The following is a 57,671-nucleotide window of genomic DNA, read 5'->3' as shown; positions in this document are numbered from 1 at the left end:
GAGAAAATTATCGCACTGGTAGAAGCGAAAGCACAGGAGAAGTAAGCATGAAAACGATAAAAGCATTTGCAGTTTCGCTGCTGTTATGCGCACTTACGATAGTGGGACTGCATTTATACAGCGGCAGAGGTTTTTCGGCAGAGGGAAAAGCAGGCACCTGGGTCAGTGATGCAAAATCCCAAAGCGGCAGTACATTAAAGAAGATGGCAGCCGATGAAAATGCAGTGCTGATATTCGGCTCTTCGGAGCTGCGGCATGGACAAGGCAGTGGATTCCATGGAGATACGATTTTTGATGGCGCGGATATGGATCCCATTTATGTAGGAAAAGCAGGGTATCAGAGCCTGACCCATGCCATTACACTGGGTGCGGTGGGCAGTCAGGCAGCCAATAAGAAGGCAGTATTAATCGTTTCGCCCCAGTGGTTTAAAGAAAATGGAGTAAAATCCACGGCGTTTGAAGCTGCTTTTTCAGAAGAAGAATATATTGCATTGCTGGAAAATCCGGATATCAGTCAGGAAACCAAGGATTATATCAATGGCAGACTGCAAAATATCATGGCAGATAATGAAACCATGTCAGAAAGAGTAAAAAAGGACCGGGAATGGTATCAGCCGAAGGATGATAATACAGCAGAACAACCAGGCTGGCTGGAGCAGAAAAAAGCAGATTTTCATAAGATACTGTTGGAAGAAAAGAATAATTATAAAGTGATGGCAGAGGCACTGATGGATGGAATCAGCAATCATAGGAGCAAGGAAAGTGGTGCAAAGCTGTCACAGGCTACCTGGGAGCAGCTTCGAAAGGAAGCTGAAACAGAAGGACATAAGCTTTCGGATGGCAACGACTATGGCATGTTTGACAGCGTATATAAAGGAACGTACCAGACGCTGATTGCCAATGGAAAACATAAGAATCCGAAGTACACCTTAGATTCCATGGAATTTTCGGATTTGGAATGTTTTCTGTCAATTTGCAGGGAGGAGGGAATCGAGCCTTTGGTAGTAATCCTTCCCTTTAACGGATACTGGTATGATTATACGGAGCTGACGGCAGAAGAGCGGAGTGTATTTTATGAAAAGATAAGATGCATAGCAGAAGATTATGGTGTGCAGTGTGCCGATTTGAGTGGAAATGAATATACGGAGTATTACTTTGAGGATAATTCCCATCCAGCATTGAAAGGACTGGTAGATTTAAATGAAGCGATTTATGAATTTTATCGGAAAGATAAGACAGAATGAGAAGGCAGTATTTCTTGGTAAAGTGATTTTCTTTTACCTGCTGCTGATGATTCTATGGATGCATTTTATGCTGGCAAAGGATTCTGCAGCACCGGCGTTTATTTATGAGCAGTTTTAAACTATACCGGTTTGGAATGCGATATATAACCTATGGTTATATATTAAAATAAATCAACCTAGTAAAATCAATGCACCTTTAACACTTTAACGCGGCAAAGCATATGAAAAACCTAGAAAAATCAAGGAGTAGCAGGGAAAATGAGTATTGCTTTTCAAATTTTCATGTAGTAAGATAAGGCACATGAAACCTAGGAGTTAAAGGAGGAACTATTATGAAGAAAAAAATAGTCAGTGTAATACTGGTCGCAGCGATGGCAGTTGGATGCCTTGCAGGTTGTGGCTCAAAAGAAGCAAAAAATGAAGATGCATTCTATATCGGAGGAATTGGACCGGTTACCGGTGATGCAGCAATTTACGGAACAGCCGTTCAGAACGGTGCACAGATTGCTGTCGATGAGATTAATGAAGCCGGTGGAATTAACGGTCATCAGATTGAATATAATTTCCAGGATGATCAGGGAGACCCTGAAAAAGCAGCAAACGCATACAACACCTTAAAAGACTGGGGTATGCAGGTATTAATGGGAACTGTTACAACAGGTCCTTGTGTATCTGTGGCAGATTTAACTGCAGCAGATAATATGTTCCAGATTACACCATCTGCATCATCTACAGATGTAATCAAGAACGACAATGTATTCCAGGTATGCTTTACAGACCCTGCACAGGGAACAAAATCCGCACAGTATATTGGTGAGAATAACCTTGCCAAGAAAGTGGCAATTATTTACAATAGTTCAGATATCTATTCATCAGGTATCGAAGCAAAATTCGTAGAAGAAGCAGCAAACCAGAACTTTGAGGTAGTTGCAGAAGAAGCATTTACTGCAGATTCCAAGACAGATTTTTCTACACAGTTACAGAAAGCAAAAGATGCAGAAGCAGATTTGGTATTCCTTCCAATCTACTATACAGAAGCATCTATTATCTTAACCCAGGCAGATTCTATGGGATATGCACCGACATTCTTCGGATGCGACGGTATGGACGGAATCTTAGGTGTTAAGAACTTTGATACTTCTTTAGCAGAAGGACTTATGTTATTAACACCGTTTGCAGCAGATTCGAAAGATGAAAAAACTGCAAACTTCGTTTCTAAATATGAAGAGAAATATAAAGATACACCAAACCAGTTTGCAGCGGATGCTTATGATGCAATTTATGCAATCAAAGCAGCATTGGAAGAAGCAAATGCAACACCGGATATGAGTGCTTCTGATATTTGTGATTTATTAAAAGATGCAATTACAAAAGTCAACATTGATGGTGCAACAGGTAGCGGAATGACATGGTCAGCAACTGGTGAAGTAAACAAAGATCCTAAAGCGGTTGTAATTCAGAATGGTGAATACGTAGGAATGTAATGTATTTTATCAGATAAGCCAAAGAGGGGTTGCCAATGGCAGCCCCTTTTATGTATTATAGAGGTATATATTCTAAGAGAAAGCAAGAGGTGTTGTTATGAGATTCATAACGTATTTAATCAACGGTATCAGCCTTGGCAGCATCTATGCAATCATTGCACTGGGTTACACCATGGTGTATGGAATTGCTAAGATGCTGAATTTTGCCCATGGTGATGTTATCATGATTGGCTGCTATGTCGTATTTATGACAATGAGCGGCATGAACATGAACCCGCTTTTGAGCGTAATCCTTGCAGTTGTAGTCTGCACTGTGCTTGGCGTGATAATTGAAAAAGTGGCATATAAGCCTTTGCGTAAGGCATCTCCACTGGCAGTATTGATTACCGCAATTGGTGTCAGCTATTTGCTGCAGAATATTGCATTACTGATATTTGGCGCAGATACCAAATCCTTTAGTTCTGTGGTTCCATTGCAGAATATCAAGATTGGCGGAATTACCATAACCGGTGTTACGGTAGTGGCAGTCCTGGCATGTATTGTTATCATGATTGGCCTGATGATTTTTATTAAAAAGACAAAAGCAGGACAGGCAATGCTGGCAGTATCCGAGGATAAGGATGCAGCACAGCTTATGGGGGTAAATGTAAACGGGACAATTTCACTTACTTTCGCAATTGGTTCCGGACTTGCAGCAATTGCAGGTGTGTTATTGTGTTCAGCATATCCGACACTGACTCCATATACCGGATCTATGCCTGGTATTAAAGCATTTACTGCAGCTGTATTTGGTGGAATCGGTTCCATTCCGGGAGCATTTATCGGAGGAATTCTTCTTGGTATTATCGAAATCTTAGGAAAAGCTTATATTTCTTCACAGCTTTCCGATGCTATCGTTTTTGCCGTATTGATTATCGTGTTATTGGTTAAGCCTACCGGTATTCTTGGTAAGCCAATCCATGAGAAAGTGTAGGTGGCAGAAATGAGTAAAATGAATTTAAAAACAATGAAGAAGACAACAAAGAGTAATTTGATTACATATGCTATGGTAATCGTCATTTTTGCCGTAGTACAGATTCTGGTAGCAACTGGAAGCATGTCCAGTCTGATGCAGGGACTTTTGGTACCACTTTGTACTTATTCTATCGTTGCAATCGGATTGAACCTCTGTGTAGGCTATCTGGGTGAATTAAGTCTTGGTCATGCAGGCTTTATGTGTGTCGGCGCATTTTCCAGTGCTTTCTTTACCCGATGCATGGAAAATTCACCGATGAATCCAACCCTGCGTTTTATCATCGCTTTATTAATCGGAACTGCTGTTGCAGCATTCTTTGGATTCTTAATCGGAATTCCGGTACTTCGTTTAAGAGGCGATTACCTTGCAATCGTAACCCTGGCATTTGGAGAGATTATCAAGAATGTCATCAATGTTCTTTATGTAGGCAAAGATGAAAACGGTCTGCATTTTGCAATCAATGACAGCAAGTCTCTTAATATGTCGGGAACCGGAGAAATGATTATCGATGGTGCAAAGGGAATCACCGGAACACCAAGACAGTCTACTTTCTTAATCGGTGTTATTTTGATTCTGGTTGCATTGTTTGTAGTATTTAATCTGGTTAATTCCAGAAGCGGCCGTGCCATCATGGCAATCCGTGATAACCGTATTGCAGCAGAATCCGTTGGCATTAATATTACAAAGTTTAAACTGATGGCATTTACCATTTCTGCAGCAATTGCAGGAGCAGGCGGAGTGCTTTATGCACATAACCTTTCCAGTCTGATTGCCCAGCCGGCAAACTTCGGATACAATATGTCCATCATGATTCTGGTATTTGTCGTACTCGGTGGAATGGGAAGCTTCCGTGGTTCCATTATTGCAGCCGTAGTACTGACCATGCTTCCGGAAGTATTGCGTGGACTGCGTGATTATCGTATGCTGATTTATGCGATAGTTCTGATTGCAATGATGCTCTTTAACTGGGCACCGGCAGCAATTACCTGGAGACAGACACATTCTTTGAAGAATTTATTTGCAAAGAAAACGAAGGAGGTACAATAAGATGGCAATGTTAGAAGTAAAGAATCTTGGAATTTCCTTCGGTGGACTCCGGGCGGTAGATGGATTTGAAATGCAGATTGAAAAAGGTCAGTTATACGGATTGATTGGACCGAACGGTGCAGGTAAAACAACCGTATTTAATATGCTTACCGGTGTATACAAACCGGATGATGGAAGCATTGTACTGGATGGAAAAGATATTACCGGAAAGAAAACCATAGATATTAATAAAGCCGGAATTGCAAGAACCTTCCAGAATATCCGCCTTTTTAAAGACCAGTCCGTGCTGGATAATGTAAAAGTCGGACTGCATAATCATCATACTTATTCTACTTTAACCGGAATCCTAAGACTTCCGAAGTATTTTAAAGTAGAAGCAGAGATGAATGAAAAGGCAATGGAGCTGTTAAAGGTATTTGGTCTTGAGGATGAAGCAGATTATCTGGCATCCAATCTTCCGTATGGTAAACAGCGTAAACTGGAGATTGCAAGAGCACTGGCAACTGAACCAAAGCTTCTGCTTTTAGATGAGCCGGCAGCCGGCATGAACCCAAATGAAACCAAAGAATTAATGGATACCATCCGCTTTGTAAGGGATGAATTTGATATGACCATTCTTCTGATTGAACATGATATGAAACTGGTATCCGGTATCTGTGAGAAACTGACTGTATTGAACTTCGGCCAGGTACTGGCAAGCGGAAATACCAGTGACGTATTGAATAATCCACAGGTTATCAAGGCATATCTGGGCGAATAGGAGGGATGATAAAATGGCAATGCTTGAAATAAAAGATTTGGAAGTATATTACGGCGTGATTCAGGCAATTAAAGGGATTTCCTTTGATGTCAATGAAGGAGAAGTCATTGCATTAATCGGAGCCAATGGTGCAGGTAAGACAACTACACTGCAGACAATCACCGGAATGCTCAGTGCCAAAAAGGGAAGCATTCTTTTTGAAGGAACAGATATCACCAAGGTTCCGGGACACAAGATTGTATCCATGGGAATGGCACATGTTCCGGAAGGAAGACGTGTATTTGCAGAGCTTTCTGTATATGAGAACTTAAAGCTGGGTGCATATACCAGAAAAGATAAGCAGGAAATTGCAGAGTCTTTAGAGCGTGTATACAAGAGTTTTCCAAGATTAAAGGAACGTAAGAATCAGCTGGCTGGAACCTTAAGTGGTGGCGAACAGCAGATGCTTGCCATGGGCCGGGCGTTGATGAGTAAGCCGAGGATCATCCTTATGGATGAGCCGTCCATGGGATTGTCTCCAATCTTTGTAGAAGAGATTTTTAACATTATCAAAGAAATATCTGTATCCGGTACAACGGTTCTTCTGGTAGAACAGAATGCAAAGAAAGCATTATCGATTGCAGACCGTGCATATGTACTGGAAACAGGTAAAATTGTATTGAGCGGTGATGCCAAAGAGCTTATGAATAATGAGTCTATTAAAAAGGCATATTTAGGAGAGTAGGTGTTAAATATGAAACATACGGTAATAACCATTGCAAGAAGTTATGGAAGCGGCGGAAGAACGCTGGGTAAGAAGCTGGCAGAAGAACTTGGAATTCATTGCTATGACCGTGAGTTAATAAGAATGGCTTCCGATGAAAGCGGAATCAATGAGGCATTGTTTGGAGAGGCAGATGAGAAACTGCGTAAGATGCCACTCTTTCGTATTGCGAAGAAAGCATATCATGGGGAAGTGCTTCCACCGGATAGTGATGAGTTTGTATCCAACGACAATCTCTTTAACTATCAGGCGAAAATTATCCGTGAGGTAGCCAAAGAAGAGTCCTGCATTATTATCGGACGTTGTGCGGATTATGTTTTAAAAGATTGTGATTATGTAAAGAGTCTGTTTTTCTACGCACCGCGTAAGGACTGCATTGAACGTGTCATGCAGCAGAATGGCGGGACTAAGAAGGATATTGAAAAGAAGATAGACACCATTGATAAATATCGTGCAGACTATTACAAATACTATACCGGCAGGGAGTGGAATGATGCCAGAAATTACGATTTCTGTCTGGACACTACATCCTTAAGCTATGAGAAGCTGGTACAGGTTGTAAAAGCATATTTAGAAATCAGTGAGGCAGAGCAGCCTTAGGAACAATATTGCAGCAGAATATGAGAAAGAAGAGGTATCTGATGATTCGGGCATCGGATACCTCTTCTTTCGATGCTTATGCGGGCAGCGGGAAAACGCTGGACTTACAAAGCATGTTTTCTGTAGTTTTACAGTTTCTTTAAAATTTTATCGATGTCATTTCTGTGGCCTAATACCATCAGATGGTCCGTGTCTTTAAAAATATAATTGGCATCCGGCAGCAGGCTCATGACACCATCTGTTTTAATACCGATGATATTGGCATGATAGCAGGCACGGAAATTTAGATCCTTAATACTCTTTCCAATCCATTCCGGTAATGGCGGAATCTCATAAATGGAGAAGCCACCGCCTAATTCAAAGTAGTCAAAGACCTGGTCGGCAGAGAAACGGACTGCAATTTTTTCTGCGATATCCCGGTCAGGGTAGATAACTTCGTCAGCACCGTTCCGCAGCAGAAATTTGGCATGAATATCACGGTTTGCTTTGCTGACGACATATCTGGCACCCATTTCCTTAAGCAGGCTTGTAATCTCTAAGCTGCTCTGGAAATTACTTCCGATACAGACAAAGCAGACGTCAAAATTGCCAACACCTAAAGTGGCAAGTACTTTTTCATTGGTGCAGTCGCCAATTTTTGCACTGGTGACAAAAGAGAGAACATCTTCCATTACAGCTTCATTCTCGTCCACAACCATAATCTCATTATCCAGTTTTGATAAGTCTTTGCAAAGGTGAGTGCCAAATCGGCCCAGTCCAATAATTAAAAATGATTTCATAGAATCCTCCTAGTATAATCAAGATATTTGATATTAACCGACATTGATTTTTTCTACCGGCTGCATCACATGCGCAATCCTTTTCTTATCCGTAAATGATAAGGCAAAGGAAAGGCTTCCCAGTCGTCCTAAATACATTAACAGAATTAGAATGATATGACAGCTGGTACTAAGGCTGCTTGTAATACCGGTTGACATTCCGACAGTGTCAAGAGCTGAAAATGCTTCAAAAGCCACATCAATGACTGGATAACCGGAAATAGCAGTAATTGCCAGTGTGGCGCTGAGTGCCAGCGTCAACTGGAACATAAGGACGACGACTGATTTGGTGATAACAGATTCTTCCAGTCTGCGTCCGAAAATATTTGTTCCGGTAGTACGGGTTAAGGTGGAACGTACGGATAACAATAGAACAAATATGGTTGTAACCTTTACACCGCCGGCGGTAGAACCCGGGGCACCACCGATAAACATAAATACAATAGAAAGAAATTTGCTGCTTTCGCTTAATGCACCATTATCAACAGCGTTAAAACCGGCAGTTCGTGGGGTAACAGTACAGAAGAAAGAATTCAAAAGCTGTTCTCCGAAACTCATACCGGCAAATAAGCGGTTATGCTCAAAAAGATAAAAGAGCAGCGTGCCGCCAAAGAGGCAGACTGCAGTAGCACTTAAAACCATTTTGGTCTGCAGGGCATAGTGGCGGCAATGCAGCCCGTGTTCCCTAAGGTCATTCCATACAAAGAAACCGATACCACCAATCAGGATCAGGGCACTGATGGTAAGAATTACTACAGGATCATTGTAGAATCTGGTAATGGATGAAAATGGACTGTAACGCCCCATTAAATCGAATCCTGCATTACAAAAAGCTGAAATAGAATGGAAGATACCATAATAGATGGCATGTAAAACATCCATGTCTTTCAGAAAACGCAGTGTCAGAATGAATGCACCCGACATTTCAAAAAGAAACGTGCCTCCGATGACACGGCGGACAAGCCGCACGACACCGCCGATTTCAAGGGTGTTTAAACTTTCTTTAATAAGACCACGCTGTTTCAGCCCGATTTTCTTGCGTAATATCAAAGAAACAGTAATACCAATGGTGATAAAACCAAGACCACCAATCTGAATCAGAACTAATAAAACAAGCTGTCCGAAAATGCTCCAGTGGGTAAAGGTGTCAACCAGAACCAGACCGGTTACACAGGTAGCACTGGTTGAGGTGAAAAGGGCAGTTATAAATGGAGTCCATTCACCATTCCGGCTGGAAACCGGAAGCATCAGAAGTATGGTTCCGATAAAGATGAGCAATAGAAAACCAAGCGCTATCATCTGTGTACCGGACATACGTTTTTCAAATTTCCCAAACATAATAAAATTCCTATTCCTGATTTAAATAATTTTCGATAAATCTTATTTATCTATTATAGTAATTCTACTCTGCTTTGTCCAGAAAAGACAGTCTGACAGCAAGAAAAAATTATAGAATCAGTTGTTGTCTTAGCTGGTTTGTTTGAGTATAATAAAAAAATAGGGTAAACTTGAAAAGAAAAAACTTGAAAAGGATAGAAAAAGGAAGGTTTTTATATGGGACTTTTTATTGTATTTATCATTATTATCATATATGTTGCTTTGTCCCAGAGTGTAAAGCAAAGCAATAATCAAAACAGGCGTGGAAATAATCCGGCTATGGGGCGGCCGCCACAGCAGATATATCGTCCACAGATGAACCAGCCGCAGCGTACATATCAGCAGGTGCCAAACCAGCAGCATACATATCAGCAGACCATGAACCAGCCACAACGGGCATATCAGCAGGCACCAGTCCAGCCGCATCCCATGTATCAGCAGGCACCTGATCCGCAGATGAACAGACAGCAGGCACAGCAGCAGTTAAAGAACCGGCTGGCGGGAAAATATCAGTCTGCAGCGGCAGAGGAAATGTCTGCCATGGAAGTAATAGAACCGATGGAATTTACGTATGATATTCCACAAAGTGATAATATGAAGAAAGTGCAGGAGCTGATGGTAACTGGCTTCAGCGGCAATCTGAATTTTGAAAGAGATTTTGTGGCAGAAGGAATTGAAATGTTAAACCGTTTTGAATTACAGTAAAGAGCATAGATAAGTGGAGGATGACAGCAATGGAAGGCAGAAGACCGGCAACCGGGGAGATTTACAGACATTTTAAAGGAAAATTATATCAGATTGTAGCCATAGCAACACACAGCGAAACAAGAGAAGAACTGGTGATTTATCAGGCACTTTACGGAGCTTATAAAGTATATGCAAGACCGCTTGCCATGTTTGTAAGCGAAGTTGATTATGAGAAATATCCGGCAGCAGAGCAGAAATACAGATTTGAAAAAGTAAAACTGCAGGAAGAAGCAACTCCACAGGAAGCAGTAAAGGTTAGTCAGGAGACAACACAGCCGCAGGCAACAGCCCAGCCGCAGGAAACTTCAGAATCCGAAGAGCAGGCGAATCCGTTCCTGCTGCGTTTCTTAGATGCAGATACCTATGAGGAGAAATATAAGATTTTAAATGAGATGGAAAATGATATTACAGACCGTCTGATTAATGATTTTTCCGTAGTATTGGATGTGGTGATTCCGGAAGGAGATTTAACCGACCGTTATATACAGTTAAAGCAGTGCGTGGCAACCATGTGCCGTTATGAGACTACCCGCCTTAGGTAGGCAATCCCACACGACTCAAAGTGCTGTTGTGATAATCAGCGGAGAAGGTGACATCTTTCCCAAACCACTTCGGTGGAAGGAAGGATTCAGCTTCTTCTTTTGTTTCAAATTCCACTTCGGCTAATTTCAACGGAGCAAGGTCTCCTTCGAAAATATCAAGCTCAATGGTCAGCCTGCCAGTCAATGGAATCAGATAGCGCTTCTTGGAAATGATAATACCATCTGCTTTTTGAATCAGATGCCGGTAAGCCTCTTCATTCAGAGGAAGATTATATTCTTCCCGCACCATAAGACCGGAGCCTTTGTAAGTAAGAATATATTTGTCATTGGAGCGGCGCACCCGCACTACAGGATCCGTATTGAGATACCCCTGCTCAATGACTTTGCAGGGATAGTCTTTTAAATCAAAAGGAATCTCATCAATTAAATATTTGCGTTCAATTTCCATGATAACCTCCATATAGTCAGAACAATAATGATACATTTATTGTAAAATATTTTAAAATCCACTGCAACCATGGAATTGAAAAAGCAGCATAACAATGCTAACATAAAAGACAGCATAGAAAAATTTTGTGTTAGAAAATTTAATATTAGAAAAATGTAATATCAGAAGAAAAAAGCAGGAGGAAGATAATATGAAGAAAATTGGAATTTTTATGGCAGATGGCTGTGAAGAAATTGAAGGACTTACCGTAGTGGATGTGGTACGCAGAGCAGGAATTGCGATTGATATGATTTCCATTACCGGAAAGAAAGAAGTGGCAGGAGCCCACGGAATTACGTTTGCAGCAGATGTGCTGGCAGAGGAAGCTGATTTTGACAGCTATGATGGAATTGTACTGCCGGGTGGAATGCCTGGAACCTTAAATCTCGGAAAGCATGAAATTGTAAAGAAAGTGATTACATCTTATGCAGCAGGCGGCAAACTTACTGCAGCAATCTGTGCTGCACCAAGCGTATTGGGTGAGAATGGAATATTAGAGGGTAAACATGCAGTCAGCTATCCGGGGTTTGAAGAAAAGCTTCTTGGAGCCAGGGTCGGAGCAGAAAAAGTTGCAGTAGATGGCAACATCGTTACCAGCCGGGGCATGGGAACAGCCATTGAATTTGCCATGGCTATTGTAAAGTGGCTGGATCCACAGGCAGATATTGATGCGATGGAAGCAAATATCATGTATTTTAAATAAAAATAACCAGAACTTACCAACATAATTTATTCTCTGGAAGCCATACTAAAAACAGGATAAGCAACCAACAAAAGCTTATCTGAAAATAGATAACAAAGAGAAGAAACTATGGAGGTAGAAACAAATGAGTGGAACAAACAGTTCTAATTCAAGTAACCAGATGGCAGTGCCACAGGCAAAAGAGGCAATGCACCGTTTTAAACAGGAGGTTGCATCTGAAATCGGAGTACCTTTAAAAGAGGGCTACAACGGTGACCTGACATCCAGACAGGCTGGCTCTATCGGTGGAGAAATGGTTAAGAAAATGATCATGAGACAGGAAGAGCAGATGTCTAAATAAGAAGAAAGACAAAAAGCCTTCGGGAAAAGCGCGAAAGTGCATTTCCCGGGGGCTTTTTACATGACTGTCACCAATTGAAATCGGGTTAAAATCTTGTACAGAAAAAAAAGCTAGTAATTTTACAAACGGTGTGTTATAATCTCTAAATGACTGTTAGTAGCTCTAAGTATGCCTATTTTTAGGGAGCAGTCGTAAGATAAGAAAATATTTGTACATGTATATTTTATATATAGTTATAAGGAGGAAGAAACAAGAATGAGTGTACAGGTTGAAAATTTAGAGAAAAATATGGTAAAGCTTACAATTGAAGTGGCAGAAGATAAAGTGGCAGAGGCTTTGAAAGCTGCATACAATAAGCAGAAAAACAAAATCAGCATCCCTGGATTCCGTAAAGGAAAAGTTCCAATGGCTATGGTAGAGAAAATGTATGGTCCGGAAATCTTCTATGAAGATGCTGCAAATATCATGATGCAGGAAGCTTATCCGGCAGCTATCGATGAGAGCGGTGTAGATATCGTTTCCCAGCCAACGGTTGATGTGGTTCAGTTAGAAAAAGGAAAACCATTCATCTTCACAGCAGAAGTTGCAAAGAGACCAGAAGTTAAACTTGGCAAATATAATGGTGTAACTGTAACAAAGATCGATACATCCGTATCTGATGAAGAAGTTGCAGAAGCATTAGAGAGAGAAAGAAATAACAATGCAAGAACTGTAACTGTAACAGACAGACCTGTTGCAGAAGGTGATACAGCAGTTATCGACTACGAAGGATTCGTAGACGGTGTCGCATTTGAAGGTGGAAAAGGAGAGAATCATCCATTAGAGATCGGTTCCCATTCCTTCATCGATACATTCGAAGATCAGTTAGTAGGAAAGAACACTGGCGATGAGGTAGAAGTAAACGTTACATTCCCGAAGGAATATCATGCAGAAGATTTAGCTGGAAAACCAGCAGTATTCAAAGTTAAGATTAACGAGATTAAGACAAAAGAACTTCCAGAGTTAAACGATGAGTTCGCATCTGATGTTTCTGAGTTCGAAACCTTAGAAGAGTACAAAGAGAGCGTGAAGAAGAACTTAGAAGAGACCAAAGAGAACAATGCAAAACGTACCAAAGAGGACGAAGCAATCAAGAAGATTATCGAGAAATCTGAGATGGAAATTCCAGATGCAATGATTGAATCACAGGTACAGAATATGATTCAGGAATTTGCCCAGAGACTTGCACAGCAGGGATTAAGCTTTGACCAGTATATGCAGTTCTCCGGAATGACTATGGACAAGATGAAAGAACAGGTTCGTCCGGAAGCATTAACAAGAATCCAGAGCAGCTTAGTATTAGAGCAGATTGCAAAAGAAGAAAACTTCGAGATTACAGAAGATGATGTAAATGCTGAAATTGAGAAGATGGCAAAAGCATACGGAATGGAAGCGGATAAGCTCAAAGAGTATGTTGGCGATAACGAGAAAGAATCCATGAAACGTGATATTGCGATTGAAAAAGCAGTTCAGTTCATTATGGACAATGTAAAAGAAAGAGCAAAAGCTAAGACTAAGAAAGAAAAAGAAGCAGAAGCAGCTAATGCAGAAGCATAAGAGAAGCACGTAAAGAGACAGACTGACTTGGAATCAGGTCGGTCTGTTTTACGCAAATCACTTGAAACAGAGATAAAGTTGCAGCAGAATGTATGGTAGAAATGGAGGTTATCATATGAGTTTAGTACCTTATGTCATTGAACAGACCAGCAGAGGAGAGCGTAGTTACGACATATACTCCAGATTATTAAAGGATAGAATTATTTTCCTTGGTGAAGAGGTAAATGAGACCACAGCCAGTCTGGTAGTGGCACAGCTTTTATTCTTAGAGTCCGAAGATCCGGGAAAAGACATTCAGTTATACATCAATTCTCCGGGTGGAATTGTAACAGGCGGATTGGCAATTTATGATACCATGCAGTATATCAAATGTGATGTATCTACAATTTGTATCGGACTTGCAGCCAGCATGGGTGCATTCCTGTTGTCCGGTGGAACAAAAGGAAAGAGATTTGCATTACCAAATGCAGAGATTATGATACATCAGCCTTCCGGTGGAGCAAAAGGACAGGCAACTGAGATTCAGATTGCAGCAGAGAATATCTTAAAGACCAAGAAACGTTTGAACGAGATTTTAGCTGCAAATACCGGAAAGCCATATGATGTAATTGCCGCAGATACAGAGCGTGACTATTATATGTCCGCAGAAGAGGCAAAGGAGTATGGCCTGATTGACGGTGTAATTACAGCAAGATAAGAGAAATAAGAAAGAGGCTGTCTCTGGGCGGATTATCCGAAGCACATATGCGGAATTCGACTACGGGCAGCCTTTACCTTTTTTACGAAGGATTTAGAAAAGATAGATGGAAATAATCGAGGTGGAAAGATGGCAGGAAGAAATAGCGAGGACAAAATCAGATGTTCCTTTTGCGGAAAATCACAGGATCAGGTACGCAAGCTGATTGCAGGACCAAACGGTGCATATATCTGTGATGAATGCGTGGACATCTGTGCAGAAATCATAGAGGAGGAATTCGAAGATGAGGAGATTTCCGGAAAAGGAAAGGAAGATTTAGAAGAAATCAACCTGATTAAACCGGAAGAGATGAAGAAATTTTTAGATGAATATGTAATCGGTCAGGACGAAGCCAAAAAAGTCCTCTCTGTAGCCGTATATAATCACTATAAAAGAATTACTTCTGATGTAGATATGAATGATGTGGAATTGCAGAAGAGTAACATTCTGATGTTAGGACCGACCGGTTCTGGTAAGACCCTTCTGGCACAGACACTGGCAAGAGTCTTAAATGTACCGTTTGCCATTGCAGATGCCACCACATTAACAGAAGCAGGCTATGTCGGTGAAGACGTAGAGAATATCCTTCTGAAACTGATTCAGGCAGCAGATTACAATATCGAGCGCGCCCAGTGCGGTATTATTTACATCGATGAGATTGATAAGATTACAAAGAAATCTGAAAATGTATCCATTACCAGAGATGTGTCCGGTGAAGGTGTACAGCAGGCATTATTAAAAATCTTAGAGGGAACTGTGGCTTCCGTTCCACCACAGGGTGGAAGAAAGCATCCACAGCAGGAATTAATCCAGATTGATACTACGAATATTTTATTTATCTGTGGTGGAGCATTTGATGGATTAGAGAAGATTATCGAGCAGCGTATGGATCAGAAATCCATCGGCTTTAACGCAGATATTGCAGACCGTACCGAGCGTAATCTGAGCGAAGTCTTAAAGCAGGTACTGCCGGGAGATTTTATTAAATTCGGTCTGATTCCGGAGTTTATCGGACGTGTTCCGGTAAATGTATCCTTAGAGCAGCTGGATAAGGAAGCGTTAATCCGTATCTTAAAGGAGCCGAAGAATTCACTGATTAAGCAGTATAAGAAGCTGTTTGAAATTGACGGCGTAGAGCTGGAATTTGAAGATGATGCAGTAGAAGCAATTGCAGAGAAATCCTTAGCCCGTAAGACCGGTGCCCGTGGACTTCGTGCAATTATGGAAGATACCATGATGGATTTAATGTATCAGATTCCTTCTGATGAGAGCATTGTAAAATGCACCATTACAAAAGAAACGGTAGAAGACAAGAAAGCGGAGATAGAATATCGTAACGCATAAAAAAGAGGAGAAAAAGATGAGCAGGACAGTAATTCATTTACCGGCAGTTGCACTTCGTGGAATGACCATTCTGCCGGGAATGGTGGCTCATTTTGATATTAGCAGGGACCGTTCCATTCATGCCATAGAAGAGGCGATGGTTGGAGACCAGAAAATATTCCTGATTACACAGCAGGATGCTTCCGTAGAGGAGCCGGCCAGGGATGATTTATATCAGATTGGTGTTATTGCTGAAGTAAAGCAGGTAATAAAGATGCCAAATGAAATCGTGCGTGTTTTGGTAGAAGGATTGGAAAGAGGCGAGTTAGCCTCTTTTCTGTCACAGGAGAAGTATCTGATGGCAGAGGTCATCCTTTTTGATGAAAAAACGGCAGAAGAGGAAGAACTGATGCCGGAAGCGAAGGAAGCAATGCTTCGCTGTATCAGGGAAACCGTACTGAAATATCAAAAAGCCAATGGACATATGAGCAAAGAATTCTTACGTCAGGTAGAAGAACAGCAGGACGTTGGAACTTTGATGCAGCAGGTTGCATACAATCTGCCGCTTTATTATACCCAGAAACAGAAAATCTTAGAGGCAGTAGATCTCACTTCCCAGTATGAGACTTTAATGGCAATTCTGCTGAATGAAGTAGAAGTTATTTCCCTGAAAAATGAATTTCAGGCGAAGGTGAAAGAACGCGTGGATAAGAATCAGAAGGAATATCTTTTGCGGGAACAGATGAAACTGATTCGGGAAGAACTAGGTGAGGATAATACACAGTCAGATGCGGAACACTTTTTAGAGGAAGTAAAGAAACTGAAGGCAGATAAGACGGTTAAAGAGAGAATTAAAAAAGAGATTGAGCGTTTTAAGAATATTGCATCCAGTTCTTCGGAAAGTGCAGTCAGCAGAGGCTATATTGAGACATTGCTGGAACTGCCATGGAATAAGGCTTCTAAGGATAATAAAGATTTAGCTAATGCAGAGAAAATTTTAGACGAAGACCACTACGGACTGGAAAAAGTAAAAGAGCGTATGCTGGAATTCTTAGCAGTCCGGAATCTGACTAATAAAGGAGAAAGTCCAATTATCTGTCTGGTGGGACCTCCTGGAACCGGCAAGACAAGCATTGCCCGTTCTGTGGCAAAAGCATTGAATAAAAAGTATGTCAGAATCTGTCTCGGCGGTGTCCGTGATGAGGCAGAGATTCGTGGACACAGAAAGACCTATGTGGGGGCAATGCCGGGCAGAATTATCAATGGTTTAAAGAGTGCCGGAGTAAAGAACCCGCTGATGCTTTTAGATGAGATTGATAAAGTTAGCAGTGATTATAAGGGAGATACATCTTCTGCACTGCTGGAAGTATTGGATAATGAGCAGAACAGCCATTTCAGGGACCACTATGTGGAGCTTCCGGTAGATTTGTCTGAGGTATTGTTTATTGCGACAGCCAATTCCGTACAGACAATACCAAGACCTCTGTTAGACCGTATGGAGCTGATTGAGGTAAGCAGTTATACGGAAAATGAAAAGGCTCACATTGCAAAAGAGCATCTTATAGCAAAGCAGATTGAGAAAAATGGCTTAAAGGAATCAGAGCTTACATTCCAGAATGGTGCAATTGAGCAGCTGATTCGCAGCTATACAAGAGAAGCCGGTGTGCGTAACTTAGAACGCAAAATCGGTGAAATCTGCAGAAAAGCAGCAAGAGAGATTTACGAGGGCAAGAAAAAGAAAGTTACTATAAGCACAAAGAACTTAGAACATTATCTTGGCAAAGAGAAATATACCTTTGATAAGAAGAATGAGAAGGACGAGGTTGGTATTGTCCGGGGACTGGCATGGACCAGTGTCGGTGGTGATACATTAGAAATCGAAGTAAATGTAATGCCGGGAAAGGGTGAATTTAAACTGACAGGACAGCTTGGCGATGTCATGAAAGAGTCTGCACAGGCTGGAATCAGTTATATCCGTTCTGTCAGTGAGCAGTATCAGATACCGGACGATTTCTTTACCAGACATGATATACATATCCACATTCCGGAAGGAGCCGTACCAAAGGATGGACCGTCCGCCGGTGTTACCATGGCAACCGCAATGCTTTCTGCCATTACCGGGAAAAAGGTGCGTGCTGATGTTGCCATGACAGGAGAGATTACCCTCCGCGGCAGAGTGCTTCCGATTGGTGGATTAAAAGAGAAAACATTAGCAGCGAAAAATGCCGGTATCCGGACAGTCTGTGTGCCGGGAAAAAATGAAAAAGATATCGAGGAACTCTCAGCAGAGATTAAAAAGGATTTAGAAATTGTCTATGCAGATACCATCGAAGATATCTTAAAGGTTGCTTTTGTAAAAGAGTAGTAAAGGAGCAGAAAATGGTTATAAAAGAAGTAAACTTGGAAACGGTGTGTGGTGTTACCAGTAAGCTTCCGGAGAATACATTGCCGGAGGTGGCATTTGCAGGAAAATCCAATGTTGGAAAGTCATCATTAATTAATGCATTGATGAACCGGAAATCCCTTGCAAGAACCTCTGCACAGCCGGGAAAGACACAGACCATTAATTTCTATAATATCAATGATGCCATGTATCTGGTGGATTTGCCGGGATATGGTTATGCGAAAGTAGCAGAGAGTGAGAAAGCAAAATGGGGTAAAATGATTGAAAATTATCTGCATACCTCAAAGCAGCTGCGCCGGGTATTCTTATTAATTGATATCAGGCATGACCCGTCTGCCAATGATAAACTGATGTATGACTGGATTATTCATCAGGGCTTTGATCCGGTTATTGTGGCAACCAAGCTGGACAAGCTGAAGAGAAGCCAGGTGCCAAAATGTATCAAGGCAGTAAAAGAAGGTCTGAAAGTAAAACCGGGAACGGTAATTGTTCCGTTTTCTGCAGTAACCAAGCAGGGCAGGGAAGAAATCTGGCAGATTATGGATGAGGCTGTTGGCTATGAAGAATAAATATGTATTTGTAATGGTTCTTCTGCTGGTACTTTTATTGACTGGTGCAGGACTGACACAATTATATGTAAAAGAAGAGACAAAACAGCAGGATAGTGAACTTACGGTAGTAACATCCTTTTATCCGATGTATATTGCAGCAATGAATGTCATCGGAGACACTCCGGGTGTGGATTTGCAGAATCTCAGTGAGCCGCAGACCGGCTGCCTTCACGATTACCAGCTGACTCCGGCAGACATGAAGCTCCTTTCCGGTGCAGATGTGTTTATTGTAAATGGCGGCGGAATCGAATCTTTTTTATCGGATGTGGCAGCAGATTATAAGAATCTTTCCATTGTAAATGCCTGCGAGGGACTTAATCTTTTGTCCGAAGAGGATGAAGGAGAGGAACATGCTCACGGAGATGCCCATGAAGATGCAGCAGAGGAGCATATCCACGGAGATACCGAGGATACTCATGAAGATGGACATAATCACGGAGATATGAATGCCCATGCATGGATGAGCATTGCGTTATATAAACAGCAGGTGGAAAATATTTTAGAAGGTCTTTGCAGGATAGATCCGAAGCATCAGGATGCCTATGAAAGCAATGCAAAGGAGTACCTGGCAAAGCTTGAGGATTTAGAGAGAGAGCAGCAGTCCTTAAAGGAAGAATTATCAGGAAAGCATATTGTTATTTTCCATGAAGCCTATGCCTATGTGGCAGAGGACTACGATATGGAGATTTCCTATACCATGGATTTGGATGAGGAGCGTCAGGTCAGTGCCGGTGAAGTGGCAGATGTGATGGGAGCCATTGAAAAGAATGATATATCAGTGGTGCTGGCAGAAGAACTCTATGGCAAAGATATGGGAGATACGGTAGAACGGGAGACCGATGCGAAAGTATGTTATCTTGATACCTTAACCCGCGGGGAGTATGAAAAGGACAGCTATCTTGATGCAATGAGACATAATATGGAACTGCTGAAGGAGGCTTTTGCAGAATGAGAAAAATAGTAAAACCATGTGGACTGCATTGTATCCGGATTAACCATCTGGGTGTTACTATTGGAGAACAGCAGATATTGTCAGATGTGAATCTGCATATTCATTGTGGAACACTGACGGTACTGATTGGTCGGAACGGAGCAGGAAAATCAACTCTGATCCGGGCTATTTTAAATGACATTCCACACACGGGAAGCATTGAATTTAAGGACCGGGAAAATGGTCATATCCAGAAGCTTAAGATTGGTTATGTACCACAGAATCTAAATATCGAGAAATCCACTCCGGTCAGTGTCTATGATATGATTGCAAGCTATCAGTCCAACCGGCCGGTATTTTTATATAAGAGCAAAAAGCTATATCAGGAAATCAAAGAAAGCTTAAAAATGTTTGAAGCCGAGCATTTGATTGACAAGCAGGTATGTAATCTTTCCGGTGGGGAATTACAGCGTGTACTTCTTTCCATGGCAGTGATGGATGAACCGAATCTGCTGCTTTTGGATGAGCCGGTGTCTGGTATTGACCAGAATGGTATGGAGTTATTTTACCGGAATATCGAATATCTGAAGGAAAATTTTGACCTGGCAGTTTTACTGATTTCCCATGACCTTGATTATGTAAGAAAATATGCAGACCATGTGGTTCTCATAGATGGCAAAGTGCTGACCCAGGGAACACCGAAGGAAGTCTATGACAGTGATGCTTTTAAACAGGTATTTACAGATATGGAGGTGCGGGGATGATAGAATTTTTTACCGCGTGGTGGTCTTATGGATTTATGCGGAATGCATTTATCGCAATCCTGATTATCACACCATTGTTTGGAATCCTTGGAACCATGATTGTAAATAACAAAATGGCATTTTTCTCAGATGCATTAGGTCATTCTGCATTGACGGGAATTGCTCTTGGCGTTGTGATGGGAGTTGCAGATACGACCTTATCCATGATTATTTTTGCAGTAATTTTTGCATTATTACTAAACTATATCAGCAGTAAAGCATCGGCATCCAGAGATACGATTATCTCCGTTTTTTCTTCAGCGTGTATTGCTGTGGGACTGGCCATCTTATCGAAAGGTGGCAATTTCAGCAAATATTCCAGCCTTTTGGTAGGTGATGTTTTAAGCATCTCTAAAAAGGAAATTATTTATCTGATTCTGATTTTTGCGGCAACACTGATTTTCTGGGGCTTGGCATTTAATAAGTTAAATGCGGTAAGCCTGCACCGGGCGCTGGCAAAGAGCCGGGGAATCCGGGTGAAGCTGATAGAAAATATTTTTGCAATTTTTATTGCATTAATTGTAATGCTTTCCATTAAATGGATTGGAATTTTGATCATCAATGCACTGCTGATTCTTCCGGCAGCAGCAAGCCGGAATATTTCGGTCAACATGCGAGAATATCATTTATTTTCCGTTATCTTTTCCCTGTTTTCGGGATTGCTCGGCTTGCTGATTTCCTATTTTACCAATGTTGCAACAGGTCCGATGATTGTGATTGTAGCAGCCATCATTTATTTTGCAACTTATGTATACGGAAGGAGAAATGCATGATGAGAACCACGAAAAAAGGAAGAAAAGGCGCACTTTTACTTACCTTTCTTCTGGCAGGAAGTTTACTGCAATCCGCTATGAGAATGAAAGTAAGAGTTACATTATAGATAAAGGGGCATTTCAGCTGCCTTATGGTGAGGATACGACGGTGCAGGCACAGCTTGACGACTGGATTGCACAAGAGGACGGAAGTTATCTTGTAACGGCCTCCCTCTTAACCTATAGTGATGCAGAGGGAAGCAGTAACAGAACCTTCCAGTTTATATTAAACGATAATGGATATAAGGATGAACTTCCAGATCCATTATTCTACTATACCATCTCAAACATCAGTCCGATGGATGATTCTTTTTCGGATCTGACTCAGGAGACGGAAGAAAACTCCCCCGGACAAGAGCCTTCGACCCAAAACGTTTCCGAATAGAATCAATGGCTGCATCCAGTTGCTTTTGCTTATTGGCAGAAGGCATCTGGGTGCGGTTTTTTTTGTTGCCATCTGGGAGTGGACTGCCGGAAGCTGTACTTTCTGTGGAAATCATGGCAGATGCCGATGAATCGGCTGTATAATCAAAAATAGAAAGCTGCACCGGTGCATCTTCAGGAAGCAGACGGCTGGTACGGATGCCAAGGAGCCGGACAGGTTCCTTATTCCAGAGTTGCTGGAAAAGGGAAACGGCAGTTTTATAAAGGGCATCTGTAGTATTTGTGGCTGAGAGGAGACTGCACTGGTGGGAAGTATTGGTAAAATCATGGTAGCGGATTTCTACCGTGATACTCTGGGCTAACATTTTTTCTTTCCGAAGGCGCATGGATACAGATTCGGAAAGAGAGAGCAGAACCTTTTTTGCATCTGCTAAGGTGCGGGCGTCCTCCTTTAAAGTGGTGGAATTGCCAATCCCCTTGGCTTCCCGCTTGGTAGAATGCACATGGTCATCTCCGATTCCATTGGCATATTCCCACATCAGTGTGCCGTGGCTTTTGAATTCCTGCCGGAGGTAATCCGGGTCAGTGGCTGCAAGTTCTCCGATGGTACGGATGCCAAGTGCTTTCAACCGGGCAGCACTGGAATGCCCTACCATGTAGAGATCATCCACCGGAAGTGGCCACATTTTTTTCGCAATTTCATCCGGAAAAAGAGTGTGAATCCGATCCGGCTTGGTAAAATCGCTTGCCATCTTCGCCAGAAGCTTATTTGGAGCAATTCCAATATTAACGGTAAAACCAAATCGTGATTTAATATTTGCAGAAATGATTTTGGCTGCTGCAAGAGGAGATTCATACTGGTGGGCAATGGGCGTAAAGTCAAGAAAACATTCATCTATGGAAAGCTGCTCGATATCATCGGTGTAGGTATGTAGCAGTTCCATAAGTGCATGGCTTTTTCTCTGGTACATGGCATGATCCGGCGGAACCAGCATAAGGGTAGGACATTTGCGTAAAGCATTGGCAACCGGTTCGCCGGTGACAATCTTATAGGCTTTGGCAGGCACAGACTTGGCAAGAACCACACCGTGTCTTGTAGCAGAGTCACCGCCAATAATTGCCGGTATAGTGCGGATATCTAAAGTTTCACCATGCTCTAGGCGGTCGACAGCACTCCAGCTTAAAAAAGCAGAATTGACATCAATATGAAAGATAATCCGGTGCATAATGCTCCTCCTTTACCGTATTATGGAATTGCCAGTTGCTTATGGGCTTAATACCTTGGATACCTATATTATAAAAGCTTTCCGGTTGAAAAGAAAGGGCTTTTAGTGTATAGTAAGGTTACAAATAAGGGAAAACGCAGCGAGAATAATGGCAGGTGATTGTTTATGAGATTTAAAAGAATCGATGTGGATACGGTGCGCTGTATTATTTCAGAAGAAGAATTAATGGAAAATGGGCTGGAAGTAGATGATTTTCTGCAGAATGACGGAAGAACAGAATCGTTTCTGCGTAAGATTATTTCCATGGCGGAAGAAGAGGTCGGATATAAAGTACAGGGTGGAAATATTACCATTCAGGTTGCAGTACTGCCGGAGCATACGCTGGCACTTACTTTTTCGGAGAAGCCGGAGCTTGGCATCAGCAATATGTTGGAAAATCTGAAGTCTGCAGTAGAAAGTCTGGTTAAGAATGCTCCTGATATTGAAAAGCTGAAACAGACGTCGAAAGAGCTGGCAAATCAGAATCATACGGATGAAGGCATTGCAGAAATACAGCCGGAGCAGTCAGATTCCAAGGCAGAAGAAAGCACAGATAAGAAACAGTCTACCGGTGGCTTTACACTAAAAGACCGGAATTTTTATCAGCTTTGCTTTGCAAGCATGGAACGTGCAATTTTTTATGCCAAGGGCGTCCGTCTGGAACTGCCGATGAAGAGCAGTCTTTATTATCTGACCAGGGAGGATGCTTATTATCTTTTGCTTGAGAAGGGAGAACTTAGTGATAAACAGCTTTGTCGTCTTTTAAGTGCTTCTTTGGAATTTGCAGATGATATTTATGCGCATGGACCGACCCGGGCATATATTATGGAGCATGGAAAATGCATTTTGCCGGAGCAGGCGTTAGAACATTTACAGGAAATTTAGACAGACAGAGGAATTGGAATGGAAGAATATAAAGATAAAGCATCTTTTGAAGAATTTTTTAAGCAGAACTATGTCCCACTGGATTATAAATCCATTCGGAATGAGATGCGGGAGGCAGCCGGAGATGGATGGAGCCTTTTTACCGATGAATACAAATTCCGTGGAAAGCTAGATAAGAAAGATTTTATTGTGCATATGACAGGCGATGCCTACTGCACTTTTGAAGAGATTGTGGAAAATGCAATTGATGAGTTGAACAGCGGAATCCTTGACATTGTGATGGAAATCGGCAATGAGATGGAATTTGACAACGATACAGCAGAAATTTATTTTGATACCATTGAAAAGCAGTTGAAGGAAATGTTAGATGCCCTTTATGATGATGTGCTTAAAGATTTATAAAAGCAGGTAAAATAAACAGTAAAGATAGAAAAGACCCCGGAAGAACGATTGTATGAAAATTAGTTCTTCCGGGGTTTCTTATATGTCTTTAATATCAATCGGAGAGTTTGCTCATGGCACGGGATTTTTCAGAGCAGGCATTCTGGGCAGCAATTACGGTGCTGCGGAAGGAGCCTTCCTCTAATTTAGCCACAGCAGCAATGGTAGTTCCGGCCGGGGAGCAGACTGCATCCTTTAATTCACCCGGATGTTTACCGGTCTCTAATACCATTTTAGCTGCACCAAGAACGGACTGGGCAGCAAATTTATAAGCCTGGGCACGCGGCATTCCGTCATTAACGGCTGCGTCAGCCATTGCTTCAATAAACATATAGACGTAAGCCGGTGAGGAACCGCTGACTCCGACTACGGCATCCATAAGACTTTCCGGTACAATTTCTGCTTTACCAAAGCTTTCAAAGAGAGAGACAACCATTTTGGATTCTTCTTCTGTGATATGCTCATTTGGGGTAATGGCAGACATGGCTTCCTGAACCATAGCCGGTGTATTTGGCATGGTACGAACCAGTTTAATATCTTTGCTGAATAAAGATTCAATCCGTGAAATGGTCTGTCCGGCAGCAATGGCAACTATGATTTTGTCATCGGTAACACTGTCTTTGATTTCTTTGATGACTGTTTCATAAAGATATGGTTTTACAGCAAGAAAAATGATATCGGATTCTACAGCAACAGTCTCATTGTCTAAGGTGGTGCGGATACCATACTGCTCAGAAAGTGTATCCAGTGTGACCTGGGTTTTCGCACTGGCAATCAGGTGGCTGGCAGGAACCAGACCGGAAGAGATAATTCCGCCAATCATGGCACGACCCATATTACCGCTTCCGATAAAACCAATTTTTTTATCTAACATGATGCATTCTCCTTTTATGAAAGGGGATATCCCAGATGCTACTGGAATATCCCCTTTGATATTGTCTAAGTATAAGTTCAATTAGAAATCTGTTAAGTCAGCGGCTCTTCTCTCTAAGAAAGCACTCATGCCTTCTTTTTTATCATGGGTAGAGCAGGTTACGCCAAACAGGTTAGCTTCCATTTCAACAGCATTCTTGATATCCATATCATATCCGTTGTTGATAGCAGCTTTTGCGATAGATACTGCATAGCTTCCTTTAGAGATAATTTTCTCTGCCATAGCTTTTGCGGTTGGCATTAATTCTTCTTTTGCAACAACTTTGTTTACAAGTCCGATGCGGTATGCTTCGTTTGCATCGATGTTATCGCAGGTGAAGATCATTTCTTTTGCACGTCCCATGCCAACAAGACGGGCAAGTCTCTGTGTACCACCGAATCCTGGGATGATTCCAAGACCACACTCAGGCTGTCCGAATACTGCGTTGTCAGAAGCAATACGGATATCACATGCCATAGAAATTTCGCATCCGCCACCTAAAGCGAATCCATTAACAGCAGCAATAGTTACCTGTCTCATATTCATTAATTTAAAGAATGGAACAGAAGCTTTCATACCGAATGCTCTTGCTTCAGCAGCAGAGAAGTTAACCATCTCAGCGATGTCAGCACCAGCAACGAAAGATTTGAATTCGTTACCTTTCTTATCAGCACCACCGGTTAAGATAACGACTTTGATATCGTCTCTTCCCTCGATTTCGGTAAGAACAGTGTTCAGTTCATCCAATGTTTCGGAATTCAATGCGTTTAATGCTGCAGGTCTAGTAATAGTAAGAACTGCAATTTCGTTTTCAACTGTTAAAGTTAAGTTGTTCATGAAATAGGACCCTCCTGATTGATAAATTATTAACAATGTTTCAATACTTATAATGGTATAACTTTTGGAGGGATTTGTCAATAAAAACTGGTATTTTACAGGGATTGTGCTACAATAGGAAAAGACTTGTCATGTGATTACGCAATGGTTTTTGTGAGGAAGCGGATTTTTGGAATTTTAAGCAGCTTTTCTATAAGATTTTTTGTTGAAAGCAGAATGTATACAATTCTTAAAAGTGCTTTTTTCTTATTGTTGTCTGTTTTGCCGCCTGCTTTGACCGGATGCCTTTTGTGGTCCGTCTGTTACGGATATCTAAGGCACCTTTAAGCAGCTCTAGGCATTTCTGCTTATAAAGCTGTTTTTCCGGCAACCGGCGCATAGTCACATCCGTGCTCCAATGCGCCTTCCTGGCACATCCATGTGCCAGGATTGCCAGTTAACAAAAGAAATGCCAAGAGCTGCTAGCAAGGCACCTAAATGATATCCGTAATCAGGCGAACCGCAGAAGGCATACTGTCAAACATTGGAAAAACAGGCACTATCCCAAGAGAAAAAAGCACTTTTTTAGAATTGTAGCATTCTGATTTCTAAAAAGACTATAGAAAAGCTGCTTAAAATTCGAAAACCACTGCTTCTAAAAAATAATTGCGTAATTACATGACAGGACTTGTACAAAGAGAGGTCAATGAAAATGAAAGATACAAAATCATACTTATCAAAAATCGTACAGGATATGCCGGATTCCGGAATCAAGGATTTCTTTGATGTGGCAAATACCATGGAAGGTGCACTTTCACTGGGTGTAGGCGAACCGGATTTCCCGACACCGGAGCATGTAAGAGAGGCAGCAATTGCTTCTATAAAAAAGGGGGATACCAAATACACCGATAACCGCGGAACCGTAGAGCTGCGTGCAGCGGCAGCGGATTACCTGACAAAATTTGATTTGCATTATGATAAACAGGACGAAATACTGATTACCATGGGAGCCAGCGAAGGAATTGATTTAGCTCTTCGGACACTGGTGAATCCGGGGGAGGAAGTCTTAGTGGCAGAACCTTCCTACGTTTCCTATATTCCATGTATTGAATTATGTGGCGGTGTTCCGGTATCATTAAAATTAAGAGCGGAGAATAAATTCCGTCTGACCAGAGAACAGTTAGAGGAAAAGATAACGGAGAAATCCAAAGTCTTACTGATTTCCTATCCGAACAATCCGACCGGAGCCATTATGGAAAAGGAAGATTTAGAGGCAATCGCAGAAGTGGTAAAGGAACATGATTTGTTCGTGATTACCGATGAAATCTATGCAGAATTAACCTATGGAAAGAAACATGTTTCCATCGCATCCCTTCCGGGTATGTATGAGCGCTGCGTTGTATTAAACGGATTTTCCAAAGCATTTGCCATGACCGGATGGCGTATGGGAATTGCAGCAGGACCAAAGGATGTTATTTTCCATATGAATAAAATACATCAGTTTACAACTATGTCAGCAGGAACCACCAGCCAGTATGCGGCATTGGAAGCATTGACCAGTCCGGTGAGAGATGAAGAGATTGCAGTCATGCGGGAAGAGTATGATGCCAGAAGAACACTGATGGTAGAGGGATTCCGTAAGATGGGATTAGCCGTAGCAGAACCGGAAGGCGCATTCTATGTATTTCCGGACATTCGAAAAACAGGATTTACCAGTGAAGAATTCTGTAACCGCCTGTTGCAGGAACAGAAGGTAGCCGTTATCCCGGGAAATGCCTTCGGTACATGCGGAGAAGGCTTTGTACGATGCTCCTATGCATATTCGCAGGATGTCATTCGTGCCTGTCTGGAGAAAATTGCTGAATTCGTAGCACAGTTCTAATAATTGGAAAATTATTATGTGATGCATTTGATTTACGTGAGTAGATGGTATTGTTGATAAGATACCCGGACAGTCCGTTAAATAAGGATGCCTGATAAAGGCGGTTAGTGGCAATTGGAATTTCGTCCGGCATCCGGCAACGCTGGCACAGGGATGTGCCAGCGAGGTGCATGTGAACATGGATGTGAATTTGCACCGGTTGCCAGCGAAGGCTGTATCCCTTCGAAATTCTTAGTGCCACTTATCGGCTTTATGTGGCATCAGAACTTAACGGACTGCCGGGATATGCTCGGTTCAAACTATCGATAGCAACGTACAACCCTGCACCCACGAAACAGAAATAGAATTAGAAAGAGGAACCATGAGAGAACCATTTGACCTGACAACCCTGATAGAACCATTATTAAATTGGTTTAAAGACCATGCCAGAGTGTTGCCCTGGCGCAATGAGCCGACCCCATACCGGGTGTGGGTGTCTGAAATTATGCTGCAGCAGACCAGAGTGGAAGCGGTAAAACCATATTTTGACCGGTTTTTAAAGGAGCTGCCGGATGTGGCAGCACTTTCAGACTGCCCGGAGGAGAAGCTTTTGAAACTCTGGGAAGGACTTGGATACTACAACCGGGTGAGAAATATGCAGATTGCAGCACAGACGGTCATGGAGAATTATCATGGAGAGCTTCCGGCAGATTATGAGGCACTGACAAAGTTGAAAGGAATTGGTCATTATACGGCAGGAGCCATCGCATCTATCGCATTTGGCATTCCGGTACCGGCGGTGGATGGAAATGTGCTCCGTGTCATATCCCGGGTAACAGAGGATGATGCGGATATCATGAAAGCATCTGTGCGGACGGCAATGGAGAAGGATTTATTGGAAATTATGCCGGAAAACAGGGCGGGAGCTTTTAACCAGGCACTGATGGAGCTTGGTGCAACGGTATGTCTGCCGAATGGTGCACCTTTATGTGAAGCATGTCCTTGGAAAGAAGTCTGCCGGGCACAAAAGAGCGGACGCTGGAGAGAACTTCCGGTAAAGAGCAAGGCGAAGGCAAGAAGGATAGAGGACAGAACAGTTCTTGTTATAAAGGCAGAGGATAAGGTTCTTTTGCATAAACGGGCCAACAAGGGACTTTTAGCTGGACTCTATGAATTTCCAAATGTGGAAGGGCATCTTAAGGAAGAGGAAGTTATTACCTATCTTAAGAAAATGGGGTTGTCACCGATTCGTTTGAAAAAATTAGAAGACAGCAGGCATATTTTTTCCCATATTGAATGGCATATGACAGGATATGCAGTGCAGATTGATGAGACGGAGCAGGAGTATCAGAATATGCTCTTTGTGGATGTGAAAGAAACGGAAGAACAGTATCCGATTCCGGCAGCATTTTCCAGATACACGGGATATATGAACATTCGTCTTGGAAATGACAGATATAAGGAAGAATAGCAGAAAAGCCATAGAAAAAAGAGGGAGCCGGTGATTATCACCGGCCTTTCATATGAAAAAGATTTTTTATGGTAAGTGTTAAAAACACTATTTTTTGGGAGGAACCTTGCATCAGCTGCAAGGTCTATGAAAAAATAAAATTATCGCTTTTTTCTTTCTCAGCTTAGTTATAGTATAAAAGCAGAATGTGAAAACAATATGCCCGGATTGTTAGAAGGCTGTAAATAAAATATGAATAAATTGTAAACGAAGTGCCTTAAAGAAATCCTAAGAAAAAATGAATTGGAAAACAAATGACAAATGTGTATAATTGAATGAGGATTACCAAGGGGGAAGGAGAACAGAAATGTACGACAGCATTGTAATCGGAGCCGGAATCGCCGGCAGTGTGGCAGCAAGAAAGCTGGCAGAAGAAGGAAAGCAGAAGGTTCTTTTATTGGAACGGAGAAATCATATTGCAGGAAACTGTTATGACAGACCGGATGACCATGGAATTGTAATACATGAATATGGTCCACATATTTTTCATACAAATAAGGAAGAAGTATATCAGTATCTGTCAAGATTTACAGACTGGTATTTCTTTGGTCATGAGGTAGTAGCAAATGTGCATGGGACACTGATTCCGGTACCATTTAACCTGAATACTTTACATATGGTTTATGGGAAAGAGCAGGCAGACCGGTTAGAGCAGAAGCTGATTGCCGCATACGGAGAGGGAAGCCGGGTTCCAATTATGAAATTACGGGAAAATGAAGATGCAGATATCCGGAAGATTGCGGATTATGTATACGAAAATGTTTTCCTTTATTATACGATGAAGCAGTGGGGACAGAAACCAGAGGAGATAAGCCCGGAAGTAACAGGACGTGTGCCGGTGCTGATTTCTTATGATAACAGATATTTCCAGGATAAATATCAGGGTATGCCAAAGGAAGGTTATACCGCAATGTTCGAAAAGATGTTAGACCATCCGGATATTGAGGTGAGGACTGGTGTAGATGCCGGAGAGGTACTGAAATTTACAGAGGACGGCATTTATTTTGATGGAAAGAAATTCGAAGGAAATGTCATTTATACCGGAGCACTGGATGAGTTGTTTGCATGCTGTTATGGAAGGCTGCCATATCGTTCCCTCCGCTTTGATTTTGAATATTATGACAAACCGGATTATCAGGGACACAGTGTTGTAAATTATACGGTAAGCGAGGATTATACCAGAATTACGGAGTTTAAGTATCTGACCGGGCAGCAGGCAGATGGAACCACGATTGTAAAGGAATATCCATTTGCATACAGTGGAGCAGAAGGAGAGATTCCTTATTATGCCATTTTAAATGAAGAAAATCAGTCATTATATGAAAAATATAAAGCACTGACCGGAAAATATCCGAACATGCATCTTTTGGGAAGACTGGCAGAATACAAATATTATAATATTGATGCCATGACAGAGAAAGCATTAGAACTTACCAAAGAACTTTTAAAATAAAATGTTTCGAAAAACGATTGGAGAAAAAGAATGAAATTATTATCAGTAACCATTCCATGTTACAATTCACAGGATTATATGGAACATTGTATTGAAACACTGCTAACAGGTGGAGATGATGTGGAGATTTTAATCGTAGATGACGGCTCAAAGGATGCAACAGCAGAGATTGCTGACCGTTATCAGAAGAAATATCCTACTATTATTAAGGCAATCCATCAGGAAAATGGTGGACACGGTGCAGCTGTAAATACCGGTATTGCCAATGCAACCGGACTGTATTTTAAAGTAGTAGACAGTGATGACTGGGTAGATGAAGAGAGCTATCACAAGATTCTTGCTAAATTACGGGAACTTGTGGGCGGAAGTACTACTCTTGATATGTTTATCAGCAATTTCGTATATGAGAAGCAGGGCGCAGACCATAAAAAAGTAATGAAATATACCAGAATGTTCCCGGAAAATGAAGTCTTTACATGGTCTGATGTAAGGCATATCAGCAAGGGGCATTATATTCTGATGCATTCTGTTATTTACCGTACCCAGTTATTAAAGGATTGCGGACTTGAGCTGCCAAGACACACCTTCTATGTGGATAATCTTTTTGTATACAATCCGTTGCCATATGTAAAGACCATGTATTATATGAATGTGGATTTCTATCGTTATTTTATCGGAAGGGAAGACCAGTCTGTTAATGAAAAGGTTATGATTGGAAGAATTGATCAGCAGATTAAGGTAAATAAACTGATGATAGAAGAAGTGAATTTGTGGAAAATTGCAAACCCTAAATTAAGAAAATATATGTTTAATTACCTTGAAATTATTACTGTAGTATCGACAGTACTTTGCCTGCGTTCCGAGACAGAAGAAAATCTCATGAAGAAACGGGAACTTTGGTCTTATATCAAAGGTTATGACCTTCGTCTTTTCCATCATTTAAGAAGGGGAATTTTAGGACAGTCCATGAATCTCCCGGGTAAGAGTGGAAGAAAGATTTCTGTTGCAGCTTATAAGCTGACCCAGAAGATTGTGGGATTCAACTAAGCTGAAAAAAATGTGAATAAACGAGTGTATGCTGTAGAAAAGAAAAACAACAGAGGGCGTTATTACTTATATAAAGAAACCACCTTATGCCGGGAAAACGGTAAAGGAGGTTTCTTTTTTTACGCGAGTAGCGAGAAAAATCGCATGCTTGCATGCAGATTTGACGAGCACCGCGATAACTCGAGAAACTCGCAAAGCGTGTTTCTCGTAGTTGCGAGTTACATATGTTCTTTATTTAAGAGAGCAGTTTTCATTTCATATAATTTGTCGGATAAATCAACGTAGATTTCCTGTGGATTTACGAAACGTTTTGTCTCATCCCAGATGGTATCTTTTTCTCTGGTGCAGTAACGCTGAATATCCATAACACTTGGAGATTCGTAAACACATTCGCCCTTCTGGAAAACCGGAACAAGAAGTTCACGCAGTGTATAGCTTCCACCAGGAAGAGTTGTTTTCTTCCATGGGGCGTTCGGGTCAAAGAGCTTCATGTCCTTGGATTCATCAAAGACTTCGCCCACCAGACAGATAAGGTCAGCCTTAATCTTACCGGTTTCTTTATCATAAATACGATAAACATTTTTATTGCCAGGATTTGTAACTTTTTCCACATTTTCGGAAAGCTTAATCTTTGGAATGAATTCACCGGCTTCATTCTGGATAGCAGCCAGCTTGTATACACCACCGAAAGCAGGATTGTCTTTGGAAGTAATTAAGTTGGTTCCAACACCCCAGGAAGTAATGGTAGCCCCCTGAATCTTTAAGCTTTCAATCAGATACTCATCCAGATCATTGGAAGCGGAGATAACTGCGTCCGGGAATCCGGCATCATCTAACATTTTGCGGACTTTCTTGGAAAGATAAGCAAGGTCGCCACTGTCCATACGGATTCCGTAGTAGGTAAGCGGAATGCCGGCATCTCTCATTTCTTTAAATACCTTGATGGCATTTGGCATACCGGATTTTAAAGTATCATAGGTATCGACAAGAAGGATGCAGGCAGATGGATAAAGCTTTGCATATTTCTTAAAGGCGGTATATTCATCCGGAAAACTCATAATCCAGCTATGGGCGTGGGTTCCAAGCACCGGGACGTCAAACATCTGACCGGCAAGGACGTTGGAAGTACCTTTACAGCCGCCGATAACAGCAGCTCTGGCGCCGTAGGTTCCGGAATCAGGACCCTGGGCGCGTCTTAACCCAAATTCCATGACGCCATCACCCTGGGCAGCGTAGCATACGCGGGCAGCCTTGGTGGCAATCAGGCTCTGGTGGTTGATGATATTTAAGACTGCAGTTTCGATTAACTGGGCTTCCATAATCGGAGCAACCACTTTTACAAGAGGCTCTCTTGGAAAAATCAGAGTTCCTTCCGGAATTGCATAGATATCACCGGAGAATTTAAAGTTACTTAAATAAGTTAAAAAGTCTTCATCAAAGATGGATAAACTTCTTAAATAGGAAATATCCTCTTCGTCAAAATGAAGATTCTTGATATAGTCAATCATCTGGTCTAATCCCGCGCAGACTGCATAACCGCCATCACATGGATTGGTGCGGTAAAAAGCGTCAAAAACAGCCACATCACGGTTGCCGGTTTTAAAGTATCCCTGCATCATTGTCATCTCATAAAGATCAGTCAACAATGTCAAATTTAATGTACTCATATGTGATATTCCTTTCTTTTACATCTGTAAATACAGGTGTCTTGTCAGATGAATTATAGACTTTTACTTACAAAAAAGCAAGTAATGAGTATAAATATGCTTCATTATAACCATTTTTTCCGGATTTGCAAAGTTTATGATAAAATATATGAGAAAAAGTTTATAAAAATTTTATGATTTCACTTATTTTTCTTGTAATGGAGGTAGGCATTTGCTACAATAAATGGGAGAAAATATTTTATACTAATGGAGGATGTATTATAATGAGTGAAGAAAATTTCAACACTGAAAATGGAACGAATGAGCAGACATATAGCCAGCCACAGCAGGCGTATAGCCAGCCGCAGCAGACATATAGCCAGCCACAGCAGACATATAGCCAGCCACAGCAGGCATATGAACAGCCACAGCAGAATTATGACCAGCAGGCTTATAACCAGAATCAGCAGTATGCACAGCAGAACTATGGTTATGACCAGTCCCAGCAGGGATATGGAACTTATCAGCAGCCACAGCAGCAGGCATATGGAAGCTTCGACCAGACACAGTATGGTTACAACCAGCCGGCTTCATCCGGAAAAGGAATGGCAATTGCATCCATGGTACTGGGAATTATATCCATCCCGGCAATCTGTTTCTGGATTGTAGGACTTCCTTGTGCAATTGTAGGATTAATCCTTGGTATTCTTTATAATAAGAAAAACGAGCATTCACCAATGGCAACAGCAGGTATTGTCTGCAGTATTATTACCATTGCACTTCTGGTGCTGGTACTTATCCTGTGCATCGTTGGTGCAGTATCATTAAGTTCTTTGGAATATAGCTACTATTATTAAAAAGGAATTGGTGAAGCAGAATGTATCCAGATAACAGGAATCCATATTCGTTGAATCAAAATCAGAATCCGCAGTATGGGAATCCATACCCGTTGAATCAAAATCAGAATCCGCAGTATGGGAATCCATACCCGCCGAATCAGAACCAGAATCCGCAGTATGGGAATCCGTACCCGCCGAATTACAATCAGCGTCCGGCAGATAACCGGAAAGAGGAGCCGGGAAAAGGTTTCGCAGTTGCATCCATGGTGTTGGGGCTGATTTCACTGGTATTATTTTGCACCGGAATCAATATTATAACTGCAATTCTGGCAATTGTTTTTGGAATTATACATCTGGTGAAACAAAAACAGAACCCTGGAATGGCAGTTGCAGGTATTGTAACAGCTGTAGTTGGTATACTTGCATTTGTAACGTACTGGCTTTTGATTATTCATGCAGCAGGCAGAACCAGTGGGCCGGATGAATTCCTAAGACGTTATGAATATCAGTTTGATGGTGAAATGAAAGCACCGGATGACTATCAGGATTTAGAGGATTATCTGCAGCATAATTTTGAAAATTTTTAAGAAGAACATAAGAAGCATTGAATGGAGAATCAAATCTGTTCAGTGCTTTTTGCTTCATTTACCTGGAAATACCGGAAAGTAAAAGGAAAGCACTAACCGTTGAAAAAAATAGTGCTTGACGCACAGATACACAAGTGTAATAATACAATAGTACAATCAAGACAATAACTGAAAGGAGAAGTTATGGAGGAGATTATGAAGGTAAAGGGTCTCAATAAGACCTTTACATTATCCCAGAAACAACAAAAGATTGAGAAAACCAATGAGAAGAAGCGAATTGCAGTGCATGATTTATCATTTACTTCTTATCGGGGAGAGGTGTTTGGACTGCTTGGACCAAACGGAGCCGGAAAGACAACCACACTTCGTATGCTGGCAACACTGATTAAACCGGATTCCGGAGATGCTGTTTTAGATGGCAGCAGTATTGTTAATGCACCGGAAGAAGTACGTGGCAAGATTGGCTTTCTGACCAGTGAACTGAAATTAGAGGGCTTTTTTACACCAAATTATTTATATAATTTCTTTTCGGATTTATACGGAGTAGAGCCGGCTGTCCGGGATGAAAGAAAGAAGAGACTTTTTGACCGCTTCGGCATCACACAGTTTGCAGAAGTGAAAGTAAAGGATATGTCTACCGGTATGAAACAGAAGGTTTCTTTGGTTATTTCCTTAGTCCATGACCCGGAAATCATTATCTTTGATGAACCGACCAACGGACTTGATGTTCTGACAGCCAAAGTAGTAACGGATTTCCTGTTAGAGCTTAAGAAAGAAGGAAAGAGCATCATCGTTTCTACCCACATTTTCAGCCTGATTGAGAAAATCTGTGACAGAGTCGGAATTATCATCAAGGGAGAAATGATTATCTGCGATACATTAGAGGCAGTGAAAAATGGCAAATCATTAGAAGACAGATTCTTTGAAATCTATGAAGAAACGGTAGGTGAAGCAGAATGAGAAACAATCTTATAACAATTATAAAGAAAGAACTTGCCCGCTTCTTCGGGGATAAGAGAATGGTATTTACTACGATTTTGATGCCGGGCTTAATGATTTATATCATGTACAGCTTCATGGGCAGCGGACTGACCTCCAGATTTGAAGCAGATGAGGATTATACCTATCGTATTTATGCAGAAAATATGCCATCCACGGTTGCAGCCATGATAAAAGGCAGTGACATCAATGTGGAATATTTAGACCGGGATGGTGTCAGCGAAGAGGATATGAAACAGGCGGTAACCGATAAAGATGCGGAAATGCTGATGGTATTTCCGGAAAATTTTGAATCAGATGTACTGGCATATGACAGCATGACTGCTACCACACCGGCTCCGCAGGTAGCCTTATATTATAATTCCGCAGATACCGAATCCACGGCATGTTATCAGATTATGGCTTCTGTATTAGATGGATATGAAGCTTCTATGGCAAATAAGTTCGATGTCAACAGCGGTGACGAAGAATATGACCTTGCCAGCAAGGAAGACAGCACCGGACAGATTTTCTCCATGATGCTTCCAATGCTGCTTATGATATTCCTTTTCTCAGGATGTATGGCAATTGCACCGGAATCCATAGCAGGGGAAAAGGAGAGAGGAACCATTGCTACTTTATTGGTAACACCGATGAAACGTGGGCAGCTTGCCATGGGAAAAATCATCAGCCTTGGTATTATCGGACTTTTAAGTGGAATTTCCAGTTTTGTGGGTACCATGTTATCCCTTCCAAAATTAATGGGAACAGAATCCAATGCAATGGATGCCAGCGTATACAGCGTCACCGATTATATCCTTTTATTGCTGGTGATTCTTACCACAGTATTGGTACTGGTTGGAGCATTAGCTGTAATTTCAGCATTTGCAAAGACGGTAAAGGAAGCCGGTTCTATGATTATGCCGCTGATGGTTGTGGTAATGGTAATTTCCGTTACATCCATGCTTGGAAGCGGAGCACCGAAGGAATTTTACTGGTATCTGATTCCTTTCTATAACAGTGTGCAGGGCATGACCGGAATTTTTGATTTCTCCTACAGCGGAATCAATATTGTGGCATGTCTTGTCAGCAACCTTATTTATACCGGTATTTTATCAGTGGTACTGGCGAAAATGTTTGGCAGTGAGAAAATTATGTATTCCTAGAAAAAAATACTAGACAAATAGCTTTTATAGGACTAAAATAATGAAAAAACATAGAACAATAGAAAGCTATAACACCAGGTTATAACATCTATTTGCGACAAATGAATGGAGGATGTTATTATGGAAAAGAAGGACTTAGACTGGTCTAATCTTGGATTCGGTTATGTAAAGACCGATAAGAGATATGTATCAAATTTCAAAAACGGAGCATGGGATGAGGGAGCTTTAACCGATGATGCAGATATTGTATTGAATGAATGCGCGGGTGTATTCCAGTATGCACAGACCGTATTTGAAGGATTGAAAGCATATACAACAGAGGATGGACATATCGTTACTTTCCGACCTGACTTAAATGCAAGCCGTCTTGCAGATTCAGCACGCAGACTGGAAATGCCGGTATTCCCGGAAGAGCGTTTTGTAGATGCAGTACAGAAGGTAGTAGAAGCAAATGCAGCATATGTTCCACCATATGGTTCCGGTGCAACACTTTACATCAGACCATACATGATGGGAACAAATCCTGTAATCGGTGTAAAACCAGCGGATGAATATCAGTTCCGTATGTTCTGTACACCGGTAGGACCATATTTCAAGGGTGGCGCAAAGCCAATTACCATCCGTGTCAGTGACTATGACCGTGCAGCACCTTGCGGAACCGGTAATATCAAAGCTGGTCTGAATTACGCAATGAGTCTTCATGCAATCGTAACTGCACATGCAGACGGATTTGATGAGAATATGTACTTAGACCCTAAGACAAGAACTAAGGTAGAAGAGACAGGTGGAGCAAACTTCATCTTCGTTACCAAGGATAATAAACTGGTTACACCGAAGTCAGATTCTATTCTGCCATCCATTACACGTCGTTCACTGGTATATGTTGCAGAACATTATCTTGGAATGAAAGTAGAACACAGAGAAGTATACTTCGATGAAGTAAAAGACTTCGCAGAGGCAGGACTTTGCGGAACAGCAGCAGTTATTTCTCCAATCGGAAAGATTGTTGACCACGGCAAAGAAATCTTAATTCCAAGTGGAATGGAAGAAATGGGACCTGTAACAAAGAAACTTTATGATACTCTGACCGGAATCCAGATGGGACGTATTGAAGCTCCGGAAGGATGGATTAAGAGAATCCTGTAAGAGACATATTGTAAATGAAATATAAGAAACACTCATTGCGGGTTTCCTACATAAACGAGAGGCGGTATCCGGAAGGATGCCGCCTCGTTTTGTGTTGTTCAGTATTTGTAAGAAGCTGCCAGAAATCTGTAAGAAGCTCTCGGTAGTAGCATCTTTAGATATAGAAAATTTGAAAATAGGAATTGACATTTAAAAATACAGGTTCTATACTTATTAAGAATATAAAAAGACGATGACGAAGAGAGTAGTTTTCCATGGAAAGTCAAAGAGAGCCGGGGCAGGTGGAAACCGGCATGAGTAAATGGAAAATGAAAATCACTTCCAAGTTGCAGTTCGAACAGGCAAAGTTGCGTTAGTAGAAACTGACGGATTTCCCCCGTTATGGGAACGTATATGCGAAGCAGAAAGCTTCAAGTATGTTGTAACAAGGTGGTTAGAAACGACAGGCGCGCGTCCTTATTACAGGACGGCGCCTTTTTTACTTTACAGGAAATTGCTTTCCAGTAAAGTAAAAAACGCTCCGCGAGGATGCACACTGCGGTGTATAAGGTAGATGTCGCAAGCGATCGCCGCAGGCGCGAGAATGTGCCAAGGCACATTCTTTTTTACGCGGCTAGCGAGAAACTGAAAATTTTAAAGGAGGACTAACATGTACGAAAAAGTTTCCCCAAATCTGAATTTTGTGGACAGAGAAAAACAGACCGTAAAATTCTGGAAAGAAAATGACATTTTTAAGAAAAGTATGGAGAACCGGAAAGAAGGCGAGACCTATACTTTCTATGATGGACCGCCAACTGCAAATGGTAAGCCACATATCGGTCATGTATTAACCCGTGTTATCAAGGATATGATTCCAAGATACCAGACCATGAAGGGCAAATATGTCCCACGTAAAGCCGGATGGGATACCCATGGACTTCCGGTAGAGCTGGAAGTAGAAAAGCTTTTAGGATTAAACGGAAAAGAGCAGATTGAAGAATATGGTATGGAGCCATTCATCAAGAAATGTAAAGAATCCGTATGGAAATACAAAGGAATGTGGGAAGATTTTTCAGGAACCGTTGGATTCTGGGCTGATATGGATAACCCATATGTAACCTATGATGATAATTTCATTGAATCTGAGTGGTGGGCTCTTAAGAAAATCTGGGATAAGAAGCTGTTATACAAAGGTTTCAAGATTGTTCCTTACTGCCCGAGATGTGGAACTCCGCTTTCTTCCCAGGAAGTAGCACAGGGATATAAGACGGTAAAAGAACGTTCCGCAATCGTAAGATTCAAAGTAATCGGAGAAGATGCATATTTCCTGGCATGGACCACAACTCCATGGACACTTCCATCTAACGTTGCACTTTGTGTAAACCCGGACGAGACTTACTGTAAAGTAAAAGCTGCTGACGGATATACTTATTATATGGCAGAAGCACTGTTAGATAAGGTACTTGGCAAATTTGCGGATGAAGAAAATGGCGTAAAAGCATATGAAGTATTGGATACTTTCCCAGGAAAGTCATTAGAGTACAAGGAATATGAGCCATTATTTGACTGCGCAAAGGAAATCTGTGAGAAACAGCATAAGAAAGGCTACTATGTAACCTGTGATACTTATGTAACCATGACAGATGGTACCGGTATCGTTCACATCGCACCTGCATTTGGTGAAGACGATGCCCAGGTTGGCCGTAGATATGACCTTCCATTTGTCCAGTTAGTAGACGGAAAAGGAGAACTTACCAAAGAAACTCCATATGCCGGTGTATTTGTAAAGAAAGCAGACCCAATGGTATTAAAAGACCTGGAAGAAAAAGGACTGCTCTTTGATGCACCAAAATTTGAACATGAATATCCACACTGCTGGCGTTGTGATACTCCGCTGATTTACTATGCAAGAGAATCCTGGTTCATTAAGATGACCGCTGTAAAAGAGGATTTGATCCGCAATAACAATACCGTAAACTGGATTCCGGAATCTATCGGAAAAGGACGTTTCGGTGACTGGCTTGAAAATATTCAGGACTGGGGTATTTCCCGTAACCGTTACTGGGGAACTCCGCTTCCTGTATGGGAGTGTTCCTGTGGACATCAGGAGTGTATCGGAAGCCGTGCAGAATTAGCAGAGCGCAGTGGTAACCCGGATGATGCCAAAGTAGAATTACATCGTCCATACATTGATGCAGTAACCTTCAAGTGCCCGGATTGTGGCGGCGAAATGCATCGTGTACCGGAAGTAATTGACTGCTGGTTTGACTCAGGAGCAATGCCATTTGCACAGCATCATTATCCATTTGAAAATGAAGACCTCTTTAAACAGCAGTTCCCTGCACAGTTTATTTCCGAGGCAGTAGACCAGACCCGTGGATGGTTCTATTCCCTGATGGCAGAGTCTACCTTATTATTTAATAAAGCACCATATGAAAATGTTATCGTATTGGGACATGTACAGGATGAAAATGGACAGAAGATGAGTAAGTCCAAAGGAAATGCCGTTGACCCGTTTGATGCATTAGAGACTTACGGAGCAGATGCAATCCGCTGGTATTTCTACATCAATTCTGCACCATGGCTGCCAAACCGTTTCCATGGAAAGGCAGTACAGGAAGGACAGCGTAAATTCCTTGGAACACTTTGGAATACTTATGCATTCTTCGTGTTGTATGCAAATATTGATGAATTTGATGCAACCAAATATACACTGGATTATGAGAAACTTTCCGTTATGGATAAATGGCTTCTCTCCAAACTCAATACACTGATTAAGACTGTAGATAATAATCTGGGTAATTATCGTATTCCGGAAGCTGCAAGAGCACTGGATGAATTTGTAGATGAGATGAGTAACTGGTATGTAAGACGTTGTCGTGAGCGTTTCTGGGCAAAGGGCATGGAGCAGGATAAAATCAATGCATATATGACTCTTTATACTGCACTGGTAACTGTATGCAAGGTAGCAGCGCCGATGATTCCTTTCATGACAGAAGAAATTTACCAGAACCTGGTATGCAGCATCGACAAGAGTGCGCCGGAAAGCATCCATCTTTGCGACTATCCGGTGGCAAACGAGAGCTGGATAGACAGTGAATTAGAGAAAAATATGGACGAAGTATTGAAAATCGTTGTTATGGGCCGTGCCTGCAGAAATACTGCAAATATCAAGAACCGTCAGCCGATTGGAAATATGTTTGTAAAAGCACCATTTGAATTATCCGAATACTTTACAGAGATTATCGAAGATGAGCTGAATGTAAAGAAAGTGACATTTACAGAGGATGTCAGTGCATATACTAGCTATACCTTCAAACCACAGCTTCGTACCGTTGGACCGAAATTCGGTAAATATTTAGGTCAGATTCAGAAAGCACTTGCAGAATTAGACGGCAACAAGGCAATGGCTGAGCTTAAGAGCACAGGTGCACTGAAACTTGACAGTATAAGCGACGAAGTTGTATTATATGAAGAGGATTTACTTATCACCATGACACAGCAGGAAGGTTACATGACAGAAGGTGATAATGAAGTGACCGTAGTTCTTGATACGAACCTTACTCCGGAACTTTTAGAGGAAGGAATGGTAAGAGAATTAATCAGCAAAATCCAGACAATGCGTAAGGAAGCAGGATTTGAAGTAATGGATAAAATTACTGTTTCTTATAAGGCAGATCAGAAAGTAAAAGACATCTTCGCAAAATATGGAGATGAAATTGCAAAAGAAGTTCTGGCTGAGAGTGTTGTGGCTGATACGGTGAGCGGATATCAGAAAGAATGGAACATTAATGGTGAAACGGTTGTGCTTGGCGTGGAAAAGAAATAAGCAGAATAAAGATAAGGGAGCGGAGCCGACAGTGGCTTGCTCCCTTTTTGCACAAAAAACACCGGAATCGAAACAAAAGGAGAACATTATGAAAAGCAAAATGTTTGAAAAGGAAACCTTCAAAAAAGAGGTAGTTGAGAACGTAAAATACCTCTATCGTAAGACAATGGATGAAGCAAGCGAGCAGGAAATTTTCCAGGCAGTATCCTACGTTGTAAAAGATGTAATCATTGACCAGTGGCTTGCAACCCAGCAGGAATTTGATAAAGCAGATCCAAAGATTGTATACTATATGTCCATGGAGTTCTTAATGGGCCGTGCATTAGGCAATAACCTGATTAACTTAACGGTATACAATGAAGTGAAAGAAGCTTTAGAGGAAATGGGAATCAACTTAAATGCCATAGAGGATCAGGAGCCAGACCCGGCGCTTGGAAATGGTGGACTGGGAAGACTTGCTGCCTGCTTTATGGAATCTTTGGCAACTCTGGGATATCCGGCATATGGTTGTGGAATCCGTTACCATTATGGAATGTTCCGTCAGAAAATAGAAAATGGTTATCAGGTAGAAGAACCGGATAACTGGTTACAGAATGGATATCCATTTGAATTAAAACGTCCGGAATACAATTTCGAAGTAAAATTTGGCGGATATGTACGTGCAGAGGCACAGCCAGATGGAAGAACCAGATTCGTACAGGAAGGCTATCAGTCCGTAAAAGCAATTCCTTATGATATGCCAATCGTAGGTTATAACAATAATGTAGTAAATACATTGATGATCTGGGATGCAGAGCCAATGGAATGCTTCGAACTGGATTCCTTTGATAAAGGTGATTATCATCGTGCAATCGAACAGCAGAACCTTGCAAAGAACTTAGTAGAAGTTCTCTATCCGAATGATAACCATATCGCAGGAAAAGAGCTTCGTTTAAAACAGCAGTACTTCTTTGTATCTGCCAGCTTACAGCGTGCTATTGCAAGATTTAAGAAGAATCATCCAGATATCCATATGCTTCCTGAAAAAGCAGTATTCCAGATGAATGATACCCATCCAACCGTAGCAGTTGCAGAGTTAATGCGTATCTTACTGGATGAAGAAGGTTTAGAGTGGGATGATGCATGGAATATTACAACAAAATGTTGTGCATATACCAACCATACCATCATGGCAGAAGCATTAGAGAAATGGCCAATCGAGATTTTCTCAAGACTGCTTCCTAGAATTTACCAGATTGTAGAAGAAATCAACCGTCGTTTTGTACTGGAAATCCAGCAGAAATATCCTGGAGACAACCACAAGGTTGAGAAGATGGCAATTGTATATGATGGTCAGGTAAAAATGGCTCATCTGGCAATCTGTGCAGGATATTCTGTAAATGGTGTAGCAGCACTTCATACAGAAATCCTTAAGAAACAGGAATTAAAAGATTTCTACGAGATGTTCCCGGAGAAATTTAATAATAAGACCAATGGTATTACACAGCGTCGTTTCTTAATGCATGGTGATCCATTACTTGCAGACTGGGTAACCAAATATGTTGGAAAAGACTGGATTACAGACCTTTCCCGCATCAAGAGATTAGAGTTCTATGCAGATGATGAAAAGGTTCAGCAGGAATTCTTAAATATCAAATACCAGAATAAGCTGCGTCTTGCATCTTATATCGAAGAACACAACGGAATTGAAGTAAATCCTCGTTCTATCTTTGATGTACAGGTAAAACGTCTGCATGAGTACAAACGCCAGCTCTTAAATATTCTTCATGTAATGTATCTTTACAATGAATTAAAAGAGCATCCGGATATGGAATTCATTCCAAGAACTTTCATTTTCGGAGCAAAAGCAGCAGCAGGCTACCGCAATGCAAAACTTACCATCAAATTAATCAACTCTGTTGCAGATGTCATCAACAATGATAAGTCTATCAACGGAAAGATTAAGGTTGTATTTATCGAAGACTACAAGGTATCCAATGCAGAGATTATTTTTGCAGCAGCAGATGTCAGCGAGCAGATTTCTACTGCAAGTAAGGAAGCTTCCGGAACCGGTAATATGAAGTTCATGCTGAATGGAGCGCTTACTATCGGAACCATGGATGGTGCAAATGTTGAGATGGCAGAAGAAGTCGGCAAAGAAAACATGTTTATCTTCGGTATGAGCTCTGACGAAGTGATTGCTCATGAGCAGAAACGCGATTATGACCCAATGCAGATTTTCAACAATGATCAGGATGTCCGTAAAGTTCTGATGCAGTTAATCAACGGATTTTATTCACCAAATGATCCGGAATTGTTCCGTGACCTTTACAACTCACTGCTGAATACACAGTGCACACAGTACGCAGATACTTACTTTATTCTGGCAGACTTCCGTTCTTATGTGGAAGCACAGAAGAAGATTAATGCTGCATATGCAGATGAAAAAGAATGGGCTAGAAAAGCAATCTTAAATATTGCAGCTTCCGGCAAATTCTCATCTGACCGTACGATTCAGGAATATGTGGATGATATCTGGCACCTGAACAAAATCACTGTTACAGTAGATGAAAAAGCAGAATAAAATTAAGAAATAAGAGCATAAGCATAAAAACAGAAAGAGGCAGCAGCCCGGCAGGGCGGCTGTCTTTTTCTGTTCAAGCAAATCAATTCTGCTCTTCCACAAGACTGCTGTAGATTATGTTTTCGGGTTATGTCTGCCGGAAAAAATTTACTTGTATTCAAAGAACTTATTTGTTACAATCAACACAAAGCATATATTCTGATTTTCGAATGGTGAAAGCCAGTCTAAATTTCTAGTATCAATTCAATGAATTCTATGCTTTTAAATTCTAATAACAATTAATAAACGCATAGTGCATTGAAGAGGCGGAAGTTTAGGAAAATATGAGATATATGCAATCCTGCTTTTCACTGCATTATGGGAAAAGGAGGAAAAATGAGAACTTTAGAAGAACTGAATCTGGTGGATGACTTTTTAGTAAACAGCTTAACCAGTCACAAAATTTATGGGGAACAGTCAGCGAGGTATATTTTGGAATGCATTCTGCATCGACAGATAGGAAAGCTTACGGTAGTGCCGCAGCGTTTCTTTTGCGGAGAGAATACAGAAACCCACGGAATCCGGCTGGATGTATATCTGGATGAAGAGAATGGTGAAATCTTTGATATAGAACCGGACCAGAATGATGGGAAGAACGAGATGGCAGCATTACCAAGAAGAGTCCGGTTTTATCATGCAAAAATTGATGCCGGAAATTTACCATCGGGCGAAACCTATGGAAGTCTTCGGAATGTTGTTGTTATTTTCATTACAACCTATGATCCCTTTGGACTGAATCGTATGGTGTATACAATCAAGAATTGTTGCATCGAGGTGCCGGAGTTAAAGTATGAAGATGGGGCGCAGACCATATTTTTGTATACAAGAGGAAGTGAAGGAAATCCACCGGATGAATTAAAACAGCTACTGCATTACATGGAGCATTCATCCGTAGAGAATGCTTCCACCGAGAAACTGAAAAAGTTACACCGGATGGTAACTGCAGTCAAGCGGGATGGAGAGGTAGGTCTTGCATATATGAAGAGCTTTGAGAGAGAAGAAAGAATTCGGAAACAGGGCGAAGAGGAAGGCAGAAAAGAAGGAAAAAAAGAAGGTCTGGAAGAGGGCGAAATAGTAGGAAAAACGAAGGAAGTTATAAAACTTGGACGCAGATTCGGAAAGTCAGAGAAGGAAATTATTTTATTGCTGCAAGAGGAACTGCATATAGATAAAGATAAGGCAACGTATTTCCTGAAAAAGTATGATAAGTAAGACGATTAGAAAGAATGTGAGAATTACAGCATGAGCAACAAATTGGCGAAGCATCAGAAACAAAAAGAACGATTAACCGGAAAGCAGAAGAAAGTTCTGTTCTGGAGTTGTTTTGCTGCTTTAAGCATAGCTTTTCTGGCGGTCTGGTTAAACGTATTTTTGACGTCGAAGGCACTTCACAGACAAATGGAAGAGATGGTATTAGGAGAAGATTATGATAGAGAAGATGTTGTGATAACGGATAAAAAGAGTGAAGATGCTACGGCGGATAATGCCATATCTCAAAATTATTTCTTCTATTATCATGGTGGCAAAACGAATGAATATAATAAGCGGATGCAGGTGCCGGAAAGTGTATATGCAGAATATAAAGTGGGAGATACCATAACTGCATATACCACAGATCATATAAAATATTCATATAATAAAGCGGGCATTCTTCCGGATAAAAAATTTAGGAACAATGAATTAATGAAAGTAGCCGGAGTGGTGCTTGGGGCTGCAATAGGTTTCCTGAGTTTGTGGGGCTTATTAAACAGAAAGATAAGTTAAAAACTATGATTTTAGGAGAAATTCAAAATGTTATATATTATGCGGCATGGAAAAACGGAATGGAATGCATTACATAAAATACAGGGAAGAACGGATATCCCATTAAATGAAGAAGGACGCCTGATGGCGGAAAAAGCATGCGAAGAGTATAAGGATTTGCACATAGATGTGTGTTATTGTTCTCCGTTGATAAGGGCTGTTGAGACAGCACAAATTGTGTTAAAAAACCGGAAAATTCCAATAATAAAAGACGAACGGCTGATGGAAATGAGTTTTGGCGATTATGAGGGAATCGAAAACAGCTTTGCTATTCCGGATTGCCCGATTAATATTTTGTTTCAAAAGCCGGGAGAATATCACGAATCGATAGGTGGAGCAGAAACCTGGGAGGAACTCTTTGCAAGAACCGGAGCATTTTTGAAGGAAGTGATAGACCCGCAGCTACAGGAAGGTAAGGATATCCTGATTGTGGGACATGGTGCGATGAATGCAAGCATTATCTGTCAGGTGAAAGGTATGCCGATTGAGGAGTTTTGGAGTGCGGGACTTGAACAGTGTAAAATTTTGGAAGTGTAAATTGGATAGATGTTGAAATATGATAAGTGAATGGAATGGAAAAACGGAATGACATGAGTAAATTGGAGTGGACAATAAAATTAATTATTATAGTGGCTGGTTCAGTCGTTGCGGCATATGGCATTACGCTGGCGCTGTATGCGGGATTTGGTGGTGCCACCCTTGCGGTATTATGGCAGGGAATTTCAAAAACATTTCATGTAAGCATCGGTATGGCATCCATGATAGTAGCCATAGTTATGATTGTATTTGCGTTTTTCTATGACAGGTCACAGATACATATCGGCACGATACTTTATCAGATTGTATATAGCCTTTGTGTAGATTTGTTTGCAAATGCACATGTGTACAGTACGCATATATGGGTAAATGCACTTATCATGTTATTAGGAATTGTGATTTTTGCCATAGGAACCGGATTTTATGCGGCAGCCTCCCTGGGGCGGGGTTCTTATGAGGCACTGACTTTTTCTCTTGCAGAGAAGAACAACTGGCAGGTAAAAATTGTACGAATGGTACTGGATGTCGTGATGGTTGTGACAGGTGTTATGCTGGGCGGAAAATTTGGCATATGCACCATAGTAACAATCCTCATTTCCGGACCGGTCATCCAGTTTACTGCGGCAAAAACGAAAAAGTTAATTTGTGTTGCTTGTGGCAACGACCGTTCTGATATCTAATAGAGGTATCAAAACAAAGGAGGCACATAGGACTGTCCCACTGTGCATCTTATAATTCAAGAATAACTCCTTTACCGGCATATGGAGAATGCGAAGAATAAGAAACAGACAGAGTCGGAGAGGGCAGAAGCAGAGAGAGTGGAAGCAGAGGCTGAATTGGAGGAATAGACATGGCTGCTACAATTATTTATTTGGTAATTTCATTATTGATTTCACTTATTTTTATCATACTTGGAATTATGCAGTATAGGTCTGAAAAACCAGTATCAATAAATACAGGAGAGAAACCACTTCGTAAAGATGAACTGACAAATGTTACGGAATGGAACCATAGACATGGCAGAAATTTTATTATTTTGGGTTGTGTGCTATTTATTACACAAGCTGTTTTTGGATATTTTATTAAAAAGCTGGATGGCGTTGTGGTTCAGGTGGTTATTTATATGATAGTTCTATTTTCTGAAATCGCATGGGTTGAGTTTGAACATAATATGATGAAAAAGAAAATGATAAAAAAGCATTGAAATAACAACTTATAATTGACCGAGCTCTTTGAGCGAGGGATACTTCTTGTCCGAAGGGCAAGAAGGTGGAACTGAGAAGAATTAAAACAATCGGAAGTTATAAAGGAGAAACACTATGGGATTATTTGGTAAAAGCAAAAAAGAGCGAGAAAAAGAGTATATGAACAGATTAGATGTTCCATTATGTTTAAAAGAAGACTTTGAATTGATTATTGATGATGTATTTACAATTATGGGGGTTGGAACAGTTGCCACAGGAAACATATCAACAGGAATGTGTAGAGAAGGAGAAAATGCGTGTGTTTATAAAACAAATGGAGGTGTATTAGAGACTATAATTACTACCATCGATATACATACAAAAGAACGAAAATCAAATGGTTGTGGATATAAAACAGAGCATGTTGGACTTGGGTTAAGAGGAGTTTCTAAGGAACAATTAGAAAAAGGAGATAGAGTGATTGTAAAGAATGCCAATATGTATGGAATGTAATTACAAATTCCAGTTTGATGGAGAAAAAATCATTCATGCCCTATGTTATATAGTTTTTGTATGTTTTCAGGAAGACTCCTTTATATAGTTCGTTTTGCCTTCCTGATAATGTTCTTACACATAGGCGTGTAAGGAATGTTATTCCTTGATTTTTTTCATACGCCAAATCCATGAAGTCGATGAAGATAATCTTGATGTCAGGAGTGCCATTCAGTTCAATGATTCTATCAATATATTTTGCTCTCGTGATTGTTTTTATATAGGCACCCACTTTCAAAAACACAAATTTTTTTATTTTTTGAAAGTGGAAACTATGTAAAGGCAACCCGAAGGCTGCCCGGACATCAAAGCCTATAGAAACGCTCAGAGGCTGTTTTACAGTGGGGAAAAAGAAAAAATATCAAAAAATTGATGATTAATGGTGAGCTTGTGATAGAATGAAAAAAGAGAAAAGCAGAAAGGATGTAGTTGTGGAGAATATTTGTTATGATTAGAAAGTTGCTGAACGGAGATATCGGTAGAGTTGCTGACATATGGTTAAAGACAAATCTGAAAACGCATTATTTTATTTCCAATCAATACTGGAAAAGTAATTATGAATTAGTGAAAGAAATGATGTCACAATCCGAAGTCTATGTGTTTGAAATGGATAAGATGATACAAGGATTTGTAGGACTAAATAATGAATATATTGAAGGTATTTTTGTTTCTGAAGAAATGCAGTCATGTGGCATAGGTAAGCTTTTATTGAATTATATTAAGGATAAAAAAGATAGATTACAATTAAATGTATACCGGAAGAATGCCAGAGCAATTTCTTTTTACCAAAGAGAAGGGTTCATTATTCAATGTAAAGGTTTGGATGAAGCTACTGGTGAAAAAGAATACACCATGCTATGGAAACAAAAATAGAAATCAGAATTTGACGGAGTGACAATATATGAAGTATTTATATTTGCATGGACTAGGGCAAAAACCAGACAGTTGGAATAGAGTAATAAAAGAAACGAAAGTATCGAAAAGCAGTTGCAGTTTGAGTTTATCAGAGCTGTTAGAAAGGAAATCTGCTACATATAAGGAATTATATTCAGCATTCTCATCAGAATGCGACAAGGAGAAAGAAGAAATTGTCTTATGTGGGCTTTCTCTAGGAGCTGTTCTGGCACTTAATTATGCGATAGACCACCCAGATAAAGTAAAGGCACTCGTATTAATTGCAGCACAATATAAAATGCCCCGAAAATTATTGAAAGTTCAGAATATATTGTTTCATCTTATGCCGAATTCGGCATTCAATAAAATGGGCTTCAAAAAAGCAGATGTTATTAAACTATGTGGTACGATGGCTGAATTAGATTTCAGTGACTCACTGCATAAGGTGTCTTGTCCGGTATTAATCGTTTGTGGAGAGAAGGACAATGCAAACAAAAAAACGTCAAAAGAACTTTGCCATTATCTGAACAATTCCTACTTCCATGAACTTATGAAAACAGGTCATGAAGCAAACATAGAAGTCCCGGAAGAGTTGGCGATTGTGTTGCAAAGATTTTATGATAGTATCAGTTAACTTCCTGCTTGTGAGGATTGCACCATTTGCATTATATGTAAATAATCTGGAAGAAGCAAGAAATTTTTTTGTGAAATATTTTGATGCAAAATCAAACGATGGATATCATAATTTTCAGACGGATTTCCGCTCTTATTTTCTTTCATTTGATGATGATACATGCATAGAGATTATGAATAAACCAGAAATGTCGGATTGTCCCAAAGAGCTTACTCGTACCGGATATGCGCACATTGCTTTTAGCGTAGGCAGCAAAGAAAAGGTTGATGCTTTGACTGCAGAGTTAAGGGCGGATGGTTATAAAGTTGTCAGCGGTCCAAGAAAGACTGGAGATGGTTATTATGAAAGTTGTATTGTTGCATTCGAAGATAACCAAATTGAAATTACAGTCTGAAAAATAGGAGGCACAAATCGGAAATGGACGAGGTTTGGAGAGATAATCAAAAAGCAGGCAATGCAGGAAGAGAGGAAAAACCTTGATTCCTGCATTTTTTATACGCACTAAACCAGGAGTAGAGTGCAAAAATATCGAAATTCATATAGAATAAAGGTATCAAAATATCAGGGAGGAGAAGAAGTCCGGCAAACGGACGAGGAGGGGTATGGATAAAGAAAAAACAGGCGAATATATCAGAAACCTTCGGAAAAAGAAAGGCTGGACACAAATGCAGCTTGCAGAACAGCTTCATATTTCAGACAAAGCAGTTTCGAAATGGGAGCGCGGAATCTCATTTCCGGATATTGAATTAATGGAGGAGCTGGCACAGGTATTTCAGGTGGATGTTGCTGATATTATCCGGGGAGAAGAGGCTGGCAGGGCAGAGCATACGGTAAATGAGCTGGTAAAAGATACTATAGATATTGCAAAGAGGGAGAAAAAAAGACAGATACGAAAGTACCGGTGGGTGTTGTGTATTCTGTTTGTGCTATTTGGAGTTTTAATCGGATACAGTGTAGAGAACATTCAGAAAAATTATATTTTAGAATATCATTTATGTATGAATGCAGTGGTTGAATCGAAGGGAGAAGTGATTTATGTAAGAGAGACAGATGCAAATGGAAAAAATCCCGGAAAGGTATATCGTCTGGCACAGGATGATGCAATCCCGGTAACATTACCGGATGGAAGTGCCGGAAGTTTTAAAGATATTAAAGAAGGACAACATATTCAAATCTGGTATTTGGGACACCGGGTATTATGGAGAAATGCATGGATACCGGGCGTAGAGGAAGTAGAGATTACAAAGGAGGTTAAAAAAGATGTATAGAATAAAAAAGTAATTTGTTGTGTGATAGTATTGGCAATATTGGGGAGTATGCCAGTAAATGCAAAAGAAGTATTACAGAATGAAAATGAGGCATGGGATATAGAAAAAGGAAACGCAAGAACTATATTAATAATTACAAAAGATGTTTGGAGTCCTTCTGATAGAGTGTGTGTACGGGCAACATTACAGATTCAAGATTCATATGGCTAGATAGTGGGAATATCAAATGTAGAAATATGCGGCTCGTTAGCAACAGGAGTATCAAATATGAAAGCAAATACCTTCAAATGAGGTTGTTATACTACCATCATTACTTAATTACGGTTGCAAAAAAATAAGCTAAAAAGAAATATCCACTTGTAAGGACAATCTTATAAGTGGATATATTTTTACTGATATTTTTCAAAGTAAAGGTAACGATTTGTTACTTTAGATATGAAAAATTACCGTAGAAAATAATTTAATGCTTTTTTGATAGATTTTTCCAATAAAGTATGCTATTTTAGTTCTATATATGGATAAACAAATGTGATAAAAGATCCATAATTTACAAAGGAAGGGAAAACTATCATGGAAAAGATCAAAAAGCGTATAGCTAACTTAAAGGTTGCAGGAAAATTAAAAGTATATCGAATGACAGTGCTTGTTATGACATTATTTTTAGTGTTGGTGGCACTGTTCTCGACATTAGTGATCCGTTCAAATATAGAGAAGATTACGGAGGTCTGGTCTCCGTCATTGGAATATCTGCAGGATTTAGAGACAATGACTGCGAAATACAGAATCAAACAGTATCAGCATCTGGTAGAATCAGATGATGCAGTCATGAACTCCTGCGAAGAAGAAATCCAGAAGCTGGAGAGTCAGATCCAGGATACCAGTGTGAATCTGGATGCAATCATGTCCGCAGACAGTGATGCTCAAAAAGGACAGGATGATTACAAAGCAGCAAGCGCTGCATGGGAAACATACAGAGATGCTTCAGATGAAATCCTGAAGTTGAGCCGTGAGGGTAAACAGCAGGAAGCATCGAAACTGATGACCGGAGAGGTGTATGAAGACTATAAGTCATTTGCTGAGAAATTAACTAAATTAAGTGATGCGTTCCAGGCAGAATTAGACCGGGCAAAGACCATGGCCAATGTATGCACCATCATCATATTTGTCGTGATCGTGGCAGCAGGTCTTGCGATTGCTGTAGTGACGACACTGATCGGAAAGATCATTACCAATTCCATTACCGAGCCGGTAGAACAGATAGAGGCAGCAGTTGCCAGCCTGCGTAAGGGCGAACTGTCTAATGTAGAAATGCTTACCTATGAGTCTGAGGATGAGCTTGGCGATACCATCAGAAATCTGAAAGAAGCCATGGGTATTCTGGCAGATTATGTCAGCGAGATCTCTGTGGAGGTAAAGGCAATAGCGCAGGGTGACCTGACCAGAAATGGTGATGATATTACAGATTTCCTAGGAGATTTCTCGGAATTGAAGGCATCACTGCTGTATATTCTGAAACGGTTTAACAGTACCCTGACTGAGATCAGCAATCTGGCAGAACAGGTATCATCGAATTCATCCGAGGTGGAAAATGCATCAAAATCCCTGGCGGACGGTGCAACAGAGCAGGCAGGAGTCATCGAGGAATTGAATGCCACCATTGATACGGTCGTGGATCTGGCGGCAAATACGGCGAAGGAAACACAGAGTGCATCTGCACGTGTAAAAGCCTCTGCAAATAAAGCGAATGAAGAAAAAGAAAAAATGAACGATCTGCTGAAGGAAATGGAGCACATTACAGAAATCTCCAAGGAGATCGGTAATATTATCACAGATATCGAGGATATTGCATCCCAGACCAATCTGTTATCCCTGAATGCTTCCATTGAAGCTGCCAGAGCAGGAGAAGCAGGAAGAGGATTTGCAGTAGTGGCAGATCAGATCGGCAAGCTGGCAGCAGACAGTGCAAAATCTGCTGTAAATACAAGAGATCTGATCGATAAGACCTTAGTGGAAATCGAAAAGGGCAATATGATTACAAGAACAACAGCAGAATCATTCAATCAAATCATTGCAGATATGGAGTCCTTTGCAGAGCTTGCAGAGAACACCATGGAGAAAGCCAACTCCCAGGCAGAGTCCTTGGAGCAGATTGGCCAGGGAATTGAACAGCTGTCCGGCGTAGTACAGGGCAATGCTGCATCCTCCGAAGAGAATACTGCGATTAGTATTAATCTGGCAGAGGGAGCATCCAAGATGCATGACCGTGTGAATATCTTTAAGCTATTCTAGAAAATGGCAGGAATAGAGTGAAGTTGTCGGAAGGAAGGTTCTTGTTGTGATTAATGATATATTTAGAGTGTTTGGAGAGCAGACAGCAGAAATCTTATTTGAGATCATTACAGGATGTATGGATGATTACCTGTATATATTTGATTTGCAGAATAATACCTTTGAGATTTCACAGTCAGCTGTGAAACGGTTTAATATGTCGAAAAATGTTCTGACAGATGCTGCAAATGAAGTTATGAAGGTAGTATATGAGGAAGACCGCAGGATGCTTGCAAAGCATCTTGCGGATATATGCGAAGGAAGAGAAAATGTACATAATCTTCATTACAGGTGGCTTGATAAAGACGGTATGCCGGTCTGGATTAACTGCCGTGGTATCGTGATCATTGATCAGCAGGGAAAGGCAGAGTATCTGGTCGGGTGTCTGAATGAGACCGGCAACAGGAGAAGAGCCGATAATGTCACAGGACTGCTTGGCGGGCCGGAATTCCTTGCTTACCTGCGTGCACAAAAGGAACCCATTTCCAAGGGTTTTCTTATGCATATAGGAATTGATGATTTCGGAGCAATCAATAGTTCCAGAGGAGCGGATTATGGTAACTATATTTTAAAAAGTGTTGCCGACTGCATGGAGAGCTGTCTTTCTGATAATCAAAGGCTTTACCATCTGGTTGCGGATCAGTATGTAATCGTGGATCTGGAAGCTTCCTCTGCAGAAGACGCTGTGGCACTGAAAGAAAAGATTACAGATAAACTTCGTAATTTCATAGTAGCCGAAAATTATGAAGCTATATTTTCTATTTCGATTGGTGTTATAGATGCAGCAACATTTTGTGAGGGAACCGAAGAATGCCGTAAAAAGTTTGAATTTGCCTTGAAACAGGCAAAAAGCATGGGTAAAAATGGATTCTATATTTTTGACCAGGATGACTATGAGGTCTTTTTACGAAAAGGAAGAATCATAGCAACACTTCGTAATGCTATTGTGAACCATTATGATGGCTTTGAAGTATACTACCAGCCGATCGTGGACTGTCAGTCCGAACAGATCATTGGAGCAGAGGCACTGATGCGTTTTTCCATGATAACGGAAGAAGGGCGGGAGTTTGTTTCACCAATGGAGTTTATCCCATTATTGGAAGAGACCGGATTGATCATTCCCGCTGGAAGATATATTTTGAACGAAGCTGCAGCAATGTGCTGTGAAATGCAGAAATATATTCCTGACTTCCGGATGAATGTAAATGTATCCTATGTTCAGATTCTGCAAGGCAATGTGGAGCGGGATATTCTGGATGCAATTCAAAAATATTCATTACAGCCGGAATGCTTATGTGTTGAAATGACAGAAAGCGGATTTATGGATATGACACCTTCGTTCTGTAAATTTCGTAAAACTCTGGACAAGAACGGAATTCCCTTTGTGGTCGATGATTTTGGAACAGGATATTCGAATCTTCATTGTATCCGTGATATGAATCCAAGTTACGTGAAAATGGATAGGGATTTTACTGCCAAGGCGATGAACAGTGACAGGGATTATGAATTATATAAAAATATCATCCCAATGGTACATAGTATTAACGTCAGGATATGCGCAGAAGGCATCGAGGAAAAAGAATGGCTTCTGAAAATGAAAGAAATGAAGGTTGATTATCTGCAGGGATATTATTTTGGAAGACCATGTGGAAAGAAACAGTTTCTACAGCAATATGTCAGTGGCATCAATGTTAAATAAAGAGAGTAAGGTAGCCTCAGATATGTGGGGCTGCCTTATTTTATGGTCTTATCAGAAGGATGAGTTCCTAACGGCTTGTCTGAGTCTCTCCAGGTCATCTGCATCAGGGTGAGACAATGCACAGTCAAAATTCTGGATCAATACATCAAGATTTGCCGGATGATCGGGAGCATCCTTCATTTTTAAGTAGCGTTCCCGGACAGACTGTGGCATTCTGCCCTGACACATATACTCTCCGACGATAACATTACTTGCATCAACGAACTGCTTAACCTGATTCAGGATTTTCCGGAAATAGATATCACTGCCACCAAAGCCTGCAGTTCCAAACAGAAAAATCTGTTTATTCTTTAACTGTGATAATAGCTGTAATGTCTTGGTATCTGCATTCCCCTTGTCTGTCCAAAATCCGATATAGAGCAGTTCGGAAGAAGGGATCACTGTGTCGGACACACCGAAATACTCACATTCATCCTGAGGTAATGCCTCGTGGATCGCATCAGCCAGCACCTTGGTATTACCTGTTAAGCTGCTATAAACGATGGAATATTTTTTATTCTTCATATCATGTTGTCTCCTTTCATAGGATCATGAAATTATCATATCGCATTCCTATTTTAGTTCGGAAAGCATGATTTGTCCAATGAATTTTCCATAAACATTTTACAGAGCGAAATGGATAGTTGCTTTTCCTGCCGCTTGTGATAAACTTGTTCATAAGTGGGGGAAAAATCATGGACAGAACCCCGATAAGGGAAATGGTCACGGAGGAAAGCATTACTTATACCGGAACCTTTTACCGGGTGCTGGCAGACGGAACCAAAGAGGAAATCCCGGTTCCGGGCAAATGTGATGTGCCTGCCGGAGAGCCTCTGGTTATCCGGTCAGTGCTCCCACAGGATTATCATGAAAATACAATCGCCATCAGGTCCTCTCTGGAGAATGTGCGCATTTACATCGGTGGGGAACTGAGGGCGTTGTATGATACGGAGAATACCAGACCTTTTGGGAAAAATTCTGCCAGTGGGTATGTGTTCTGCGAGACATCCGGCGAGGATGCGGGGCAGGAAGTGCGGATTGAACTGCAGTCCTTTACCGACAAGTATTCCGGTGTCGTCAACACGGTATATTGTGGGGACAAATCAGATATCTGGGCATATATACTCCACTGCTATTTTATGGTAACTCTGATCGCCTGCACCATGCTGTTTGCCGGGCTGGTCGTGCTGATCATCAGTCTGGTGCTTGATATTATATATAAGACGAGATTTGATCTGGAGTACCTGGGATGGTGCATGATTCTGGGAGCAGTGTGGATGCTGGGAGAATCGAAGCTGCGCCAGCTGTTCGTTTCCAATGCTTCTATTCTGTCGAATATGTGCTTCTTCGTTGTGATGCTCTGCCCGGTTCCGCTCATGTTCTATATTGACAGTGTGCAGCAGGGAAGGTACCGGAAGGCCTATCATGTGGCAGAGTGTATCACCTGTGTGAACTTTGTACTATGCACGTCCTTACAGCTACTGAATATCGCAGATTTTATCTCGACAATGTTCTTGTCCCACCTAGTGATTGCAGGAACGTTCCTGACAATATTTATCACCATTTGCCGGGATCTCATCAAGGGAACGGCGAAACATTACAAGCTTCCGCTGATCGGACTGGTAGTTGCCATGATTGCAGTCATGCTGGAGGTGACAGAGGTGTATCGAGTGGTGTCAATGTCAGGAATTTTTATCGCAACCGGACTGGTGGTCCTGCTGGTCGTTACGCTGATCCAGACAATGGACCGCATCCGCGAGCTGGAGCTGGCCAGGCAGAGAGAGGCCAGGGAAAGCCTGGATTATCTGACGGGTCTTCCTATGCGTCATAAGGGTGAAAAGCTGATCCTTGAGAAAATGCAGGAGCATGATGGCTGTCTGGGATTTGTCGATATGGATAATCTTAAGAAGATCAACGATGTCTATGGACATAAGGCGGGGGATTGTGCTCTCAGGCTGGTAGGAGCAATGCTCACAGAGTGCATGGAGAACGCAGTGGTCTGCCGGCTGGGAGGAGATGAATTCCTGTTCTATCTGCCGGAGGCATCAGAAGAAGAGATGAACATGCGGATGAGAAAGCTGTTTGAAAGCTTTGGTGCGGCAAAAAATCTCACGGTAGAGACTTCACCGGCATCCCTGTCCTGCGGTCTGTGCATGTGCAGACAGGGAGGAAACTTTGAAGAATATTATATGAGAGCGGACAAGGCATTGTATTATGTCAAACAGAATGGTAAGAACAGTTAC

Annotated in this window: 57 protein-coding genes and 1 pseudogene (2 of these 58 cut by a window edge); 49 read left to right on the top strand and 9 right to left on the bottom strand. The window is 41.2% G+C overall.

Features of this window, described 5'->3' with window-relative positions:
* From dltC to DXB43_RS11110, 9 genes are all read left to right on the top strand, one after another.
* Window positions 1–45, top strand: the end of a protein-coding gene (dltC, locus tag DXB43_RS11150) for a D-alanine--poly(phosphoribitol) ligase subunit DltC (protein WP_117947585.1). Its footprint begins 195 nt before the window's first position; the window shows 45 of its 240 coding nt (coding positions 196–240); its start codon lies off the left edge, out of view; the stop codon is at window positions 43–45.
* Window positions 46–47: 2 nt separating this feature from the next.
* Window positions 48–1,244, top strand: a complete 1,197-nt coding sequence (gene dltD, locus DXB43_RS11145; protein WP_117947584.1) for a D-alanyl-lipoteichoic acid biosynthesis protein DltD — start codon at window positions 48–50, stop codon at window positions 1,242–1,244.
* Complete coding sequence (locus DXB43_RS11140; protein WP_117698525.1) at window positions 1,213–1,362, top strand: teichoic acid D-Ala incorporation-associated protein DltX; 150 nt, start codon at window positions 1,213–1,215, stop codon at window positions 1,360–1,362. Before dltD ends, DXB43_RS11140 begins: the two co-directional genes overlap by 32 nt.
* Before the next feature lie 214 nt (window positions 1,363–1,576).
* Window positions 1,577–2,728, top strand: coding sequence for an ABC transporter substrate-binding protein (locus DXB43_RS11135; protein WP_117698526.1), 1,152 nt, complete (start codon window positions 1,577–1,579; stop codon window positions 2,726–2,728).
* A gap of 97 nt (window positions 2,729–2,825) precedes the next feature.
* Window positions 2,826–3,701 carry a branched-chain amino acid ABC transporter permease gene (locus DXB43_RS11130; RefSeq protein ID WP_022243458.1) on the top strand — a complete coding sequence of 292 codons (876 nt, stop codon included), beginning with the start codon at window positions 2,826–2,828 and terminating at the stop codon, window positions 3,699–3,701.
* Window positions 3,702–3,710: 9 nt separating this feature from the next.
* Window positions 3,711–4,790 carry a branched-chain amino acid ABC transporter permease gene (locus tag DXB43_RS11125; protein WP_117947604.1) on the top strand — a complete coding sequence of 360 codons (1,080 nt, stop codon included), beginning with the start codon at window positions 3,711–3,713 and terminating at the stop codon, window positions 4,788–4,790.
* A gap of 1 nt (window position 4,791) precedes the next feature.
* Complete coding sequence (locus DXB43_RS11120) at window positions 4,792–5,550, top strand: ABC transporter ATP-binding protein (RefSeq protein ID WP_022243456.1); 759 nt, start codon at window positions 4,792–4,794, stop codon at window positions 5,548–5,550.
* Window positions 5,551–5,563: 13 nt separating this feature from the next.
* On the top strand, window positions 5,564–6,274 hold the full coding sequence (locus tag DXB43_RS11115) for an ABC transporter ATP-binding protein (protein ID WP_117947583.1): 711 nt from the start codon (window positions 5,564–5,566) through the stop codon (window positions 6,272–6,274).
* Window positions 6,275–6,283: 9 nt separating this feature from the next.
* Window positions 6,284–6,913: a cytidylate kinase-like family protein gene (locus tag DXB43_RS11110; RefSeq protein WP_022243454.1), complete on the top strand. Its 630-nt coding sequence runs from the start codon at window positions 6,284–6,286 to the stop codon at window positions 6,911–6,913.
* Window positions 6,914–7,041: 128 nt separating this feature from the next.
* Here DXB43_RS11110 and DXB43_RS11105 read toward each other — a convergent pair whose 3' ends face one another.
* Entirely contained in the window at window positions 7,042–7,692 is a 651-nt protein-coding gene (locus DXB43_RS11105; protein ID WP_022243452.1) for a potassium channel family protein, read from the bottom strand.
* Window positions 7,693–7,725: 33 nt separating this feature from the next.
* Window positions 7,726–9,069: a TrkH family potassium uptake protein gene (locus DXB43_RS11100; protein WP_117947582.1), complete on the bottom strand. Its 1,344-nt coding sequence runs from the start codon at window positions 9,067–9,069 to the stop codon at window positions 7,726–7,728.
* 216 nt (window positions 9,070–9,285) lie between these two features.
* On the opposite strand from DXB43_RS11100, the gene DXB43_RS11095 reads away from it, so the two are divergent.
* Together DXB43_RS11095 and DXB43_RS11090 are read left to right on the top strand one after the other, a co-directional pair.
* Window positions 9,286–9,813, top strand: coding sequence for a hypothetical protein (locus DXB43_RS11095; protein ID WP_117698532.1), 528 nt, complete (start codon window positions 9,286–9,288; stop codon window positions 9,811–9,813).
* 29 nt (window positions 9,814–9,842) lie between these two features.
* The gene (locus DXB43_RS11090) at window positions 9,843–10,397 is read left to right on the top strand and encodes a DUF1653 domain-containing protein (protein ID WP_117947581.1); all 555 of its coding nucleotides are present in this window, start codon (window positions 9,843–9,845) and stop codon (window positions 10,395–10,397) included.
* On the opposite strand, the gene DXB43_RS11085 is transcribed toward DXB43_RS11090, so the two are convergent.
* Window positions 10,390–10,845 (bottom strand): CYTH domain-containing protein, encoded by a 456-nt coding sequence (locus DXB43_RS11085; RefSeq protein WP_117947580.1) that lies wholly within the window; start codon window positions 10,843–10,845, stop codon window positions 10,390–10,392. The two genes, DXB43_RS11090 and DXB43_RS11085, sit on opposite strands and share 8 nt — an antisense overlap.
* A 190-nt stretch (window positions 10,846–11,035) precedes the next feature.
* On the opposite strand from DXB43_RS11085, the gene DXB43_RS11080 reads away from it, so the two are divergent.
* The 11 genes from DXB43_RS11080 (at window position 11,036) to DXB43_RS15030 (ending at window position 21,528) form a co-directional block, all read left to right on the top strand.
* A complete protein-coding gene (locus DXB43_RS11080; protein ID WP_117841692.1) occupies window positions 11,036–11,587 on the top strand; it encodes a DJ-1 family glyoxalase III in 552 nt (183 codons plus the stop codon).
* A gap of 124 nt (window positions 11,588–11,711) precedes the next feature.
* Window positions 11,712–11,927, top strand: coding sequence for an alpha/beta-type small acid-soluble spore protein (locus DXB43_RS11075; RefSeq protein WP_022243446.1), 216 nt, complete (start codon window positions 11,712–11,714; stop codon window positions 11,925–11,927).
* Between the two features lie 255 nt (window positions 11,928–12,182).
* Window positions 12,183–13,523, top strand: a complete 1,341-nt coding sequence (gene tig, locus DXB43_RS11070; RefSeq protein WP_117698535.1) for a trigger factor — start codon at window positions 12,183–12,185, stop codon at window positions 13,521–13,523.
* Between the two features lie 115 nt (window positions 13,524–13,638).
* Window positions 13,639–14,220 (top strand): ATP-dependent Clp endopeptidase proteolytic subunit ClpP, encoded by a 582-nt coding sequence (gene clpP / locus DXB43_RS11065; protein ID WP_022243444.1) that lies wholly within the window; start codon window positions 13,639–13,641, stop codon window positions 14,218–14,220.
* A 129-nt stretch (window positions 14,221–14,349) separates the two neighbouring features.
* Window positions 14,350–15,603, top strand: a complete 1,254-nt coding sequence (gene clpX / locus DXB43_RS11060; protein WP_117698536.1) for an ATP-dependent Clp protease ATP-binding subunit ClpX — start codon at window positions 14,350–14,352, stop codon at window positions 15,601–15,603.
* Between the two features lie 16 nt (window positions 15,604–15,619).
* Complete coding sequence (gene lon / locus DXB43_RS11055; RefSeq protein ID WP_117947579.1) at window positions 15,620–17,947, top strand: endopeptidase La; 2,328 nt, start codon at window positions 15,620–15,622, stop codon at window positions 17,945–17,947.
* A 14-nt stretch (window positions 17,948–17,961) separates the two neighbouring features.
* Entirely contained in the window at window positions 17,962–18,555 is a 594-nt protein-coding gene (gene yihA / locus DXB43_RS11050) for a ribosome biogenesis GTP-binding protein YihA/YsxC (RefSeq protein ID WP_022243441.1), read from the top strand.
* A complete protein-coding gene (locus DXB43_RS11045; RefSeq protein ID WP_117947578.1) occupies window positions 18,545–19,549 on the top strand; it encodes a metal ABC transporter substrate-binding protein in 1,005 nt (334 codons plus the stop codon). Before yihA ends, DXB43_RS11045 begins: the two co-directional genes overlap by 11 nt.
* Window positions 19,546–20,292 carry a metal ABC transporter ATP-binding protein gene (locus DXB43_RS11040; protein ID WP_022243439.1) on the top strand — a complete coding sequence of 249 codons (747 nt, stop codon included), beginning with the start codon at window positions 19,546–19,548 and terminating at the stop codon, window positions 20,290–20,292. Before DXB43_RS11045 ends, DXB43_RS11040 begins: the two co-directional genes overlap by 4 nt.
* Window positions 20,289–21,104, top strand: coding sequence for a metal ABC transporter permease (locus tag DXB43_RS11035; protein ID WP_117947577.1), 816 nt, complete (start codon window positions 20,289–20,291; stop codon window positions 21,102–21,104). Before DXB43_RS11040 ends, DXB43_RS11035 begins: the two co-directional genes overlap by 4 nt.
* On the top strand, window positions 21,097–21,528 hold the full coding sequence (locus DXB43_RS15030) for a hypothetical protein (protein WP_147343691.1): 432 nt from the start codon (window positions 21,097–21,099) through the stop codon (window positions 21,526–21,528). Before DXB43_RS11035 ends, DXB43_RS15030 begins: the two co-directional genes overlap by 8 nt.
* Here DXB43_RS15030 and DXB43_RS11030 read toward each other — a convergent pair.
* Window positions 21,434–22,753: a DNA polymerase Y family protein gene (locus tag DXB43_RS11030; protein ID WP_117947576.1), complete on the bottom strand. Its 1,320-nt coding sequence runs from the start codon at window positions 22,751–22,753 to the stop codon at window positions 21,434–21,436. The genes DXB43_RS15030 and DXB43_RS11030 overlap by 95 nt on opposite strands.
* Window positions 22,754–22,918: 165 nt before the next feature.
* On the opposite strand from DXB43_RS11030, the gene DXB43_RS11025 reads away from it, so the two are divergent.
* Both DXB43_RS11025 and DXB43_RS11020 read left to right on the top strand, forming a co-directional pair.
* A complete protein-coding gene (locus tag DXB43_RS11025; protein ID WP_117947575.1) occupies window positions 22,919–23,677 on the top strand; it encodes an adaptor protein MecA in 759 nt (252 codons plus the stop codon).
* Window positions 23,678–23,695: 18 nt separating this feature from the next.
* Complete coding sequence (locus tag DXB43_RS11020) at window positions 23,696–24,079, top strand: hypothetical protein (RefSeq protein ID WP_117947574.1); 384 nt, start codon at window positions 23,696–23,698, stop codon at window positions 24,077–24,079.
* Between the two features lie 94 nt (window positions 24,080–24,173).
* On the opposite strand, the gene proC is transcribed toward DXB43_RS11020, so the two are convergent.
* Together proC and DXB43_RS11010 are read right to left on the bottom strand one after the other, a co-directional pair.
* The gene (proC, locus tag DXB43_RS11015; RefSeq protein ID WP_117947573.1) at window positions 24,174–24,992 is read right to left on the bottom strand and encodes a pyrroline-5-carboxylate reductase; all 819 of its coding nucleotides are present in this window, start codon (window positions 24,990–24,992) and stop codon (window positions 24,174–24,176) included.
* Window positions 24,993–25,073: 81 nt separating this feature from the next.
* Window positions 25,074–25,868, bottom strand: coding sequence for an enoyl-CoA hydratase-related protein (locus tag DXB43_RS11010; RefSeq protein WP_022243431.1), 795 nt, complete (start codon window positions 25,866–25,868; stop codon window positions 25,074–25,076).
* Between the two features lie 691 nt (window positions 25,869–26,559).
* On the opposite strand from DXB43_RS11010, the gene DXB43_RS11005 reads away from it, so the two are divergent.
* From DXB43_RS11005 to DXB43_RS10985, 5 genes are all read left to right on the top strand, one after another.
* Window positions 26,560–27,729: a pyridoxal phosphate-dependent aminotransferase gene (locus DXB43_RS11005; protein ID WP_117947603.1), complete on the top strand. Its 1,170-nt coding sequence runs from the start codon at window positions 26,560–26,562 to the stop codon at window positions 27,727–27,729.
* 114 nt (window positions 27,730–27,843) lie between these two features.
* Window positions 27,844–28,038: a hypothetical protein gene (locus tag DXB43_RS11000; RefSeq protein ID WP_117947572.1), complete on the top strand. Its 195-nt coding sequence runs from the start codon at window positions 27,844–27,846 to the stop codon at window positions 28,036–28,038.
* 52 nt (window positions 28,039–28,090) lie between these two features.
* Window positions 28,091–29,179 carry an A/G-specific adenine glycosylase gene (mutY, locus tag DXB43_RS10995; RefSeq protein ID WP_022243430.1) on the top strand — a complete coding sequence of 363 codons (1,089 nt, stop codon included), beginning with the start codon at window positions 28,091–28,093 and terminating at the stop codon, window positions 29,177–29,179.
* A gap of 346 nt (window positions 29,180–29,525) precedes the next feature.
* The gene (gene glf, locus DXB43_RS10990; RefSeq protein ID WP_022243429.1) at window positions 29,526–30,671 is read left to right on the top strand and encodes a UDP-galactopyranose mutase; all 1,146 of its coding nucleotides are present in this window, start codon (window positions 29,526–29,528) and stop codon (window positions 30,669–30,671) included.
* A gap of 30 nt (window positions 30,672–30,701) precedes the next feature.
* On the top strand, window positions 30,702–31,718 hold the full coding sequence (locus DXB43_RS10985) for a glycosyltransferase family 2 protein (protein WP_117947571.1): 1,017 nt from the start codon (window positions 30,702–30,704) through the stop codon (window positions 31,716–31,718).
* Between the two features lie 218 nt (window positions 31,719–31,936).
* Here DXB43_RS10985 and DXB43_RS10980 read toward each other — a convergent pair whose 3' ends face one another.
* Entirely contained in the window at window positions 31,937–33,385 is a 1,449-nt protein-coding gene (locus tag DXB43_RS10980) for a nicotinate phosphoribosyltransferase (RefSeq protein ID WP_117947570.1), read from the bottom strand.
* Between the two features lie 263 nt (window positions 33,386–33,648).
* On the opposite strand from DXB43_RS10980, the gene DXB43_RS15500 reads away from it, so the two are divergent.
* The 13 genes from DXB43_RS15500 to DXB43_RS10915 all read left to right on the top strand — a co-directional run bounded on the left by DXB43_RS15500 (window position 33,649) and on the right by DXB43_RS10915 (window position 48,527).
* Window positions 33,649–34,221, top strand: coding sequence for a DUF4190 domain-containing protein (locus DXB43_RS15500; RefSeq protein WP_243006677.1), 573 nt, complete (start codon window positions 33,649–33,651; stop codon window positions 34,219–34,221).
* 20 nt (window positions 34,222–34,241) lie between these two features.
* Window positions 34,242–34,790, top strand: coding sequence for a DUF4190 domain-containing protein (locus DXB43_RS10970; RefSeq protein WP_117947569.1), 549 nt, complete (start codon window positions 34,242–34,244; stop codon window positions 34,788–34,790).
* 183 nt (window positions 34,791–34,973) lie between these two features.
* A complete protein-coding gene (locus DXB43_RS10965) occupies window positions 34,974–35,750 on the top strand; it encodes an ABC transporter ATP-binding protein (RefSeq protein WP_117699085.1) in 777 nt (258 codons plus the stop codon).
* Window positions 35,747–36,934, top strand: coding sequence for an ABC transporter permease (locus DXB43_RS10960; RefSeq protein ID WP_117947568.1), 1,188 nt, complete (start codon window positions 35,747–35,749; stop codon window positions 36,932–36,934). The genes DXB43_RS10965 and DXB43_RS10960 overlap by 4 nt, the downstream gene beginning before the upstream one ends.
* A 120-nt stretch (window positions 36,935–37,054) precedes the next feature.
* The gene (locus DXB43_RS10955; RefSeq protein WP_117841706.1) at window positions 37,055–38,080 is read left to right on the top strand and encodes a branched-chain amino acid aminotransferase; all 1,026 of its coding nucleotides are present in this window, start codon (window positions 37,055–37,057) and stop codon (window positions 38,078–38,080) included.
* A gap of 649 nt (window positions 38,081–38,729) precedes the next feature.
* Entirely contained in the window at window positions 38,730–41,888 is a 3,159-nt protein-coding gene (gene ileS, locus DXB43_RS10950; protein WP_117947567.1) for an isoleucine--tRNA ligase, read from the top strand.
* 88 nt (window positions 41,889–41,976) lie between these two features.
* Window positions 41,977–44,451 (top strand): glycogen/starch/alpha-glucan phosphorylase, encoded by a 2,475-nt coding sequence (locus DXB43_RS10945; protein ID WP_117947566.1) that lies wholly within the window; start codon window positions 41,977–41,979, stop codon window positions 44,449–44,451.
* Between the two features lie 375 nt (window positions 44,452–44,826).
* Window positions 44,827–45,702: an Rpn family recombination-promoting nuclease/putative transposase gene (locus tag DXB43_RS10940; protein ID WP_117841708.1), complete on the top strand. Its 876-nt coding sequence runs from the start codon at window positions 44,827–44,829 to the stop codon at window positions 45,700–45,702.
* A gap of 30 nt (window positions 45,703–45,732) precedes the next feature.
* Entirely contained in the window at window positions 45,733–46,254 is a 522-nt protein-coding gene (locus DXB43_RS10935; RefSeq protein ID WP_117841709.1) for a hypothetical protein, read from the top strand.
* A gap of 27 nt (window positions 46,255–46,281) precedes the next feature.
* Window positions 46,282–46,830: a histidine phosphatase family protein gene (locus DXB43_RS10930; RefSeq protein ID WP_117841710.1), complete on the top strand. Its 549-nt coding sequence runs from the start codon at window positions 46,282–46,284 to the stop codon at window positions 46,828–46,830.
* Between the two features lie 35 nt (window positions 46,831–46,865).
* Window positions 46,866–47,510 carry a YczE/YyaS/YitT family protein gene (locus DXB43_RS10925; protein WP_330415599.1) on the top strand — a complete coding sequence of 215 codons (645 nt, stop codon included), beginning with the start codon at window positions 46,866–46,868 and terminating at the stop codon, window positions 47,508–47,510.
* A gap of 170 nt (window positions 47,511–47,680) precedes the next feature.
* Window positions 47,681–48,034, top strand: a complete 354-nt coding sequence (locus DXB43_RS10920) for a hypothetical protein (protein WP_117841711.1) — start codon at window positions 47,681–47,683, stop codon at window positions 48,032–48,034.
* A gap of 115 nt (window positions 48,035–48,149) precedes the next feature.
* Window positions 48,150–48,527, top strand: a complete 378-nt coding sequence (locus tag DXB43_RS10915) for a translation elongation factor Tu domain protein (RefSeq protein WP_021748087.1) — start codon at window positions 48,150–48,152, stop codon at window positions 48,525–48,527.
* Window positions 48,528–48,644: 117 nt separating this feature from the next.
* Here DXB43_RS10915 and DXB43_RS10910 read toward each other — a convergent pair.
* A pseudogene (locus DXB43_RS10910) lies at window positions 48,645–48,822 on the bottom strand (ATPase); the annotation flags it as partial.
* A gap of 191 nt (window positions 48,823–49,013) precedes the next feature.
* On the opposite strand from DXB43_RS10910, the gene DXB43_RS10905 reads away from it, so the two are divergent.
* The 6 genes from DXB43_RS10905 to DXB43_RS10880 all read left to right on the top strand — a co-directional run bounded on the left by DXB43_RS10905 (window position 49,014) and on the right by DXB43_RS10880 (window position 55,389).
* Window positions 49,014–49,439, top strand: a complete 426-nt coding sequence (locus DXB43_RS10905) for a GNAT family N-acetyltransferase (RefSeq protein ID WP_117947565.1) — start codon at window positions 49,014–49,016, stop codon at window positions 49,437–49,439.
* A 28-nt stretch (window positions 49,440–49,467) separates the two neighbouring features.
* Window positions 49,468–50,094 (top strand): alpha/beta fold hydrolase, encoded by a 627-nt coding sequence (locus DXB43_RS10900; RefSeq protein WP_117947564.1) that lies wholly within the window; start codon window positions 49,468–49,470, stop codon window positions 50,092–50,094.
* Entirely contained in the window at window positions 50,078–50,488 is a 411-nt protein-coding gene (locus tag DXB43_RS10895; protein WP_330417879.1) for a VOC family protein, read from the top strand. The genes DXB43_RS10900 and DXB43_RS10895 overlap by 17 nt, the downstream gene beginning before the upstream one ends.
* A 208-nt stretch (window positions 50,489–50,696) precedes the next feature.
* The gene (locus DXB43_RS10890; RefSeq protein WP_117947563.1) at window positions 50,697–51,362 is read left to right on the top strand and encodes a helix-turn-helix domain-containing protein; all 666 of its coding nucleotides are present in this window, start codon (window positions 50,697–50,699) and stop codon (window positions 51,360–51,362) included.
* A gap of 570 nt (window positions 51,363–51,932) precedes the next feature.
* Window positions 51,933–53,651 carry a HAMP domain-containing methyl-accepting chemotaxis protein gene (locus tag DXB43_RS10885; RefSeq protein ID WP_117947562.1) on the top strand — a complete coding sequence of 573 codons (1,719 nt, stop codon included), beginning with the start codon at window positions 51,933–51,935 and terminating at the stop codon, window positions 53,649–53,651.
* A 46-nt stretch (window positions 53,652–53,697) separates the two neighbouring features.
* Window positions 53,698–55,389 carry an EAL domain-containing protein gene (locus DXB43_RS10880; RefSeq protein WP_117947561.1) on the top strand — a complete coding sequence of 564 codons (1,692 nt, stop codon included), beginning with the start codon at window positions 53,698–53,700 and terminating at the stop codon, window positions 55,387–55,389.
* A gap of 51 nt (window positions 55,390–55,440) precedes the next feature.
* On the opposite strand, the gene bilS is transcribed toward DXB43_RS10880, so the two are convergent.
* Window positions 55,441–55,953, bottom strand: a complete 513-nt coding sequence (gene bilS / locus DXB43_RS10875) for a flavodoxin family protein BilS (RefSeq protein WP_117841715.1) — start codon at window positions 55,951–55,953, stop codon at window positions 55,441–55,443.
* A 170-nt stretch (window positions 55,954–56,123) separates the two neighbouring features.
* Here bilS and DXB43_RS10870 point away from each other — a divergent pair, with 170 nt between their 5' ends.
* A protein-coding gene (locus DXB43_RS10870) for a GGDEF domain-containing protein (protein WP_117947560.1) crosses the window boundary here: on the top strand, window positions 56,124–57,671 show its 5' portion. It continues 42 nt past the right edge of the window; only the first 1,548 of its 1,590 coding nucleotides appear in the window; its start codon is at window positions 56,124–56,126; the stop codon falls past the right edge of the window.

Origin of the sequence: Roseburia sp. OM04-10BH, assembly GCF_003462605.1 — a bacterium.
In the GTDB taxonomy this organism is placed as follows: domain Bacteria; phylum Bacillota; class Clostridia; order Lachnospirales; family Lachnospiraceae; genus Roseburia_C; species Roseburia_C amylophila.
This window is presented reverse-complemented; position numbering and strand designations above follow the sequence as displayed.

Coding starts and splice junctions, on each gene's coding strand:
- dltD (WP_117947584.1), top strand. CDS start 48: ATGAAAACGATAAAAGCATTTGCAGTTTCGCTGCTGTTATGCGCACTT.
- DXB43_RS11140 (WP_117698525.1), top strand. CDS start 1,213: ATGAATTTTATCGGAAAGATAAGACAGAATGAGAAGGCAGTATTTCTT.
- DXB43_RS11135 (WP_117698526.1), top strand. CDS start 1,577: ATGAAGAAAAAAATAGTCAGTGTAATACTGGTCGCAGCGATGGCAGTT.
- DXB43_RS11130 (WP_022243458.1), top strand. CDS start 2,826: ATGAGATTCATAACGTATTTAATCAACGGTATCAGCCTTGGCAGCATC.
- DXB43_RS11125 (WP_117947604.1), top strand. CDS start 3,711: ATGAGTAAAATGAATTTAAAAACAATGAAGAAGACAACAAAGAGTAAT.
- DXB43_RS11120 (WP_022243456.1), top strand. CDS start 4,792: ATGGCAATGTTAGAAGTAAAGAATCTTGGAATTTCCTTCGGTGGACTC.
- DXB43_RS11115 (WP_117947583.1), top strand. CDS start 5,564: ATGGCAATGCTTGAAATAAAAGATTTGGAAGTATATTACGGCGTGATT.
- DXB43_RS11110 (WP_022243454.1), top strand. CDS start 6,284: ATGAAACATACGGTAATAACCATTGCAAGAAGTTATGGAAGCGGCGGA.
- DXB43_RS11105 (WP_022243452.1), bottom strand. CDS start 7,692: ATGAAATCATTTTTAATTATTGGACTGGGCCGATTTGGCACTCACCTT.
- DXB43_RS11100 (WP_117947582.1), bottom strand. CDS start 9,069: ATGTTTGGGAAATTTGAAAAACGTATGTCCGGTACACAGATGATAGCG.
- DXB43_RS11095 (WP_117698532.1), top strand. CDS start 9,286: ATGGGACTTTTTATTGTATTTATCATTATTATCATATATGTTGCTTTG.
- DXB43_RS11090 (WP_117947581.1), top strand. CDS start 9,843: ATGGAAGGCAGAAGACCGGCAACCGGGGAGATTTACAGACATTTTAAA.
- DXB43_RS11085 (WP_117947580.1), bottom strand. CDS start 10,845: ATGGAAATTGAACGCAAATATTTAATTGATGAGATTCCTTTTGATTTA.
- DXB43_RS11080 (WP_117841692.1), top strand. CDS start 11,036: ATGAAGAAAATTGGAATTTTTATGGCAGATGGCTGTGAAGAAATTGAA.
- DXB43_RS11075 (WP_022243446.1), top strand. CDS start 11,712: ATGAGTGGAACAAACAGTTCTAATTCAAGTAACCAGATGGCAGTGCCA.
- tig (WP_117698535.1), top strand. CDS start 12,183: ATGAGTGTACAGGTTGAAAATTTAGAGAAAAATATGGTAAAGCTTACA.
- clpP (WP_022243444.1), top strand. CDS start 13,639: ATGAGTTTAGTACCTTATGTCATTGAACAGACCAGCAGAGGAGAGCGT.
- clpX (WP_117698536.1), top strand. CDS start 14,350: ATGGCAGGAAGAAATAGCGAGGACAAAATCAGATGTTCCTTTTGCGGA.
- lon (WP_117947579.1), top strand. CDS start 15,620: ATGAGCAGGACAGTAATTCATTTACCGGCAGTTGCACTTCGTGGAATG.
- yihA (WP_022243441.1), top strand. CDS start 17,962: ATGGTTATAAAAGAAGTAAACTTGGAAACGGTGTGTGGTGTTACCAGT.
- DXB43_RS11045 (WP_117947578.1), top strand. CDS start 18,545: ATGAAGAATAAATATGTATTTGTAATGGTTCTTCTGCTGGTACTTTTA.
- DXB43_RS11040 (WP_022243439.1), top strand. CDS start 19,546: ATGAGAAAAATAGTAAAACCATGTGGACTGCATTGTATCCGGATTAAC.
- DXB43_RS11035 (WP_117947577.1), top strand. CDS start 20,289: ATGATAGAATTTTTTACCGCGTGGTGGTCTTATGGATTTATGCGGAAT.
- DXB43_RS15030 (WP_147343691.1), top strand. CDS start 21,097: ATGCATGATGAGAACCACGAAAAAAGGAAGAAAAGGCGCACTTTTACT.
- DXB43_RS11030 (WP_117947576.1), bottom strand. CDS start 22,753: ATGCACCGGATTATCTTTCATATTGATGTCAATTCTGCTTTTTTAAGC.
- DXB43_RS11025 (WP_117947575.1), top strand. CDS start 22,919: ATGAGATTTAAAAGAATCGATGTGGATACGGTGCGCTGTATTATTTCA.
- DXB43_RS11020 (WP_117947574.1), top strand. CDS start 23,696: ATGGAAGAATATAAAGATAAAGCATCTTTTGAAGAATTTTTTAAGCAG.
- proC (WP_117947573.1), bottom strand. CDS start 24,992: ATGTTAGATAAAAAAATTGGTTTTATCGGAAGCGGTAATATGGGTCGT.
- DXB43_RS11010 (WP_022243431.1), bottom strand. CDS start 25,868: ATGAACAACTTAACTTTAACAGTTGAAAACGAAATTGCAGTTCTTACT.
- DXB43_RS11005 (WP_117947603.1), top strand. CDS start 26,560: ATGAAAGATACAAAATCATACTTATCAAAAATCGTACAGGATATGCCG.
- mutY (WP_022243430.1), top strand. CDS start 28,091: ATGAGAGAACCATTTGACCTGACAACCCTGATAGAACCATTATTAAAT.
- glf (WP_022243429.1), top strand. CDS start 29,526: ATGTACGACAGCATTGTAATCGGAGCCGGAATCGCCGGCAGTGTGGCA.
- DXB43_RS10985 (WP_117947571.1), top strand. CDS start 30,702: ATGAAATTATTATCAGTAACCATTCCATGTTACAATTCACAGGATTAT.
- DXB43_RS10980 (WP_117947570.1), bottom strand. CDS start 33,385: ATGAGTACATTAAATTTGACATTGTTGACTGATCTTTATGAGATGACA.
- DXB43_RS15500 (WP_243006677.1), top strand. CDS start 33,649: ATGAGTGAAGAAAATTTCAACACTGAAAATGGAACGAATGAGCAGACA.
- DXB43_RS10970 (WP_117947569.1), top strand. CDS start 34,242: ATGTATCCAGATAACAGGAATCCATATTCGTTGAATCAAAATCAGAAT.
- DXB43_RS10965 (WP_117699085.1), top strand. CDS start 34,974: ATGGAGGAGATTATGAAGGTAAAGGGTCTCAATAAGACCTTTACATTA.
- DXB43_RS10960 (WP_117947568.1), top strand. CDS start 35,747: ATGAGAAACAATCTTATAACAATTATAAAGAAAGAACTTGCCCGCTTC.
- DXB43_RS10955 (WP_117841706.1), top strand. CDS start 37,055: ATGGAAAAGAAGGACTTAGACTGGTCTAATCTTGGATTCGGTTATGTA.
- ileS (WP_117947567.1), top strand. CDS start 38,730: ATGTACGAAAAAGTTTCCCCAAATCTGAATTTTGTGGACAGAGAAAAA.
- DXB43_RS10945 (WP_117947566.1), top strand. CDS start 41,977: ATGAAAAGCAAAATGTTTGAAAAGGAAACCTTCAAAAAAGAGGTAGTT.
- DXB43_RS10940 (WP_117841708.1), top strand. CDS start 44,827: ATGAGAACTTTAGAAGAACTGAATCTGGTGGATGACTTTTTAGTAAAC.
- DXB43_RS10935 (WP_117841709.1), top strand. CDS start 45,733: ATGAGCAACAAATTGGCGAAGCATCAGAAACAAAAAGAACGATTAACC.
- DXB43_RS10930 (WP_117841710.1), top strand. CDS start 46,282: ATGTTATATATTATGCGGCATGGAAAAACGGAATGGAATGCATTACAT.
- DXB43_RS10925 (WP_330415599.1), top strand. CDS start 46,866: ATGGAAAAACGGAATGACATGAGTAAATTGGAGTGGACAATAAAATTA.
- DXB43_RS10920 (WP_117841711.1), top strand. CDS start 47,681: ATGGCTGCTACAATTATTTATTTGGTAATTTCATTATTGATTTCACTT.
- DXB43_RS10915 (WP_021748087.1), top strand. CDS start 48,150: ATGGGATTATTTGGTAAAAGCAAAAAAGAGCGAGAAAAAGAGTATATG.
- DXB43_RS10905 (WP_117947565.1), top strand. CDS start 49,014: ATGATTAGAAAGTTGCTGAACGGAGATATCGGTAGAGTTGCTGACATA.
- DXB43_RS10900 (WP_117947564.1), top strand. CDS start 49,468: ATGAAGTATTTATATTTGCATGGACTAGGGCAAAAACCAGACAGTTGG.
- DXB43_RS10895 (WP_330417879.1), top strand. CDS start 50,078: ATGATAGTATCAGTTAACTTCCTGCTTGTGAGGATTGCACCATTTGCA.
- DXB43_RS10890 (WP_117947563.1), top strand. CDS start 50,697: ATGGATAAAGAAAAAACAGGCGAATATATCAGAAACCTTCGGAAAAAG.
- DXB43_RS10885 (WP_117947562.1), top strand. CDS start 51,933: ATGGAAAAGATCAAAAAGCGTATAGCTAACTTAAAGGTTGCAGGAAAA.
- bilS (WP_117841715.1), bottom strand. CDS start 55,953: ATGAAGAATAAAAAATATTCCATCGTTTATAGCAGCTTAACAGGTAAT.